General features: G+C 33.2%; 57 protein-coding genes, 1 pseudogene and 1 riboswitch (1 of these 59 running past the window's edge). Of the genes and pseudogenes, 44 read left to right on the forward strand and 14 right to left on the reverse strand.

Going from position 1 to position 57671, the window contains the following annotated elements:
- From SH09_RS10215 to SH09_RS10225, 3 genes are all read left to right on the forward strand, one after another.
- A partial coding sequence (locus SH09_RS10215; protein WP_042739546.1) for an LPXTG cell wall anchor domain-containing protein occupies positions 1-585 on the forward strand: 585 nt, incomplete at its 5' end.
- A 155-nt stretch (positions 586-740) separates the two neighbouring features.
- Positions 741-2369, forward strand: a complete 1629-nt coding sequence (locus tag SH09_RS10220; RefSeq protein ID WP_042739547.1) for a poly(glycerol-phosphate) alpha-glucosyltransferase — start codon at positions 741-743, stop codon at positions 2367-2369.
- A gap of 34 nt (positions 2370-2403) precedes the next feature.
- The gene (locus SH09_RS10225; protein ID WP_042739548.1) at positions 2404-2652 is read left to right on the forward strand and encodes a hypothetical protein; all 249 of its coding nucleotides are present in this window, start codon (positions 2404-2406) and stop codon (positions 2650-2652) included.
- 220 nt (positions 2653-2872) lie between these two features.
- On the opposite strand, the gene SH09_RS10230 is transcribed toward SH09_RS10225, so the two are convergent.
- Both SH09_RS10230 and SH09_RS10235 read right to left on the reverse strand, forming a co-directional pair.
- Positions 2873-3823, reverse strand: coding sequence for a glycosyltransferase family 2 protein (locus SH09_RS10230; RefSeq protein ID WP_042739549.1), 951 nt, complete (start codon positions 3821-3823; stop codon positions 2873-2875).
- A gap of 12 nt (positions 3824-3835) precedes the next feature.
- Complete coding sequence (locus tag SH09_RS10235; RefSeq protein ID WP_042739550.1) at positions 3836-5881, reverse strand: Mur ligase family protein; 2046 nt, start codon at positions 5879-5881, stop codon at positions 3836-3838.
- A 255-nt stretch (positions 5882-6136) separates the two neighbouring features.
- Between SH09_RS10235 and fadH the strand changes: the two genes are divergently transcribed.
- The 3 genes from fadH to SH09_RS10250 all read left to right on the forward strand — a co-directional run bounded on the left by fadH (position 6137) and on the right by SH09_RS10250 (position 8612).
- Positions 6137-6901 (forward strand): 2,4-dienoyl-CoA reductase, encoded by a 765-nt coding sequence (fadH, locus tag SH09_RS10240; protein ID WP_042739551.1) that lies wholly within the window; start codon positions 6137-6139, stop codon positions 6899-6901.
- Positions 6902-7046: 145 nt separating this feature from the next.
- Positions 7047-7553: a YfiT family bacillithiol transferase gene (locus tag SH09_RS10245; RefSeq protein WP_042739552.1), complete on the forward strand. Its 507-nt coding sequence runs from the start codon at positions 7047-7049 to the stop codon at positions 7551-7553.
- 369 nt (positions 7554-7922) lie between these two features.
- Positions 7923-8612, forward strand: coding sequence for a transglycosylase family protein (locus tag SH09_RS10250; protein WP_042739553.1), 690 nt, complete (start codon positions 7923-7925; stop codon positions 8610-8612).
- Positions 8613-8708: 96 nt separating this feature from the next.
- Here SH09_RS10250 and SH09_RS10255 read toward each other — a convergent pair whose 3' ends face one another.
- Positions 8709-9701 carry a YeiH family protein gene (locus SH09_RS10255; RefSeq protein ID WP_042739554.1) on the reverse strand — a complete coding sequence of 331 codons (993 nt, stop codon included), beginning with the start codon at positions 9699-9701 and terminating at the stop codon, positions 8709-8711.
- Positions 9702-9825: 124 nt separating this feature from the next.
- Between SH09_RS10255 and SH09_RS10260 the strand changes: the two genes are divergently transcribed.
- Both SH09_RS10260 and SH09_RS10265 read left to right on the forward strand, forming a co-directional pair.
- Positions 9826-10650 carry a LysR substrate-binding domain-containing protein gene (locus SH09_RS10260; RefSeq protein WP_042739555.1) on the forward strand — a complete coding sequence of 275 codons (825 nt, stop codon included), beginning with the start codon at positions 9826-9828 and terminating at the stop codon, positions 10648-10650.
- Positions 10651-10911: 261 nt separating this feature from the next.
- Positions 10912-11322, forward strand: a complete 411-nt coding sequence (locus tag SH09_RS10265) for a MerR family transcriptional regulator (RefSeq protein ID WP_042739556.1) — start codon at positions 10912-10914, stop codon at positions 11320-11322.
- 101 nt (positions 11323-11423) lie between these two features.
- Here the strand turns inward: SH09_RS10265 and SH09_RS10270 are convergent, their stop codons facing one another.
- Both SH09_RS10270 and SH09_RS10275 read right to left on the reverse strand, forming a co-directional pair.
- Positions 11424-12401, reverse strand: coding sequence for an alpha/beta hydrolase (locus SH09_RS10270; RefSeq protein ID WP_042739557.1), 978 nt, complete (start codon positions 12399-12401; stop codon positions 11424-11426).
- 315 nt (positions 12402-12716) lie between these two features.
- Positions 12717-13142 (reverse strand): MaoC family dehydratase, encoded by a 426-nt coding sequence (locus SH09_RS10275; RefSeq protein WP_042739558.1) that lies wholly within the window; start codon positions 13140-13142, stop codon positions 12717-12719.
- A 223-nt stretch (positions 13143-13365) separates the two neighbouring features.
- Between SH09_RS10275 and SH09_RS10280 the strand changes: the two genes are divergently transcribed.
- Positions 13366-14454 carry a flavin monoamine oxidase family protein gene (locus tag SH09_RS10280; protein WP_042739559.1) on the forward strand — a complete coding sequence of 363 codons (1089 nt, stop codon included), beginning with the start codon at positions 13366-13368 and terminating at the stop codon, positions 14452-14454.
- 218 nt (positions 14455-14672) lie between these two features.
- Positions 14673-15512, forward strand: a complete 840-nt coding sequence (locus SH09_RS10285; RefSeq protein ID WP_042739560.1) for a YitT family protein — start codon at positions 14673-14675, stop codon at positions 15510-15512.
- Positions 15513-15834: 322 nt separating this feature from the next.
- Here SH09_RS10285 and trhO read toward each other — a convergent pair whose 3' ends face one another.
- Complete coding sequence (gene trhO / locus SH09_RS10290) at positions 15835-16788, reverse strand: oxygen-dependent tRNA uridine(34) hydroxylase TrhO (protein ID WP_042739561.1); 954 nt, start codon at positions 16786-16788, stop codon at positions 15835-15837.
- 400 nt (positions 16789-17188) lie between these two features.
- Here trhO and SH09_RS10295 point away from each other — a divergent pair, with 400 nt between their 5' ends.
- The 3 genes from SH09_RS10295 (at position 17189) to eutH (ending at position 20519) form a co-directional block, all read left to right on the forward strand.
- Positions 17189-18631 carry a sensor histidine kinase gene (locus tag SH09_RS10295; RefSeq protein WP_235307504.1) on the forward strand — a complete coding sequence of 481 codons (1443 nt, stop codon included), beginning with the start codon at positions 17189-17191 and terminating at the stop codon, positions 18629-18631.
- Entirely contained in the window at positions 18609-19178 is a 570-nt protein-coding gene (locus SH09_RS10300; RefSeq protein WP_082039214.1) for an ANTAR domain-containing response regulator, read from the forward strand. Before SH09_RS10295 ends, SH09_RS10300 begins: the two co-directional genes overlap by 23 nt.
- A gap of 105 nt (positions 19179-19283) precedes the next feature.
- Entirely contained in the window at positions 19284-20519 is a 1236-nt protein-coding gene (eutH, locus tag SH09_RS10305; protein ID WP_042739564.1) for an ethanolamine utilization protein EutH, read from the forward strand.
- 125 nt (positions 20520-20644) lie between these two features.
- On the opposite strand, the gene SH09_RS10310 is transcribed toward eutH, so the two are convergent.
- The 3 genes from SH09_RS10310 to SH09_RS10320 are packed head-to-tail and all read right to left on the reverse strand — an operon-like array spanning position 20645 to position 24306.
- Positions 20645-21412: an SDR family NAD(P)-dependent oxidoreductase gene (locus tag SH09_RS10310; RefSeq protein WP_042739565.1), complete on the reverse strand. Its 768-nt coding sequence runs from the start codon at positions 21410-21412 to the stop codon at positions 20645-20647.
- A 21-nt stretch (positions 21413-21433) separates the two neighbouring features.
- Positions 21434-22846: a glutamine synthetase family protein gene (locus tag SH09_RS10315; RefSeq protein ID WP_042739566.1), complete on the reverse strand. Its 1413-nt coding sequence runs from the start codon at positions 22844-22846 to the stop codon at positions 21434-21436.
- Positions 22847-22866: 20 nt separating this feature from the next.
- The gene (locus SH09_RS10320; protein WP_042739567.1) at positions 22867-24306 is read right to left on the reverse strand and encodes an NAD-dependent succinate-semialdehyde dehydrogenase; all 1440 of its coding nucleotides are present in this window, start codon (positions 24304-24306) and stop codon (positions 22867-22869) included.
- A gap of 232 nt (positions 24307-24538) precedes the next feature.
- Here SH09_RS10320 and SH09_RS10325 point away from each other — a divergent pair, with 232 nt between their 5' ends.
- The 7 genes and pseudogenes from SH09_RS10325 (at position 24539) to SH09_RS10350 (ending at position 30967) form a co-directional block, all read left to right on the forward strand.
- Positions 24539-25612 (forward strand): M20 family metallopeptidase, encoded by a 1074-nt coding sequence (locus SH09_RS10325; protein ID WP_042739568.1) that lies wholly within the window; start codon positions 24539-24541, stop codon positions 25610-25612.
- 136 nt (positions 25613-25748) lie between these two features.
- Positions 25749-26219, forward strand: a complete 471-nt coding sequence (locus tag SH09_RS10330) for a peptide-methionine (S)-S-oxide reductase (protein WP_042739569.1) — start codon at positions 25749-25751, stop codon at positions 26217-26219.
- A gap of 252 nt (positions 26220-26471) precedes the next feature.
- Positions 26472-27905, forward strand: coding sequence for a YhgE/Pip family protein (locus SH09_RS10335; protein ID WP_042739570.1), 1434 nt, complete (start codon positions 26472-26474; stop codon positions 27903-27905).
- 25 nt (positions 27906-27930) lie between these two features.
- A complete protein-coding gene (locus SH09_RS10340; protein WP_042739571.1) occupies positions 27931-28392 on the forward strand; it encodes a MarR family winged helix-turn-helix transcriptional regulator in 462 nt (153 codons plus the stop codon).
- Positions 28393-28780: 388 nt separating this feature from the next.
- The gene (locus SH09_RS10345) at positions 28781-29275 is read left to right on the forward strand and encodes a DUF4064 domain-containing protein (protein WP_052495435.1); all 495 of its coding nucleotides are present in this window, start codon (positions 28781-28783) and stop codon (positions 29273-29275) included.
- Positions 29276-29517: 242 nt separating this feature from the next.
- Positions 29518-29604, forward strand: a pseudogene (locus SH09_RS17020) (hypothetical protein); the annotation flags it as partial.
- A 439-nt stretch (positions 29605-30043) separates the two neighbouring features.
- Positions 30044-30967 (forward strand): AEC family transporter, encoded by a 924-nt coding sequence (locus tag SH09_RS10350; protein ID WP_042739572.1) that lies wholly within the window; start codon positions 30044-30046, stop codon positions 30965-30967.
- Positions 30968-31180: 213 nt separating this feature from the next.
- On the opposite strand, the gene SH09_RS10355 is transcribed toward SH09_RS10350, so the two are convergent.
- A complete protein-coding gene (locus SH09_RS10355) occupies positions 31181-31501 on the reverse strand; it encodes an antibiotic biosynthesis monooxygenase family protein (protein WP_042739573.1) in 321 nt (106 codons plus the stop codon).
- Between the two features lie 177 nt (positions 31502-31678).
- Between SH09_RS10355 and xylB the strand changes: the two genes are divergently transcribed.
- The 8 genes from xylB (at position 31679) to nrdG (ending at position 39919) form a co-directional block, all read left to right on the forward strand.
- Positions 31679-33169 carry a xylulokinase gene (gene xylB, locus SH09_RS10360; protein WP_042739574.1) on the forward strand — a complete coding sequence of 497 codons (1491 nt, stop codon included), beginning with the start codon at positions 31679-31681 and terminating at the stop codon, positions 33167-33169.
- A 162-nt stretch (positions 33170-33331) separates the two neighbouring features.
- Positions 33332-33441: riboswitch (TPP riboswitch) on the forward strand.
- A 74-nt stretch (positions 33442-33515) separates the two neighbouring features.
- Positions 33516-34100, forward strand: a complete 585-nt coding sequence (locus SH09_RS10365) for a thiamine phosphate synthase (RefSeq protein ID WP_042739575.1) — start codon at positions 33516-33518, stop codon at positions 34098-34100.
- A complete protein-coding gene (locus SH09_RS10370) occupies positions 34093-35211 on the forward strand; it encodes an NAD(P)/FAD-dependent oxidoreductase (protein WP_042739616.1) in 1119 nt (372 codons plus the stop codon). The genes SH09_RS10365 and SH09_RS10370 overlap by 8 nt, the downstream gene beginning before the upstream one ends.
- Complete coding sequence (gene thiS / locus SH09_RS10375; RefSeq protein ID WP_042739576.1) at positions 35195-35395, forward strand: sulfur carrier protein ThiS; 201 nt, start codon at positions 35195-35197, stop codon at positions 35393-35395. The genes SH09_RS10370 and thiS overlap by 17 nt, the downstream gene beginning before the upstream one ends.
- 1 nt (position 35396) lies before the next feature.
- On the forward strand, positions 35397-36164 hold the full coding sequence (locus SH09_RS10380) for a thiazole synthase (protein WP_042739577.1): 768 nt from the start codon (positions 35397-35399) through the stop codon (positions 36162-36164).
- Positions 36164-37162 (forward strand): ThiF family adenylyltransferase, encoded by a 999-nt coding sequence (locus SH09_RS10385; RefSeq protein WP_042739578.1) that lies wholly within the window; start codon positions 36164-36166, stop codon positions 37160-37162. Before SH09_RS10380 ends, SH09_RS10385 begins: the two co-directional genes overlap by 1 nt.
- 283 nt (positions 37163-37445) lie before the next feature.
- Positions 37446-39386 carry an anaerobic ribonucleoside-triphosphate reductase gene (gene nrdD / locus SH09_RS10390; RefSeq protein WP_257211179.1) on the forward strand — a complete coding sequence of 647 codons (1941 nt, stop codon included), beginning with the start codon at positions 37446-37448 and terminating at the stop codon, positions 39384-39386.
- A complete protein-coding gene (nrdG, locus tag SH09_RS10395) occupies positions 39383-39919 on the forward strand; it encodes an anaerobic ribonucleoside-triphosphate reductase activating protein (protein WP_042739580.1) in 537 nt (178 codons plus the stop codon). Before nrdD ends, nrdG begins: the two co-directional genes overlap by 4 nt.
- A 132-nt stretch (positions 39920-40051) precedes the next feature.
- Here nrdG and SH09_RS10400 read toward each other — a convergent pair whose 3' ends face one another.
- The 3 genes from SH09_RS10400 to SH09_RS10410 form a co-directional block, all read right to left on the reverse strand.
- Entirely contained in the window at positions 40052-41113 is a 1062-nt protein-coding gene (locus SH09_RS10400; protein ID WP_042739581.1) for an LLM class flavin-dependent oxidoreductase, read from the reverse strand.
- An 18-nt stretch (positions 41114-41131) separates the two neighbouring features.
- Positions 41132-42067, reverse strand: coding sequence for a VOC family protein (locus SH09_RS10405; protein WP_042739582.1), 936 nt, complete (start codon positions 42065-42067; stop codon positions 41132-41134).
- A gap of 198 nt (positions 42068-42265) precedes the next feature.
- A complete protein-coding gene (locus SH09_RS10410; RefSeq protein WP_261793622.1) occupies positions 42266-42892 on the reverse strand; it encodes a GntR family transcriptional regulator in 627 nt (208 codons plus the stop codon).
- Positions 42893-43000: 108 nt separating this feature from the next.
- On the opposite strand from SH09_RS10410, the gene SH09_RS10415 reads away from it, so the two are divergent.
- From SH09_RS10415 to SH09_RS10430, 4 genes are all read left to right on the forward strand, one after another.
- Entirely contained in the window at positions 43001-43876 is an 876-nt protein-coding gene (locus SH09_RS10415; protein ID WP_042739584.1) for an NAD(P)-binding domain-containing protein, read from the forward strand.
- 8 nt (positions 43877-43884) lie between these two features.
- Positions 43885-45267, forward strand: a complete 1383-nt coding sequence (locus SH09_RS10420; protein ID WP_042739585.1) for a four-carbon acid sugar kinase family protein — start codon at positions 43885-43887, stop codon at positions 45265-45267.
- Positions 45268-45282: 15 nt separating this feature from the next.
- Positions 45283-46644 carry a gluconate:H+ symporter gene (locus tag SH09_RS10425; RefSeq protein ID WP_042739586.1) on the forward strand — a complete coding sequence of 454 codons (1362 nt, stop codon included), beginning with the start codon at positions 45283-45285 and terminating at the stop codon, positions 46642-46644.
- A gap of 159 nt (positions 46645-46803) precedes the next feature.
- Positions 46804-48099, forward strand: coding sequence for an LLM class flavin-dependent oxidoreductase (locus SH09_RS10430; protein WP_042739587.1), 1296 nt, complete (start codon positions 46804-46806; stop codon positions 48097-48099).
- 102 nt (positions 48100-48201) lie between these two features.
- On the opposite strand, the gene SH09_RS10435 is transcribed toward SH09_RS10430, so the two are convergent.
- Positions 48202-48717 (reverse strand): PadR family transcriptional regulator, encoded by a 516-nt coding sequence (locus tag SH09_RS10435; RefSeq protein ID WP_042739588.1) that lies wholly within the window; start codon positions 48715-48717, stop codon positions 48202-48204.
- Between the two features lie 98 nt (positions 48718-48815).
- Here SH09_RS10435 and SH09_RS10440 point away from each other — a divergent pair, with 98 nt between their 5' ends.
- The 12 genes from SH09_RS10440 to gmpC form a co-directional block, all read left to right on the forward strand.
- A complete protein-coding gene (locus SH09_RS10440) occupies positions 48816-49325 on the forward strand; it encodes a phenolic acid decarboxylase (RefSeq protein WP_042739589.1) in 510 nt (169 codons plus the stop codon).
- Between the two features lie 19 nt (positions 49326-49344).
- The gene (locus SH09_RS10445) at positions 49345-49791 is read left to right on the forward strand and encodes a DUF3237 domain-containing protein (RefSeq protein ID WP_042739590.1); all 447 of its coding nucleotides are present in this window, start codon (positions 49345-49347) and stop codon (positions 49789-49791) included.
- 284 nt (positions 49792-50075) lie between these two features.
- The gene (locus tag SH09_RS10450; protein ID WP_042739591.1) at positions 50076-50369 is read left to right on the forward strand and encodes an antibiotic biosynthesis monooxygenase family protein; all 294 of its coding nucleotides are present in this window, start codon (positions 50076-50078) and stop codon (positions 50367-50369) included.
- Positions 50370-50612: 243 nt separating this feature from the next.
- Entirely contained in the window at positions 50613-51866 is a 1254-nt protein-coding gene (locus SH09_RS10455; protein ID WP_042739592.1) for an NAD(P)H-dependent oxidoreductase, read from the forward strand.
- Positions 51863-52183 (forward strand): hypothetical protein, encoded by a 321-nt coding sequence (locus SH09_RS10460; protein ID WP_042739593.1) that lies wholly within the window; start codon positions 51863-51865, stop codon positions 52181-52183. Before SH09_RS10455 ends, SH09_RS10460 begins: the two co-directional genes overlap by 4 nt.
- Positions 52180-52695 carry a PTS glucitol/sorbitol transporter subunit IIC gene (gene srlA, locus SH09_RS10465; RefSeq protein WP_042739594.1) on the forward strand — a complete coding sequence of 172 codons (516 nt, stop codon included), beginning with the start codon at positions 52180-52182 and terminating at the stop codon, positions 52693-52695. Before SH09_RS10460 ends, srlA begins: the two co-directional genes overlap by 4 nt.
- 25 nt (positions 52696-52720) lie before the next feature.
- A complete protein-coding gene (gene srlE / locus SH09_RS10470; RefSeq protein WP_042739595.1) occupies positions 52721-53719 on the forward strand; it encodes a PTS glucitol/sorbitol transporter subunit IIB in 999 nt (332 codons plus the stop codon).
- Positions 53720-53734: 15 nt separating this feature from the next.
- Complete coding sequence (locus SH09_RS10475) at positions 53735-54085, forward strand: PTS glucitol/sorbitol transporter subunit IIA (protein WP_042739596.1); 351 nt, start codon at positions 53735-53737, stop codon at positions 54083-54085.
- Positions 54086-54093: 8 nt separating this feature from the next.
- A complete protein-coding gene (locus tag SH09_RS10480; RefSeq protein WP_042739597.1) occupies positions 54094-55023 on the forward strand; it encodes a sugar-binding transcriptional regulator in 930 nt (309 codons plus the stop codon).
- A gap of 176 nt (positions 55024-55199) precedes the next feature.
- A complete protein-coding gene (locus SH09_RS10485; protein WP_042739598.1) occupies positions 55200-56222 on the forward strand; it encodes a methionine ABC transporter ATP-binding protein in 1023 nt (340 codons plus the stop codon).
- Between the two features lie 4 nt (positions 56223-56226).
- Positions 56227-56886 (forward strand): methionine ABC transporter permease, encoded by a 660-nt coding sequence (locus SH09_RS10490; protein WP_042739599.1) that lies wholly within the window; start codon positions 56227-56229, stop codon positions 56884-56886.
- A 19-nt stretch (positions 56887-56905) separates the two neighbouring features.
- A protein-coding gene (gene gmpC / locus SH09_RS10495) for a dipeptide ABC transporter glycylmethionine-binding lipoprotein (protein ID WP_042739600.1) crosses the window boundary here: on the forward strand, positions 56906-57671 show its 5' portion. Its footprint extends 74 nt past the window's final position; 766 of the gene's 840 nt are visible here — the first part of the coding sequence; it begins with the start codon at positions 56906-56908; the stop codon falls past the right edge of the window.

Raw genomic sequence — 57671 nt, forward strand, 5'->3', positions numbered from 1 at the left:
GCGGATGCAGATTCAGACGCAGATAGTGACTCAGACGCGGACGCTGATGCAGATTCAGACGCAGATAGCGACTCAGATGCGGACGCTGATGCAGATTCAGACGCAGATAGTGACTCAGACGCGGATGCTGATGCAGATTCAGACGCAGATAGTGACTCAGATGCGGATGCAGATTCAGACGCAGATAGCGACTCAGATGCGGATGCTGATGCAGATTCAGACGCAGATAGTGACTCAGACGCGGATGCTGATGCAGATTCAGACGCAGATAGTGACTCAGACGCGGATGCTGATGCAGATTCAGACGCAGACAACGGATCAAATGCAAATACAGGTAGCGATGTAGATGCAAATAGTGGTTCAAATACAGACATGAATTCTAATAATAATTCAAATAGCGATACTACTTCTAATGACAATAGCCAAAATAATGATCAACAAGATAATGGAAAACAAGATAGCAAATCTTTACCTGATACAGGTGAAACGACTAACCAAAACGGTACTATCTTCGGTTCATTATTCGCAGCACTTGGTTCATTATTATTGTTCAGAAGACGTAATAAAAAGAATGAAGACAAATAATAATTATTATTAATGTTAGGCCGGGCCTTAAGGTCCGGCTTATTTTTTGAAATAAGCAAATAAATTTGTGTTATATTATATACATAATAAATTGTTTGAAACTTAAAAGGTTAATTCATAAATAGATTATACATTTAATTGTGGGAGGTTAATAAATGAATATTGAAAGTAGGATAAAAAAACTTGTAAATCACATTGAGAAGTCTCAAATCTCATTTCAATATGCTTTTTTAAGTTTAGGAAAGCCAAACATTAAAGCGAATGTAAAGTTGCTTAAAAATCCAAGGTATTTAGAACGAGATATCTTAAAACAATGTCAAAAATTCTATAAAAAATCTGGAGAACAAGCAAAATGGGTCAAAGTAGATTTAGTAACTGAAACTGAAAATATATTATTTGATCAAGTCGTTCATCATCTCATTGAGCGACGTAGAAATTATATTGATTATGGTATTGCGCTCGATAAATTTTGGAATCTGACATTTTTACCGGAAGAAATTAATGTTAATGCTTTTGTTCGTCCATCGAAAAAAGTAAAAGGTGAATTTATTTTGTCAGAGGATAATATCAACAATTATTTAAGAAAATATACAAATCAAAAGAAAGCATTCACAATAGACTCTTATCAAGGTAAAGAGATAACAAAGTTTTATACTCAAGGCTTTATTCTAGATGAAAATGACGTTTTTGAACTAGGTGATAGAGGACTAACTAGGGGCTTAAGAAAAGTTGATAATCTACATACAGAAATTGATAAATTGATTGATCGCAGCGTAGATTTTTTAAATGGTATGATGCAAGAAAATGGTAAGTACATCTATGGTTATTTCCCGCATTTTGACAAAAATATAAATTTCTACAATAACTTACGTCACTCTTCATCTACTTATGCATTAATTGAAGGTTTAACTTATTTAAATAAGGATGTTAAAACAGCGGAAAAGGCAATAGAGTATTTAATGCGTCATTATCTATATGAGAAGGATAATGCAGGATATATTTTTGATGATACTAATGATATGAATGAGATAAAATTAGGCCAAAATGCAGCCTTTATCTTTGCTATATGTGAATATCTAAAAGTTAACCCGGGAAATAAATCATATTTAAGTGCTGCACAAAGTGTCGCAAAAGGTATATTTAATATGATTAATCAAAATACTGGTGAAACGGTGCACGTATTAAACTATCCTGAGTTAACAGTTAAAGAAGCAAACCGTATTGTATACTATGACGGGGAAGCAGCATTGGCATTATTACGTTTGTATCAAATTGACCAAAATCCACAATGGTTAGAAACAGTGAAATTATTATTTGAACATTTTATCGCAAATGACTACTGGAAATATCATGATCACTGGTTAGGCTATTGTACAAATGAATTAGTTCAAATTGAACCTGCAGAGAAATATTACCGTTTTGGTATACAAAACGTAAGTGGTTATTTAGATTATATGCAACAGCGTGAGACGACATATCCTACATTCTTGGAAATGCTTATGGCAACATACCATTTAGTTAAAAAGGCAAAAGAAACTGGGTATAATCATATTGTAGAAGAATTACTAGATGAAGAAAAATTTATGAAAACAATTCACATTCGAGCTGATTATGAAAGAACTGGTTTCTTCTATCCAGAAATTGGCATGTACTTTAAAAATCCTGCTAGAATATTAAATAGTTTCTTCATCAAACACCATGGATATCGTGTGCGTATTGATGATATAGAGCACTATGTATCTGGTTATGTACAATATCAAAAGGCATTTAAACCTTCTAATTAAAATTAAGTAATAATTCGATTTTGAGGATGATAGTATGACTGAAAACAATAAACATACAGATGAGCTAAAACAATCAAATCATGAAAAAAGTGAAACAAATGAGCCTGAAAAAAGCGCAATAGACAAAGAGATTGAAGCAGAATTACTCCAGTATTTAGAGGATAGAAAGCAAGGCAAAGCAGAAGAAAAGCCAGAAAAAAAGAAGTATAAGACATTAATGTTTATAGCTCCGCTTGTGATTGCGGCAATTTATATTTACAAATATATTGGTCATCTTTTTTAATGAAAATGTATTATGCATTTGTTAAAGTTTAATACTTATTATGACTGAAAGTAATAAAAATAATTTTTTTTAGAATAAAGCAATATACCTTAATTATAAGATTTATTAATAAAAAGAGAGTTCATCCGTAAATATTGTGGATGAACTCTTTTTTTGAAATCGGATATAATTTTTTAAGTAATATGACTTTAGGTTATTTGGTAATGTGAAAATGGTATTGTTAATTAGCAATGTCATATTTACCTAAGAATAAGTCTTCAATAAACTCGATTGTATTATCATCTACATATTGATTTCTAAGCACTTTTAATAGTGTTGGTTTAGTGTGATTGAAAAAGCGTACGGGTGCGTGTTTCCCTCTTTTTATCATATTTGTATAGCGATTTAAAAATATTGTTAAGTAATTGATTTTTTGTTCATTTGATAATTGTGTTCGACTTTTTACGAAATCATAAACAGCAATATATATTTTGACTGCATCTCTTGGAGGCGTCTTTGTATTTGTTAATGCGACTTCGTCTTGTTGTTCATAAAAGTAATAATTTTTTTCATAACCTAATATAGAAATAGAATTAACTACACTATAAACCTGCATTAAGAACCAATTATCTTCTCTAACGCGAATGTTTTCAGGAAATCTTATACGATGTTGTTCTATAATATCGCGTTTAATTAATTTACCAATAACGTTCAAACTATTATATAATTTTGTATCTTCAAATTTAAGATTACTTATTGTAGAGGGAGAGTAGAATGCCGACCGACTTAATGGTCTGTTACTATTTTTAGCTCTAAAGTATGGTAAGCAAACCATATCATCTTGAGATTTATTTGCTGTGGCTATGGCATCGGCCAATGAATACTCTGTAATATAATCATCTGAGTCAATGAAGAGTATCCATTTACCTTTAGCAATATCAAGGGCCTTATTTCTCGGAACTGATGCGCCGCCAGAATTAACATCGCTTTCTAGAATAATTAAATTAGGAATCTGATTAACAAAGGTTTTCGCAACGTCTAATGAATTATCTGTAGATTTATCATCTGAAATGATAACCTCAACACGATTCATATCAAAAGATTGTAAAGAAAGATTATGTAACAACCGTTGTATACCATTTGCCCTATTATACAACGGTATAATAATAGAAATTTCTATAGTGCTAGTCATTGTTAAACCTCCTTAAAATTTAATTTTTGCTTTTAGTTCTTCTAAATCTGTATATGAAGTAAAGATAATTGTTTGTTCAGCACCTCTAATAAAGCCACTTTTATAATTTAAACCAAGAATGAACATATTGTTAAATTTAAACAAATCATATTTATAGGCCTTGTATAATTTAAATAAATCTAAAACAGAGTAACATTGACGTTCTTTCACTCGGAATCTACCGGTTAAATTGATCGCGATAGAATTAGAAAGGTCAAATTTTGAAATCAATGCTTCAGTATAACGTTTACGATTAGCAAAGTTTTTAAATAAGTAATCTACCAGTTCATATGTTTCAGAAGGGTGTGGTGATAAGGTCATGCTTTCTAGTAATGTAAACAAATCAGTTTGTTTGCCAGTATAATGTTTATCATTATTTGTAACCCATTCTTGCATTGTAATCGTCTCATTATCTAATTTATCGTCCATGGCCTTGAAGTAATATAATAATGGTCCCATACCTTCGATAGTTTGCGACTGTTCCACGTTGTGTGAACTTATGATGTCGTTAGTTTTATTATCTATAATCATATAGCTCTGACCAAGATGGCTCATTTCTTCAAAAATATCACCAAAATTATCGGCAAGTTCAAAATGCGTTAAACGTTGTGGCAATGCCTTAGCTATTTCTGGGAATTCAGTACCTCCACTTGAAGATTTCAGTAATGCAAGTGAATCTTCATTACAAAGATGCATTAAATCATTCATTAATAAGTCTTTATTTGGATACCATGTGATATGTTTATTTCGAATTTTGTTTACAACTGGGCGTAAGTCATTATCTAAACAAAGTATGTAATCTGCATTAGAATGAGTTAAAACATCTACTAATTCTGCGTGAACTTCGGCAGATTTGTGCCCCAAGTCATTTATTTTACCTAAGGCGATAATTTTATTGCCCGTAAAAAATTGAGTTTGACTATTAAATGCATGTATTGCATTAATCATGGCAGGTAATGATGCATTGTGAGTATCATCAATTAGTGTGACATTATGAGATAATGTTTTGATTGGTTTCATAGCTAAGATTTTTGAAAATGGCTTAAATGATTCTACATATTCAGAATTAATAGGTAAATGTAATTCTTTAAGTGTTAAAAAGGCAGCTAATGCATTTGAAACCATTCCCTCACTGATCGTGTTCAATTTATATTTCTCTATACCTTGTATTTCATCTAATCCTAGTTCAATGTACCCTTTATGGTATTGAATGAATTCAGGAGAAAAATCTGAATCCGCAGTATGTTCTTTATGGTAAGTAAGTACATTTTGCGTGGATTCTAATGCTTTATCCTTTAAATAATCTGCAAACATTGTTTCACCATTAATAATAGCGATACCGTTGTGATTTAATCCTTTGAAAATACGCGCTTTTAATTCAGCAATTTGTTCTAACGATTGGAAAGTAGAGAAATGAGCAGCTCCAATACCCGTTACGATTGCAATATCTGGTCGTAAATAAATTGCAGTATTTTCTTTATTATTAATTGCATTCAAAGAAGTTTCAATAACTGCATAATCTGGGTTTTTAATTAGCTTTAACATATTAGCGTAAATTGCGGCTCTTATATTATTGTTTCCTCGATTTTCTAATACATGATAATCCTGTAGTAATGAACTAATTAACATTCTGGTTGAACTTTTGCCCATAGATCCAGTTATTGCAATGACTGGGTTATGGAATTGATTTCGAATATGAATAGCTAAAGTTTTGAGCGCTTTAACAGAATCGTCCACAATTAATTGTGGCACGTTATGTTCCATGCCTTCTACATAATTTTCAGTAATAATTAATCCAATATTTCCATTAGACTTATCGATTAAGTCATTACCTTCAGGGGCATTCTTGCTTCGTCCTAATTCCTTAGCCCATGTCACTTTATTAGGTGAAAAATAGGCTGTATTTTTACTTTTCACAAAACCATATATAGTTTCAAAATCATTGATGATATGATTTTCTTGACCAACTGCATCCATCAATCTACCTTTTACTATTTCTGCGATTTCCTTTACATACATTGAATAATTGAACCTCCATTTGTATATTACTTAGATTATACAATAAAACATTGTAGTAAGTATAAAAAATATTTAAAACAAACGTACACAATTTATTTATGTATTTCTTTACCTGATTATGAGTAAATGTTTTTATTTTTCAAACGATTTAATACCTTTAAAAAGGGTACGTGAGTACCAAAATAGTAGTAAGTCACATATTTTTGTAAGCGTTTACTTAAGTGGCGTGATTTATGAGAGATGGGGGAATATCTTATGGAAGATAAGGTAATGATTGTAACAGGTGGCAGCAGTGGTATGGGGAAAGCAATGGCGAAGAAATTTGCGGAAGAAGGAGCGAAAGTAGTTATTACCGGACGTTCGCTTGAAAAGCTAGAGCAAACTAAATTAGAAATAGAAAAATTTGATGGCCAAATATTATGTATTGATATGGATGTAAGAGATCCTGAACGTGTTCAATATACTGTTGATAAAACATTAAAACAATTTGGTCAAATAGATGGTTTGGTAAATAATGCAGCAGGAAACTTTATTTGTCCGGCAGAAGATTTATCTAAAAATGCATGGAACTCAGTAGTAGATATAGTATTAAATGGAACTTGGTATTGCACACAAGCCGTGGGAAAAGTATGGATAGAAAATAATTATCCTGGAAGAATACTGAACATGGTAGCTACATATGCATGGGGTGCAGGACCAGGTGTTGTGCATTCTGCTAGTGCAAAAGCAGGTGTATTAGCTATGACGAGAACATTAGCTGTTGAATGGGGATCAAAATATGGTATTTGTGTCAATGCAATTGCACCAGGGCCAATAGAAAATACAGGTGGTGCTAAAAGGCTAACACTTTCAGAAGATGCTAGACAACAAACGTTAGAAAGCGTACCAATTGGACGAATGGGCCAAGTAGATGAAATAGCCAATTTAGCATACTTTTTATTCTCAGAACATGCGAGTTATATTAATGGTGAGTGTATTACAATGGACGGTGGTCAATGGTTAAACAAAAATCCGTTTTAAATAGTAATATGATTAAATAAAAAAATTATAATGGAGCCATTTTCTTTTTATTGAAAATGGCTTTTTTTATGTTACATAAAATGTATATAATTATGTATGTAGGGAAGACAATAATAACAGCGAATAAGTGTGAGGGGTGTTTATAATGGATGTCAGATTTCCAATAGGTGCATTAGAATTACCAGATAAAATTACATTACGCCATATAGATGAATGGTTAAATGAAATAGAACATTATATAGAAGATTTACTAGCAACCGTAATAGATTTAGATGAAGATGCTTTACAGAAAAAGTATCGTGAAGGAAGTTGGAATGTAAGAGAACTAGTGCATCATATAGCTGACTCACAATTAAATATGTATCATAGATTAAAGCTAGCATTAACAGATGATAATCCTAAAGTAGTACCATTTAATCAAGATGAATGGATACAAACTAAAGATAATGACTTGCCGGTTCAAATATCTGTGCAGTTATTAGATGGTTTAAATAAAAGAATTGTAGCAGTTGGTAGAACATTAAAAGAACAACAAATTAATAGAACTTTTTCATTAGTTGGAGAGGGATCAATATCAGTTGGTGAAACAATTGCGAAATTATCATGGCATCAATCTCATCATTTAGCACATATCAAAATTGCATTATCATAGATAAATTAAGATACCATTTCTAAAAAGAGATGGTATTTTTAATTATTCATTTTTATATAGTGGAATATTATTTCTATTGAAAATTCCGTACCTTCATATTAGTTTTTTAAAAAAGTAAAAGAAGGATATTTTATTTACATATTACACAAATATTACAATGCACTACCCTGGAATGTAAGCAATTAGAGTTGGCATGAAAGTATTTTGAACTTTATTTGCTGTGTAGTTGAGGAAATTTTATGTAATTAGGATGTAAACTTGTGCCTGTTTTTTTCACCTCACTGTAACCTACGACCCTTTTATAGATGTTAGAGTGTAACTAGCAAATTAATCAAATAACTAATTACCTTATAGGAGGAATTTTTGAAAATGAAAAAAACATTAATCGCATCAACATTAGCAGTAGGTCTTGGAGTAACAGGAGTAGCAGCAGGAAACTCAGCGGACGCTGCTGAACAAGGAATTAATAAAGCAGAATTAGCACAATTAGCTCAATCAAATCCACAACAATTAAATGAATCTCCAATTCAAGAAGGTTCATATAACTATAACTTTACGCAAGACGGTGTAAACTATAACTTTAAATCAGACGGTGAAAACTTTACATGGAGTTACGGTGCAGGTTCAGGAGATAGCTCAAATACATCAGATCAAGCAGCACAAACTCAACAACCGCAACAAGAAGCAGCTCCACAAACTGAACAAACTCAACAACCACAACAAGAAGCAACTACACAACAATCATCAACTCAACAAGAAACAACTACACAACAACAATCAACAAATAATTCAAGTAGTGAAGAATCAACTGGTTCATCAGTAAACGTAAATTCTCATTTACAACAAATTGCTCAACGTGAATCAGGTGGAGACTTAAAAGCTGTTAACCCATCAACAGGTGCAGCAGGTAAGTATCAATTCTTACAAAGTACTTGGGATTCAGTAGCACCTGCACAATATCAAGGTGTATCTCCAACAGAAGCACCTGAATCAGTACAAGATGCAGCAGCAGTTAAATTATATAACACAGCTGGTGCTTCACAATGGGTAACTGCATAATAATATAAAATATTTTAATATAAATCCCCTTGAACTCAATTAGAGTCAAGGGGAATTTTTTGGAAATTGTGATTTAAGAGGGAAGGGATAGTGCGTTTAATAAATAATGTTAACAAGTAAAAATGTAAATACTGATAAACAAATAGATGTAATAATGATAGCAATCAAAGGTTTGAATGCCCGGTGTCTTAAATCTTTTAAAGAAACATTAAGGCCTAATGCTACCATTGCCATAAGTAAACAAATAGTAGTTAGAAAGTTAACAACGTTCATGATTTCAGTTGGTATATTTATATAGGTGTTTATGATTGCCATTAGTATAAAACCGATTAAAAAATACGGTGTGTCAATACGCTGAGCATGATTAGTAGATTTATCTTTCACTTTCATTATAATAATCAAGATAATACTCACAGGAACTAGTAAGAATACGCGGCCTAATTTTCCTAATAAACCTATTTTTAAAGCAGTTTCACCAGAAAAATCAGCTGCTAAAATCACATGTGCAATTTCATGTAGACTTACACCAGACCACGCACCATAGATTTGTGGGGATATTGAAAATAGAGAATATATTAAGGTGTAACCTAATGAAAAAACAGTACCAATTAAGGCTATAATACCAATGCTGATTGCAGTGTCTTCTTCTTTGGATTTAAGAATTGGTGCAACTGCTGCGATTGCTGCTGCACCACATATTCCAGTTCCAATACCTAAAAGTAAAGTAAGACTCCGGTCACCTTTGATAAGGCGATTAATTAATAGAATGAATACAATACTAAATATAATCACACCACAATCTATGATTAATAAATGACTGCCGTTGCCAATTATGTCATTTATATTTAGCTTTAAACCATATAAAATAATCGCTAATTTTAATAATCGTTTGGAAGAAAAGGTAATGCCAGAACGGTATGTTTCTGGATAACCTTTAAAATGTCGATAGGCGATAGCGATTAAAATGGCAATTGATAAAGCACCAACATTATTCAGTAATGGTAACTGAGCACACAATAAACTAATAACTGTGATAATCAATGTGAATAGTAGTCCTAAATAAAATGATTTATTGTTAATAGATTTCATTTGAATGCGCCTCCTTAATAAAAAGTCTAGCACCATATATCTATAACGTTAAATATATATTATGTATGTTGGTTATAACAAAACTGTTATAATATATCTGGAATATAGCGATAGAGGTGAGACTATGGATCCATATAAAGTTTTAACAGAAGTAGTGAAAGCACAGAGTTTCACTAAAGCAGCAGAAAATTTATATACTTCACAACCATCAATTAGTAGAGATATCAAACGTTTAGAAAAAAGATATGATATAAAAATATTTGAGTTTAATCATAGTAAGATGAATCTGACTAATGATGGTAGAAAAATTTTTCGATATGCATTAAATCGTGAACAACTGGAAGCGGAACTTTGGCATGATTTAAAGGACCAACCGAATAAAGTGGCAGGAGAATTAACTGTTGGTAGTAGTTATACCTATGGTGAATATAAGCTGTCGCAGCATTTAACAGATTTAGCTTCACAATATCCTGATTTACATATACATGTAAGGCTAGATAATTCTGAAACGATGATTGAAAATATAAAAAATAATACAATTGATTTGGGTATAGTAGAAAAAGAGATTCAAGATCATATGATAAATAGTACTCGTATTGCCAAGGATGAAATGGTACTTATACGTAATCAATCTAAACCATCAAATCGTAATACATGCTTTATTAGAGAAAGAGGTTCAGGTACAAGAGTGTACCAAGAAATTGGTTTGTCTGAGTTGGGATTAAAACCATATTTAGTAGAAATTAATAATACGACATTGATCAAGCACATGGTTCATGCGGGGAATGGTTTTGCAATAGTTTCAAAATCCACGTTAACCCCTACAGATTATCAAGTATTAGATATAACACCGCTCAATATAGAACGTTATTTTTATTTGTTAACTCATAAAAATAAATATATCGACATGAATTTAGAAATTTTAATTGATAATTTACAGCATGGTTAGTATCTATGAAATATCATAAATGATTTTAAAAGTTACGTATAAAAGTTTGAAATAAAGAGATTATTAGTTCCTAATATAGAGATAATAACTAGTTGTTATCTTGTATAAATTCATTAGGAATCAAAAGTCATAATGATTGACTTGGAGTGTACTCTAAGGAGTATGATAACGATAAATAAAAACAATTTATAATTTGAAGCATGTATAGATGGTAAGATTGATGAAATCTTTAGGTTACATGAATAAAGAGGTAATAAAAATATGATGATATCAGAAGTTAGTAAAAGAATGAATATTAGTGTTGATACGTTACGTTATTACGAAAAAATTGGAATTATACCTAAAATTAGACGCAATGCTAATGGTATTCGGAATTATAGCCAAGATGATTTAAATTGGGTTAAATTAGCAAAATGTATGAGACAGTCCGGATTATCAATAGATGCATTATCTAAGTATATTGAATTATATCATCAAGGTGAGGAAACAAAGGATACACGGAGAGATATATTATATAAAGAAAGAGAAATTTTATTGGAAAATATAGAAGAAATGCAAGAAACTTTAACATTATTAAATACAAAAATAGCTATGTATGATAATGAAAATGTTCGTTTTATTAAAACATCTAAAAATAATAACAAGAACATAAATAAAGTGAATGGACGATAATAACATATAAGTAGTTTATAATAGAATTGACAATACTTTAGCATTCATATACAAAAAAGGTAGACGCTACATTAATTTGTGGCATCTACCTTTTCTTATATTTATAAATATTTATTGAGGAATGATTCTATACTGTTAAATGGTATTTTATCTAAATTATCATATAAATCGGTGTGAACGGCATCAGGAACAATCATCAATGATTTGTTGTCACCTGTTAAGTTACTATATGCAGTTTCACTGAAATATCTTGAGTGAGCATTATCACCGTGAACTAACAAAACAGCACTATTAATTTCATTACTATAGTCTAGTAAGTGAGAATTTAAGAATGATAAAGGCATGGTAATGTTCCAACCATTATTAGAGTTTAGTGAACGAGAATGGTAACCACGATCTGTCTTATAATAATCATGATAGCCACTTACAAATTCTGGTGCATCATTTGGTAAAAGATCTACAACACCACCATCTACGGCATATGAACTATTAACAAAATCAGTGATACGTTGTTGATTTAAAGAATGACGTTTCTTGTCTCGTTGTGCTGCACTATCTTCCTCATCAAAGTAACCATTTGCATTTACACGTGTCATATCATACATAGTTGAAGTGACAGTAGCTTTAATACGTGTATCAATAGCAGCAGCACTCAATGCCATACCGCCCCAACCACAAATGCCGATAATACCAATTCTGTTTGGATCGACTTTATCGTGAACGGATAAGAAATCTACAGCAGCTTGGAAATCTTCAGTATTGATATCTGGAGAAGCTACATTGCGTGGCGAACCAGTGCTTTCTCCAGTGTAAGAGGGATCGAAAGCTATAGAAAGAAATCCTCTTTCAGCCATAGTTTGTGCATATAGACCTGAAGCTTGTTCTTTTACAGCACCAAATGGACCACTAACTGCAAGCGCTGGTAATTTCTCCCCAGTTATATGCTGCGGTTCATATAAATCGGCAACAATCGTAATACCAAATCGATTTATAAATGTAACTTTTGTATGATTTACTTTCGTACTTTTTGGAAAAATTTTATCCCAATCCTGTGTTAATTCTGTATTTTCATTTTTCATATCTATAAACATCCTTTCTTAAATGTCCATGTAAATAGAGTTATTGAATATCCTACAATTTATACTTGTAATAATAAGGGAAGAGAATTGATATGTTAAATGCTTATATTGTAATTGCAGATATGCTTAAAAGGCATTGGCAAACGAATTATAAACGCTGTTTATAACAAATAATCAATGATAGTTTAATTATAAAAATGTATCAGTGGATTGTAATGAAATGTAGTATTATCCAGAAATAAGTTTGAAAGTAAATAAAAGACCTAACCATACATTATTTTACATGGCTAAGTCTATAATTTATTGAGTGAAATATTAATTACTTACAAGTGCTGTTAATTCAGCTTTAAAAACGATTATATCATGTTGATTAAATGTAGTTAACAGTACGGTTAACAGACCGTTTTCTTTCTTTATAGAATGTTTGTGTGTAACTTCAGCAACGACGCGTAAAGTATCATTCGGATATACTGGCTTGGAGAATTTAACATGATTCATCTGTGTCCCAGCTACTACCTCTTCGCCATATTTACCAGTTTCTACCCATAATTTAAAGGATAAGGACATCGTATGCATACCCGATGCGATAATTCCATTAAATCGTCCCTCAGATGCTTTGTTTTTATCAATATGCATATATTGTGGATCAAATTCATGTGCAAATTTTATAATTTCTTCTTCACTAAGTTGATAAATTTTAGTATTAAAGGTATCACCAATTGAAAAATCATCGAATTTCATATGTATACTCTCTTTCTAATATATTTCTGTAACCTAACGTACTATCTATAGTTATACACTTAAAATGAACGACCTTTCAATTTAAACGATTGATAGTGCAAACTGATAGATTAAAAATAGATATCTTTAGTAATTATCAAAGTTTTATATTCATAAAGAAGAATAAGTAGTAGAATATAAAACAAGTAATTATTAGAATTTTCAAAAAAAGAGAGGTTTATATATGCATGTATTGATTGTAGGTAGTGGTATCAGTGGTTTGAGATTAGCGGATTTATTATCCGATACTGATGTGACATTTAATATAATTGAAGCACGAGATAGAATTGGTGGTCGGGTATTAACAGAAACACCTTCTAACGAAAATTATTTTGATTTAGGACCAACATGGTTTTGGCCTGAAAAGGAACCTAAAATTGTTGATTTGATAGAAGAATTACAATTATCGACGATAGAGCAATATAATAATGGGCAAAGTTTGTTAGAGTTGAGTGACAATAATCCTGTAAAGTTTATTAAAGCAACTGAGGTTAACAGTTATTGTAAACGAATTGAAGGTGGCGTGAATGCTTTGGTACAAGCAATTTACCAGCGCATACCAACAATCAATATTGACCTTAATACGCGTGCTACTGCTATAAAACGAAATGAGGATCAGACATTTACTGTAACAGCAGTAAACAATCGCACAGAAGGCGAGCGAACTTATGATGCTGATGCGGTCGTATTTACTTTACCGCCAAGATTACTATTTGAGAATATTGACTTTACACCTGAGTTACCAGAAACAGTTAAGGTTGATTTATTAAATAAGCCAACATGGATGGGGGCTCAGGCGAAAGCGGTTGTTACATATAATCAACCATTTTGGAGAAAGGACGAACTATCTGGTAATGTTATAAGTTGGCAAGGTCCACTGCGTGAAATTTATGACGTAACCACACCTAATGGAGATAGTGCCTTATTTGGATTTTTTGGTTTAGCACCAGCTGATCGAAAGAGAGAAACATTAGCAAGCATTGAGGATAAAGTAGTCAATCAATTAGTGAGATTGTTCGGTGAAGAAGCGCGAGACTATAAAGCATTTTATTATAAAGATTGGTCGCAGGATGACTATACGGTAACGCCAGGTGACACATTAAATATTGAAAGCTTTCCTACTTATGGGCAGCCACCTGCATACATAGATAATGTATACTTTGCTGGTACAGAATATGATGCAAAAAATGGAGGTCATCTTGAAGGTGCACTCGCCTCAGCTGAACAGACATTTAACAATTTAACACATCAAAGTATGACAAAAGAAAGATAATTTTAAACGACCTATATGAAGTTATGGTGAGTTGAACTTTTACAATTGAAATGTCTACGCAATTATATTACTATGTGTATTTGTGTTGAAAAATTTAATAAGTAAATATCTATTAGAACTTTTTAGTTGATAGCTAAGAAGTTCTTTTTATGTTAAATAACATAATCATGAATAGACATATGTAACTTTAAACTATAAAGAAAGTGAGGCTTGTGAAGATGGTGTATAGAATACATTTGAAGAATATCTGTTTCTGTATTTTGGGGACATTTCTTATAGCGATTGGCATTAATACATTTGTTATTGCATCTAATTTAGGAGAAGGCGGCACAGTTGGCATATCATTAAATTTAAAGTATACGCTTGGTTGGTCACCAGCTATTACTTCGTTTATTATCAACGTCATTTTAATTATAATAGGGTGGAAATTTTTAAGTAAAACAACGGCAGTATATACATTGATCACTGTAATTTCTAGTTCGTTGTTTATTGGCTTGACTGAGAATCTAACACTTAATATAGATTCAGACTTTATCAATACAGTGTTTTCAGGCGTGTTGATTGGTATTGGATCTGGTTTTGTAATTTCTGCACGTAGTACGCTTGGTGGTACATCGGTTATTGCCAAAATAATTAATAAATATTCAGAGATTAAGACTTCTCAAGCTTTATTCATTTTAGATACTTTAATCGTTGTATCATTTTTATTAGTGTTACCTGTACAAAACGTGCTTTATACAATCGTGATGCTATTTATTGTAGAAAAAAGTATGTCCTTTGTAATAGAAGGATTTAATCCGAAGAAGGCAATTACGATTATGTCAGCTTATAATGCTAAAATAAGTCGTCAAATCAATCAAGAAACAGGTCGTGGCTCTACATTATTAAATGGAGAAGGCGGTTATGGTCAAAAAGAAAGCAAAATTTTATACGTAGTTGTACCTCAAAATCAATTATCACAAATTAAAAAAATCGTTAATATATATGACGAGAATGCATTTTTGGTTATTCATGATGTAAGAGATGTCTTAGGCAATGGCTTTATGAAGGTTCAATAATAAATTTATTAAAATATTGTCTAAGAGATGTCTTCAATAGTAACTGTGACTAACCGTTTTTAAAATTCAGTGAAATCATCTGTAGTAATAAAAAGCTATGAAGAAAGTAAAGATGGTAGACTTTGTTCATAGCTATTTTTATAGATCAAATAATCTAGTCCATAAAATGCTATTTTCAAATACGATAATGAGATCATTTTATGCAAGTGCGTCTAAATTAAGCAATATTATAAATAAAACAGCCAGTAAATAAGTATAGAAGCTTATTTACTGGCTGTTTATTTGATTTTTTAATAGTGATACAAATTATAAAAGTTAGCGATTATTGATTAACTAACGCGTTAAAGTTTTCTAAACGTCTTGCTTTTTCTACATCGCTAATATTATGTTTTTTTACATAGCGATTTCTTTCATGAGCAGCACATTCATGTGAACAAGCACCTAAATAGCGTGCTTCGTTTTCTTCAGAAACTAGAATTTGTTTGTTACACTCTGGATTACTACAGTTGATGTAGCGTTCACAAGGTGTACCGTCAAACCATTCTTTACCGACAACTGTCTTTTCAACATGGTTTACGTCTACACTGATTCTTTCGTCAAATACATACATTTTACCGTCCCATAATTCACCTTGAACCTCTGGGTCTTTACCATAAGTTGCGATGCCACCTTCAAGTTGCGCCACATCTTCAAAGCCTTCTTTTAATAAGAAACCTGAGAATTTTTCACAACGGATACCACCAGTACAGTAAGTAACGATTTTCTTATCCATAAATTGCTCTTTATTCTCTTTAATCCAGTCAGGTAAATCTCTAAAGCGAGTAATGTTTGGTCTCACCGCACCACGGAAATGACCTAAATCAAATTCATAATCATTTCTAGCATCAATAACGATAGTATCATCATCTAATAATGCTTGTTTAAATTCTTTTGGAGATAAATATTTTCCTGTTAATTCATTTGGATTAACATCATCTTCTAGGTCTAATGCAACAATTTCATTTCTTGGGCGCACATGCATTTTCTTGAATGCGTGACCTTCAGCTTCATCAACTTTAAAGGTAATACCTTCAAAACGAGGATCGGCTTTTAAAGTTTCCATATATTTGTCAGTTGCTGCTACAGTTCCTGACACTGTACCGTTAATCCCTTCACCAGATACTAAAATACGGCCTTTTAATTCTAAATCTTTACAAAAATCTAAGTGCTCAGTTGCAAATGTTTCGGGGTCTTCAATTGTTGTATATTTATAATATAACAATACTCTGTAATCCATTTTACATGCTCCTTCTATTTAATTTTTTTTATCAATTTATATTAAGATCAGCGTGAATTGAAATTAATTTGATTTATGAAGTTTTATAACTACTTTTTCTATGGAAAAGTATGCCAACGTTGCAAGTTTGTGTAAAAACACAAAATTCTCCTCAATATATTGTAACAAAAAAGGTGTATTATTCAATTCAAAAATTTTGAAATAGGTAAAGTATCCTTTATATCATATTTTTATTGAGTATTATTTTTTAATAAATAAATATATAAAGCGCTTTAAATATATTGCAGGGTAGTTATTTTCACTTTGGTTTCTCGTTGACATTTTTTGGGCAAAATTACATAATAGATAAAGAATATAATTATCCGAATATTCAAAACATTATAGTTTGGGATGATGTATTGTGCAGAGTACAAGAGAAATATGCAATACGTATACAAATTTAACAGAAATTGAAATTTACAAAGTTGAACAGTTAGCTAAACATTTACCAGAAATAGCGAGCTTAAATAATGCATTTGTATTTATAGATTGTCCAGCTATTGAACCTGATCATTTTATTGTGGTTGCGGAAGCATGGCCTAATAGTAACAATTTGTTATATCAAACATCAGTGTTAGCTCAGAATGTATATAAAAAATTTGAACCAGCCGTTTTTAAGACGTTAGATACTGGAGAATCAGTTTATCAGCATCGAGCGGTATCACAAGAAGGCAGAGTTGTTGAACAAAATGTAACGCCGATTGCTGTGAATGAGCGAATTATTGGTGCTCTTATAATGGAGAAAGATGTTAGTAATAAAGTATTAGAAGAAGACAAGTTAAAGGCACTCACAGAAGCAACGGATACATTAAGTAAAATAGTGTCTCAATCAAGTGAAAGTCGAATAGGCTTTCCTGATATGATTGAAGAAAGCATATTTAATATTGATCAAGATTTATATATACGTTATTACAATTTAACAGCAGATGAACTTGTGAAAAAGATATTACGTGTAAATTGTGAAACAGACATGTCATTTATAGAATTATTTCCAAGTATTGAAGATATGCTTACCGATGGTCAGATTATTACTATAGAAGAAAGAGAATTTGAAGGGTGCTATTTTCGTGTGAAGTGTATTAGATTATTTGAACATAATGAAGTAACTGGGCATTTAATTTTGATGCAAGATATTACCGATTTAAAGGAAAAGGAAAAAGAACTAATTTCTAAGTCTGTGGCAATTAGAGAAGTACATCATCGAGTTAAGAATAATCTACAGACAGTAGCTAGTTTGCTAAGATTACAAATGAGGAGAGGCTTGCCTGACGATAGTAAAATATATTTTCAAGAAAGTTTAAATCGAATATTAAGTATTGCATCAGTGTATGAAGTAATTCTTGATGAATCCCATACAGATAAAGTGAATATAGGAAAATTAATTAAAAAAATAGGCAATATGCTAGTATATAACGATAATTCAGAAGCATGTAGAATACATATCTCGTATCATATTAATCAAACGATTCTTTTACCGTCAAATACAGCTGTTTCTTTAGCATTAATTGCAAATGAATTAATATCTAATTGTATTAAACATGCATTTGATAATAAAGATGTTGGTAACATAGATGTAAAGTTAATTTATATAGATAGTGACAATGAAATGATATTGGTGGTACAAGATGATGGCGGGGATAGTTTGGACTTTGAAGAATCGTTTGGTCTCAATATTATTAATACGATAACTGAAAATGATTTGGGGGGATCATTTAAATTGACGAAAAATCGTATTGGCACAATGGGGAAAGTTAATTTTCAACACAAGGGGAGCAATGGTTATGAAGAAAATTATGGTGGTTGAAGACGAATCAATCGTGAGACTCGACATTGTAGAAATGTTGAAAACAGCAAAATACCATGTGGTTTCAGCAGTGAGCAATGGTGAAAAAGCCATTGAAGCTACAGCAGAGACACAGCCAGATTTAATCATCATGGATATTAAAATGCCAAAATTAAATGGTTTAAAAGCAAGTAAGATTATTAGCAAGAAATACGATATTCCTATATTGATATTGACGGCTTATAGTCAAAATGAATTTGTTAATGAAGCAAAACAGTCCAATATAGTTGGTTACATCGTTAAACCTATATCTGAATCACAATTACTACCAGCAGTAGAAATAGCTTTAACTCAGTCATTTCGCTTAAGTAATTTAAAGCAAGAGGTCGCACAATCATATAAACAAATTGAAAATAGAAAACGTATTGAACGTGCTAAAGGACTTATAATGCAACGATTGAATATCACAGAAGATGACGCATATCAAAAATTGAGAAAATTGAGCATGGATCATCAAGTTGAACTTGAAAAAGTTGCGGCTAAAGTAATCAAACAATTAGATTCGTAAATAATAATACTTAGAAGTGAATATATTAGAGCAAAGGTGCTTATTTGTGTGACAAGTAGGCATCTTTTTGTGTTTTTATAGTTTGAAAACAATGGGGTGGAGTAAATGGAACATATTGGTACAGTGATTATTTATATCATTATGATTTGTGCGGTGCTTGGTGCTATTGGAGCGATTAAGGATGCTCAAAGGGGCATTGGTAAAGAGTTTATGGAAGGTATTTACACAATTGGTCCTATATTTGCAAATTCAGCAGGTATAATGGCATCTATACCGTTTATTTCCAAATTTATTGAACATGTATTTGGACCAATGTTCGACAAAATAGGTGCGGATCCAGCAATTGCAGCGACATCAATATTGGCTACAGATATGGGTGGATATCAATTAGCAGATGTTTTAAAAGAGAGCTATGAGGGTTGGATAATGGCAATGATTGTCGGTTTTATGGCAGGGGCAACAATTGTTTTTACAATTCCTTTAGGCTTACCAATGCTTGAAAAGCGTGATCATAAGTATATGGCACTAGGAATACTGTCTGGTTTATTAGCAATACCTTTTGGGGCATTTGTTTCTACTACTATTATGCTGTTCAGTCATATGAAAGTGCGTACTTTCATTGGTACAACAGGTGCAGCGACACACGTATTCTCTATTAGCTTTACGTCAGTATTGTTAAATTTGTTACCGTTAATTATCTTTGTAGTTATAACTGCAATAGGTTTATATTTCTTCTCAGATTTGATGATTAAATTGTTTATTATTTTTGGTAAGATATTGGATACTTGTATCAAACTTGTCTTTGTTTGTTCTGTAGTAGAGATTTTTACAGGATTTTTCACACACGTTTTTGGAGTGTGGGGATTTGATCCAATCATGGCGGATAAAGAGGATAATTTTAGAGCTTTAGAAAATGCTGGTAACATTGCAATTATGTTATCTGGTGCCTTTCCAATGGTTTACTTGATTAGAAAGTACTTTTCAAATGGATTAACACGTGTGGGAGGGAAAATTGGTTTGAGTGAAGCTGGTAGTGCAGGTATAATTGCGACAATTGCTAATATATTAGCAATGTTTAAATTGGTAAAGGATATGCCACCAAAAGATAAGGTGATTAATATATCCTTTGGTGTGAGTTCAGCATTTTTATTAGGAGATCATTTATCGTATACAGCCAACTTCCAACCGACATTGATTCCAGCTGTTCTTATAGGAAAATTAAGTGCAGGTATCCTATCAATAATATTTGCCTACATTTTATGTTTACCAAAAGCGAGAAAATTAGAGAGGATTGATCGACAAGCAGGTATTATTGGATTAGATGAATATAAAAAGGAATAATAAATGGCTGCACATCATTGTAATTGATAAATATTATAAAAAACGAATGTTAAAATATAAAAACCTGTCCAACAAACGTTGAACAGGTTAACTTTTGTGTTGTGCTATACTATAGTACATCTCAATTAGAAATAGTTTGCAGTTATACCGCCGTCTACATTGATGTTAGCTCCGTTTGTCCAATCAGATTCATCTGAAGCTAAATATAAGGCACAGTTAACAATATCTTCAGGTTTGCCAAAGCGTCCAGAAGGTTGTCTACCTAAACGCACATTCTTAGCATCTTCATCTGAAACGAGCCACTCCATGAGTAAAGGTGTTTCTATAGGACCAGGGCTTATCGCATTTGTGCGAATACCTTTAGGTCTGAATTGAATTGCTAATGATTTTGTCAGAGAGACTACTGCACCTTTAGACGCTGTGTAAGCATCTTGAGGCACTGAACAACCCATTTCTGCGACAAATGATGCAATGTTAATAATTGACCCAGTATTATGCTTCTCCATTTCTGGAATGACGTATTTAGTCATAAAGAAAATGCCTTTTACATTAATATTCATTACTAAATCCCAAACATCTTCACTTGTGTTAACTACTGAATTGTCTGCCTCTGGCATCACACCTGCATTATTGTACAATACATCTATTTTGCCATATGTTTCGACGGTATTTTGAACGGCTTGTTTTACATCATTTTCATTGGCAATATCTACTTTAAAGAACGAAGCCTGGCCACCGTCTTGAATAATTTCATCAACGGTTTCTTTGCCTGCTGTGCTATCTCTTTCAAAGACTGCGACCTTTGCACCTTCTTTAGCAAATCGTTTTGCAGCTTCTTTACCCATGCCACCACCGGCACCTGTGATGATACAAACTTTATTTTCTAGTCTCATTGTTATTCCTCCATTCATGTTTTAGCTTTGTTCGAAATATCTTGAACGTTCCCAAGTTGTGACATAAGAGTCAAAGTCATTTTGCTCAGATTGAGCAGCGTGTAAATAGTGTTTAGCTACATCTTCGCCCAATACTTCTTTAACTACATCGCTTTCTTTCCAAGTTAAGATTGCTTCATGTAATGATGACGGTATACGTTCGATAGCGTCTTGATTATAAGCATTACCTTTTAGTTCATCAGGTAAAGGGATTTTATGTTCAATACCATATAGTCCAGCACCAATCAACGCAGAATATGCTAAATATGGATTCATATCTGCTCCGGAAATTCGAGATTCGAAACGTAATGAGTTACCACAACCGACCATACGATATCCTGCAGAACGGTTATCTCTACTCCATGCAATACTTACCGGTGCCCATGAATTTGGAGCAAATCGTTTATATGAATTTATATATGGAGCAAACATAAGTGCGAAATCACGTGTATATTTGATAATTCCGGCTAAGAAATGCTTTAATGTATCAGAAATAGGATTTTCAGCATTGTCACCTGCATAAAAGGCGTTATTGTGTGTTCCTTTTTCCATCATACTAAGATGAATATGACCACTAGAACCGGTCCACTCAGCATAAGGTTTAGCCATAAATGTGACCGATTTATCATTTTGGATACATATTTCTTTCATTCCGTGTTTAAACATGAGATGTTGATCTGCAGCCTTGAGGGCATCTGCGTACTTTAAGTTAATTTCGTGTTGTCCTTTGTATGCTTCACCCTTAGATGATTCAATCGTAATCCCCATTAAATGCATTTGTTTACGTATTTCTTGGTAAATAGGCTCGTTTTTAGTGCCTTGTAATAAGTTATAATCTTCATTTAAGTGACCAGCAGGTTCTAATTTACTATAGCCTTTTTTATTTATATCTGAAAATGAATCATTAAACAGGTAAAATTCTAATTCACTTGCCATATGTGGCGACAATCCATAGCTTTCGGCTTTTTTAACCTGTTCTTTTAGTATGTTCCTTGGAGCAATCTTAATTTGTTCTTCTCCATCAACAGTATACACATCACAGAACACAAGAGCTGTTTTTTCTAACCAAGGTACTACTTTTAAAGTATCCCAATCTGGTTTGGCTAGATAATCGCCGTATCCTTTATCCCAATTCATGTATTCATAACCATCATCGGTATCCATTTCAAAGTTAGTACCTAAGAGATAGTTACAAAAATGAGTTCCTTCTGAAATATCATTTTCTAAGATGAAATCACCAGTAATACGCTTGCCCATTAAACGTCCTTGCATATCGCAAAAACCAAGCACAACTGTATCTATTGATTCGTTTTTTACAAGTTCTAATAATTTTTCTTTCGAAATACTGCCAGTTACATTATTATCATCATGTGTATCGTGAATTTCATTAATCATAATATCTACCCCTTTAGCATTTATTCTTGTAACGATAGTGAGATATATTTTAACTCTAAGAAACCATCTAATCCGTGGTGACCACCTTCGCGACCCATACCACTTTCTTTGATACCTCCAAATGGTGCTTGAGGTACACTAAGTTGGGTACCATTTACACCAATCATTCCAAATTCTAATTGCTCAGATATTTTGTAAATTGTATTAATATTATTTGAGAAGAAGTATGCTGCAAGACCAAACTGTGAGGCATTCGCAATTTCTATTGCTTCATCAATACTCTTAAATGTAATGATAGGTGCAACTGGCCCGAAAATTTCATCTTGAGCAATAGCCATCGAAGGATTGACGTTTGTTATAACTGTTGGTTGATAGAATAAGCCATTACTTGAAATTGGAAGTTTGTGGCCACCTACTTTGATATTGGCACCATTTTGAGTAGCATCTGCAACGAGATGTTCAACTTTATCAACAGCAGCTTTATTTATCAAAGGCCCCACCTGTACGCCGTCGTCTGTACCAATACCAACTTTTAATTGTTGAACTCGAGTTGCTATTTTTTCTGTGATTTCATCTTGTATATCTTCATGAACAAGCACTGTATTTATGCCGTTACACATTTGACCTGTGTTTTCGAATTTATTTTCTACGATGGCGTCAGCTGCAATGTCTAAATTGGCATCTGGTAAGACAATAGTGGGCGCATTGCCACCTAATTCAAGTGAAATTCGTTTAACTTGATCAGCAGCTTGCTTCATTAACTGCTTACCTATTGTAGTTGAACCGGTAAATGAAATCTTTCGAATTTTAGGGTTACTAAATAGTGTATTAGAAATCATTGAAGAGCTACCTGTTACAATATTTGCTACACCATTATCGATATCAGTACGCATTAACTCATCAAAAATGGCAATCGCAATTCGTGGCGTTTCACTTGAAGGCTTAACAATAACTGTACAGCCAGCAGCTAAAGCAGGCGCTACTTTACGTGCAATCATCGCACCTGGGAAATTCCAAGGTGTAATGAGTCCACATACACCCACAGGTTGTTTAATTACTGAAATACGTTGTTGTGGTGAAGAAGGTGGAATGATTTCTCCGTAGATTCTTTTTCCTTCTTCAGCATTCCATCGAATAAATTTAGCACAAACACCAATCTCCCCATAAGCTTCTGCATATGGTTTACCTTGTTCTTCACTCATAATATGTGCTAGTTCATCTTGTTTAGAAATTAAATTCTGAGCCCATTGCTCTAAGATGTCAGCCCGATATTCGGCAGTATAGTTTGACCATGATTTAAATGCAGTGTGTGCTGCGACAATTGCATCATTGACTTCATGTTCAGAAATTTTCGGGACTTCTCCTATTACATCACCTGTAGCAGGATTGATGACTTTAATACCATCACTAGTTGTAATTTTATTTCCATTAATCCAGTTGTGATTGTAGTTATAACTCATTTAAACTTCCCCCTTTGAATATAAAAAAAGAGCTCACACAATACGACACGAAATGTCTATTGTATAAGCTCCATTGCTATATATATATATTTACTTTTAAAGAACAATAATTACTTTATGGGTGAAATATCTCCCAAGTTGATTAAATGTTACTAAATTTTCAAAACCTTGTCAATTTTCAGACAATCAATTATACTGTGAGAAAATTTTAACCTTGAAGGAGGTTCGTTTTATGTCAAAGACGATAGACTTATTAACGGATTTAATTTCTTATAATAGTTCGGATAAAGAAACTGCGAATGAAACAATTCAATACTGTTATGATTGGTTGGAAAAAGAACAATTACAGCCAGAAATTTTAACTAATGATGGATATAAAATGTTGTTATGCGAAGTCGGGGAAGGAAAACACAAACTTGTGCTAAATGGTCATGTTGATGTCGTTAGTGGAAGGCCTGAACAATTCACTCCCAAAATTAAAAATGGCAAGATTTATGGACGTGGTTCTGCAGATATGAAATCTGGAGTAAGTGCTATGATGGTAGCAATGAGCGAGTTACAACACATTGATTTAGGAGATACAACTGTTCAATTACAATTAGTTTCTGATGAAGAAATAGGCGGTAAACATTGTGCAGCATATTTAACAGAAGAGGGATTTTTAGGAGATTTTGTTATTTGTGGTGAAGCGACTCAATTAGGTATAGGATTTCAAGCAAAAGGAATTCTTCAGTTTGATATTACATTAAAGGGTGAATCTGCTCATAGTAGTAGACCATGGGAAGGAGAAAATGCTATTGCTAAGGCGCTTAAACTACATGATGATATTCTAACATTACCATTTGCTCAAGAAGCTACAGACATTTATAAAGAGCCTTCAATTAATTTGGCTAAAATAAATGGAGGGGATGTATATAATAAAGTTCCAGATAAATGTAAAGTATCATATGATATTCGATATTTGCCTTCACAAGATTATGAGGAAATACTCTCACAAATTAAAGGTATAACTAATGGAGATATTCAATTACATCTAGTAGGTCCAGCAGTACAGAATGATGTTAATCATAAGTATATAAAGCGTTTGGAAAATACTATAAAAGAATCAATGGATAGTGACAATGTAGCTGTTTTTGGACAGCATGGTTTTGCAGATACAAGGTATTTCTCAAGATTTGATGTACCTGCAATTGAATTCGGTCCGACAGGGGCTGAATGGCATGGTGATGGTGAATATGTAGAGATAGCTTCAGTAAAATCTTACAAAGATATTTTAGTAAACTTTGCTGAACATTTTGATAAGTAATACTAATATAGATTTGAATAACAATACTAATTCGAGTAAGTTGGACTTGAATTTATATTGTTATTTGAAGATGTAGTTAGAAATTATTTTAAGTTATAGAGGTTAAAGTAGTAATTGTGTATGGGAGGCATAAGTTATGGAAACTATTTATTTAGCAGGTGGTTGTTTATGGGGAGTACAAGCTTTTCTTAAGACATTGCCGGGTGTTGTGGAGACTGAAGCGGGAAGAGTGAACGGTTCGACCAATACCGTAGATGGAGCATATGATGGTTATGCGGAGTGTGTAAAGACAGTCTTCCAGCCGGAGGTTAGTGATGTTGAGCAGTTAATGTCATATTTTTTTGAGATTATAGATCCATACAGTATCAATCAACAAGGAGATGATGTTGGACCTAAGTACCGAACCGGAGTATATAGTGAAAATAAACAACATCTTGAAGCTGCGCAAGCATTTATAAATAATAGGACAGACCATGCAGAAATTGCAGTGGAAGTCTTACCTTTGTCTAATTATGTAAGAAGTGCAGAAATTCACCAAGATCGATTAGATAAATTTCAGGATGACTATTGTCATATCCCACGAAAATTAATGGATAAATATAAATAGGACAGGATATTACAATGGATTTGTTATCAATATAAAATTATATTAAGAAAATATATTTGATGTCTTGACATATAAAAAAGATGAGCGTAATATTTTAGAATGTACATGGGGTGTACTAATTTAAAAGTTGCCCTTTTCGTAAAAAATAATAAAAGACTTTGTATATCCAATATAGACTACCCTCGATATTGGGTATCATTTTGCCCTTATGGTACATGGGGTGTACATTTTTAGAAAAGGAAGGTTCAAAATATGTTCAATGAGTTCAAATTTATATTTAGAAATAAGATGTTGATCGTCTCTCTTGTTTCAATTGCATTGGTATCATTATTATATGTTGCCTTTTTTGTTGGTTCAATTTGGGACCCATACGATAAGACTGACCAGTTGAAAATATCTGTAGTCAATCATGATGAATCAGCAAAGATGAATGGTAAAAAGATTACAGTGGGCGATGATTTAGTCGACAAACTTAAAGATAATGATAAGTTTAAGTTCCAAGAAGTTTCTGAAGAAAAAGCACAGAATGAATTAAATAAAGGTAAAAGTGCTGGGACAATCATTATTCCTAAAAATGCTTCTCATAATACAACAACATTATTAGATAAGCATCCTAAGAAAATTAAATTAGAGACACAAGTTAACCCTGGTTCAAGTTATACTGAGAGTCAAACTGCACAAAAAGCACTTGATAAAGTTACAACAACATTGAAAGATGATATTCGTTCAAAATATCTAAATCAATTATTTGCAGGTACTAAAAAATCACAGTCTGGTTATCAAGATACTTCTGATGCATTAGGCAAAATGTCAAATGCAGAATCACAATTAATTAGTGGTAATCAACAAGTAACAGATGGCTTAAAACAATTAGAACCAGCTGTAGGTCAACCAGCACAACAGTTAGAATCTGGTAACCAACAAGTAACAGATGGTTTAAATCAATTAAAATCAAACAATGATCAATTAAAACAACAAATTGACAATTCAATTTCACAACAAGAAGATAAATCATTCGAAAGTAAAAATGAAAAAGCTTTAAATAAAGTGACAAAAATTGATGAAAACAACCCTACAGAAGCGGATAAATACGGTGAAACAATCGTGCCATATATGGCGAGCGTAAGTTTATTCGTTGTGGCAGTTTCGTTTAGTGCAATTTATCCATTACGCAAAACTTTAAGTCGTGATATATCATCATTTAAACAAGCAATAGGTAAATTGTTATTGTATATCGTACAAGGTTCATTAGCAGCGCTATTTATGAGCTGTTGGGTTATCTTCGTTTTCGATATGTCTATAGATAATATCGGCCAATTCTTGATAACAGGAATTTTATGGGCGATTGCAGCAATAACAATTACGACATTCCTAGGCTTGTTCTTAGACAGAATTGGTCTGTTCTTATCAATGATACTGTTGATATTACAATTGAGTGCGAGTGAAGGTATGTTCCCAATTGAAATGTCAGCTAAATTCTTTAGATGGATTCATCCATTCTCACCTATGACTTATGCTATCCAAGGATATAGAGAAGCAATCTTTACAAATGCTGGTCACTTCAACTTTAGCTTTGTAATTGGTGTATTAGTTGGTATTATCGTAGTAATGATGATATTGCAATATTTAATTCTATTATGGTTTAATAAACGAGATAGACTACCATTTTCAATGCAATTTAAATAAGCATTGGATTTAAGGGGAGAAATAAATGGAACATGTTGATAGCAAGATTGAAGAAGCTATAACAAAATTTCAAATAGTGATGTTGAGACTGAATAAAGAGATTATTGAGGTAGTGAAGGAAACGGGTGTAAGTAACTTGCTTTCTAGGGAACAAATTGAAGCGATGAGAATTATTCAAACAGAAGGTAAAGTTACAATTAACGAACTTGCGACGTTGCAGAATATATTTAAGACGGCGGCTTCAAAACGTATTGGGAAATTAGAAGAAATGGGCTATGTTCAACGTGCATATTCTGACAATAAGCGAATCAAATTAATTCAATTAAGTGATGAAGGTGCGGAATTTTTACAAGAGGCAACTACACAGATGACTAAAGCTGTAAAGGAACGTATCGGTGACAAATTCACATTAGAAGAGGTAGAACACTTTGTCGATCAATTATATATGATCGAGAATGCATTCAGTGAGCGTAAGCGTAAAGCATAGTAAATCAAACATTTTTAAGACAAGCTATGGAGCAATTTATGATGATAGATTGCTCCATAGCTATTTTTATAATCATAATTATAGATGTTGAGTATGATGAGCGTGACGTTAGAAGGAGTAAAATGCGTGTCGAGACCAAGAAGCTATCCATCACCTAGATGAGCGAGTAAAGCAATACGCAACTTAAATATACAAAAAATAGATGCAATGATGTCTTTAATTACTTAATAAATAGTAAGTAATTACGTATTATCGGAGATGTGAAATAGACTTCTAGTTTAGAGATTAGTATACTTGAATTAAAGCGTTTTGAATTTTAAATAGCTTATAATTTTGCATTATGTCTTTTTTTGAAATAATTAAATATGGATGTAGGAGGTACTTTATAATGAAACGAACTGCAGAAAAAATACTCGCTTGGATTGGAGTTGCTTTACAAATTATTGGCGTTATATTTATCGGATTTATGTTCCCTTTAATCGGTACTGATGACTTTAAACAATCTGCAATTAACGCAATGCAACAAGAAGATCCAACGATTACAACGACAAATGCCAATGATGGTATGAATATGTTAGTAGGCATGTTAGGAATCGGTTTAATTTATGCCATTGTAGTGTTAATCATTGCTTTGATTGGTGCAATCTTAATTGGTAAGAAACCTAAAGCAGCAGCAATTTTATTAATTATTGCGGGGGTTCTATCGCTATTAGGAAATTGGATAAACGCAATTTTATGGATTGTTGCCGCAATTATGCTATTAGTTAAAAAGCCTAAACAACCGAATCACTATAATCACACAGCAACAACAGAAGATAATAGTGATTTGTCATCTTTTGAGTCTCTTAATAAAAAAGATTCAGATAATGACTACAAATATTAAAGTGTTTATTTAGCACAATAGTATTATCAAACGTTAAACAGAATCAGTCGCGTTTAACGACTCATATCAAGTGACTTAAAGTTATTAAATGGGCTATGATTAACTTATTCATTGTGGTATTACTCAATGAAACCGTGGGGGAGCAAAATGAAAAAGATGACATTTCGGTCGTGTATTGTAACTGACTGTAGCGTCACTTTTATATTGATCATTACACAGTTTTAAATGAGGTGAGACAAATGATGGTATTAGTAATGCTATCACCCCTTCTAGTAGTTGGTTTTATAGTGATGGCAATTTTAGAAGAGAAAAAAAGAAACCGTAAGAAATAATTTATGGTAAATATATAAATGAAATGCTGCATTTAGAAACTGATATCAGTTTTTTAGATGCAGTTTTTTTATTGATTATACTGTTACTTAGTACATCTATTATTTTGACAGTAATCACCAAGCTTATAATAAATTAAAGGTTAACTAATGCAACTTGATGGTTATCATGAGGAGGTAACACTGAGGGTTGTCTAACGTGAGACATGCGAGATGCTCAATAAATGTTGCTATATCAATGTTTTAGAGTTATGAGAAATGAATGATAATGTCGATGCATTATTTAGTAAATGTTTTACATGAAACATTTTTCAAATTATTGAGAAGTAGTATGTATATATTAATTGGTTTTGTCCGGTCAAATTTATGGTTATTAGGTTCCCTTTTTATTACAAACGTAACTATCTCATGTATAATTTTAAGCAAAGGGGGTTATGTTGTGAGTGAAATGTTATATATTTTAGAAACGGTATTATTGCCTATTTTTATTATGATAATTTTAGGATTTATACTGCAGCATAAATTTGATTTAGATTTAAACACTTTAGCAAAGTTAAATATTTATGTCTTTGTACCTGGATTTATTTTTGTTAAATTCTATAAGACCCATTTTGCTTTGAGTTTATTATTTTACATAGTTGTATTTTTTGTATTATACATAATTGTTTTATATATCATTGGGCGATTACTTGCTAAATTTTCAAAAGGTGACAAAGGGGAAGTAACTACTTTGACTAACAGTGTGCTCTTTTTTAATTCTGGAAATTATGGTGTCCCGGTAAATGATCTTGTATTTAAAGGGGATCCATTAGCAATGTCTGTTCAGGTATTGGTGTTATCCATGCAAAATATCTTTACCTTTTCATACGGTGTGTTCGCAATTCAATCATTGCGTATCGGAAAGTTAAAGGCATTATTGGGTTACTTTAAAATGCCTGTACTTTATGCCTTATTATTGGCAATCATCTTGAATTATACACATGTTCCCATCCCTAAATTTATCTGGACACCTGCAAATTACGTGGCAGACGCTATGATCGCGATTGCTTTGTTGATGTTAGGTGCACAAATTGCGAGAATTAAATTTAGCTTTAAATGGTCTGCAGCATATGCCTTTATTTTTGTAAGACTAGTAATTGGACCAATTATTGCCTGGGGAATTATTGAATTGATGGGACTTGAGGGTGTGATTGCTCAAGCGTTATTCATCACTTCTGCGATGCCAACGTCTGTCAATAGTTCTGTGATTGCCCAAGAATATGATAATCACCCAGAGTTAGCAGCTGAAATTGTCTTTTTATCCACGTTATTAAGTTCTGTGACAGTTGTTGTGGTCATCTACTGCTCAAAGTTATTATTTTAAACCGAATTAATGAACTCATATGCAGTGAATTTATGCTGAATATGCAGTGTTCAAGAAATACTTAAGCATAATCTAACATAGGAATATGTACGAAAAAATGGAGTAGTATCAGTAAATCGATTTGTCCAATCGACATCTGTACTGCTCCATTTCTTTATATCTAAAGCATATGTTTAAGTACAACTTTAGATATTATATTAAAATGCTATAAATTTAAAATTCTACAACAGAATATTGCTTTAATACTTTTTTGAATGGACTTGGTTCACTTTCGCCGCTTTTAATTTTTTTATTCATTTCTTTATGTTCTTCGACGTGTTCAGGTCTTGCTACCCAAGTTTGGAAATCTTTTTTCTCTTGCCACTTACTAACAATGACATATTCAACTTCATCAGCCTTTGATTTCGTCCACACTTCAGCATCAATGAGCCCTTTAACGTTGTCGTTTAATTCAGCTAAATTCTTTTTGGCTTTATTGTATAATCTATCTTCATTTTCTTTATTTGTAGAAAATGCGACTTCTGTAATAAACATGTATTTCCTCCTAAAGTTAAATATTTATTAATGCTAGCACTTTTAAATTTTTTTCTCTAGTAATTTTAATTGAATTTGATTTTTTATTTAAACGTGTTATAAATATGTCGTATAAAAAATTAAAACGTATAACATGCTATTTTTATCAAAAAAATACTTTGAAAAGGGACGATGCGCATGATTGATGCAGTATTAGGAATTGATATAGGCACTGGTTCTGTAAAGGTTATAGCTGTAAGTAGGCAAGGAAAGGTCATACAAACTGTGAGCGAACATTTAAAAATGATTCAACCTCAAGCAGGATATAATGAACAACGACCTGATGATTGGGTAAGTGCGACGATTCAGTGTATTAAAAAAATACTACAAGATCCGGAAATGGCGAATGTTAAGGTACATGGCATATCATTATCTGGTCAAATGCACAGTCTTGTAATACTTGATCAACACAATCAACCTATTCGTAATGCAATCTTATGGAACGATACTAGAACGACTGAACAATGCGTAGAAATAAGGCAGAAATTGGGGGACTATGTGTTAGAAAATCCTGTTTTAGAAGGGTTTACGTTAACGAAATTATTATGGATTAAAGCAAATGAACCTGAAAACTGGGCGCAAATTGCTACATTTTTATTACCCAAAGACTATGTTAGATATAAATTGACGGGCAATCTTCATATGGAGTATTCGGATGCATCGAGCACTTTGCTCTTAGATCCTGTGCTAGAAACGTGGTCGAAAGAATTGGCCACGCACTTTACTGTAGATCACATACTTCCGAACCTGGTGGCATCAGAGGATTTTGTTGGCTATGTAACTCCAGAATTAGCTCGGAAATTAGGGTTGAAAGAGGATGTAGCTGTCTTTGCTGGTGGAGGAGATAATGCTTGTGGTGCCTTAGGGGCAGGTGTTATCAAAGACGAACAAACACTATGTAGTATTGGAACTTCTGGTGTTGTATTAAGTTGTGATAGTAATGCAAAGACTCATTATCGACATAATTTGCATTTTTTCAAACATGTTATCCCTAATCAATCCTATGTGATGGGTGTCACACTTGCTGCGGGTGATAGTCTCAATTGGTTGCGTAGTAATATCTTGTCTGATGTATCATATGAGCAAATTTTTAAAGAGGCAAATGCATCGGATATAGGGAGTAATGGTTTGTTATTTGCGCCTTATTTATCAGGCGAACGGACACCCCATGGAGATTCGAGTATACGTGGTAGCTTTATCGGGCTCAGTGCATTGCACACTAGGGGTGATATGGCACGTGCAGTAATAGAGGGTATCACCTATTCCTTGTATGAGTCCATTTGCCTATTAAGAGCAAAGGGTAAGGCAATATCAGAGGTGGTGGCCATTGGTGGAGGCGCTAAAAATGATTTCTGGTTACAACTGCAAGCAGATATGTTTAATGCTAAGGTAAAGCGATTGAAGTATGAGGAAGGGCCATGTATGGGAGCGGCTATACTCGCGATTAAAGGTCTAAATTGGTATAACAATTTAGATGCTATCATGGAGTCATTTATCTGTTTTGAGCAAGTATTCTATCCGAATCAGAACAGCCACGAACAATATCAACAATACTTTGAGGTGTATAAAAAAATATATACACAAACGCGTGAATTGACTTCAAGTTTGTTGTCATTATCAAAAAAATAAAAATTTGTTGCTTGAAAATTAAATTTGAAAACTATAGCATAGAGTTAACTTATAATTTATCAAGTGAATTAAGTTGAACTTGAAAATAAATACATAATGAGTTAAGTTTAAATTAATTATATATGTCATTTACATGTGACGTATGCAAGTTTAAAATTTCATAGAAACCACTGGAAGTGCCTTTATTAAAGGCTGAGACCGATGTAGTGACATAGGGATTCCTTGAACCTGATCCAGTTTGTACTGGCGTAGGAAAGTGGCGTTATAAACAATTAGTATTCGTTCATTCAACGTTATTTTTCTACACAGAAAAATAACGTTTTTTTATTTATTAGAGGTGAAAGGCATGTTTGTAGCGATAACAGCAGATAAATATTTAGCAAGAAAGGATATAATGCATTATTTAGCTATTGAAGCACATATTGATTATTTGATTGTTAGAACTCCAATGTCATCAGACGAATTGGTTGATTGGATTAATATGTTGCTACAGTACCAATTTCCTAAAGAAAAAGTAATTATTCATGAAAATATAGATGTTTTAAATCGTTGTGCTTTAACCGCGATTCATTTTAAAGAATATAATAATCAAGATTTATTTTTTAAGCAGCGCTTTCCACATATTCAGGTGAGCAAGTCAACGCATCATAGTAGGATGGTTGCTGAGGCAGCGCAACGTGGTTTAGATTTTGTCTTGTTTAGTCATATCTTTGAAACGAAATCCAAGCCAGGCATAGCACCACGGACAACTGACGAAATTAATGCGGCATTGCAATATGATATTCCAGTGGTCGCGTTAGGTGGCATCAATCATCGAACAATTGCTCAATTGCCAAATGGCTTTGATGGTATTGCAGGCATCTCACTTTTTGAAAAAGATAATGTTGCACATTTAGATCAATTGAAGGAGGTGTGGCATGCATATGTATGATGTCATCATTATTGGTTCGGGTGTTATGGGCATGTCGGTAGCGAGAGCATTGAGTGAACATTCGGTCCATGTAGCTATAATTGATCGAGATATACCTGGCATGCATGCCTCGTATAAGGCTGGTGGGATGTTAGGTGCACAAAATGAATTTACTCAAGAATCAGCGCTCTATCATATCGCGCGTAAATCACAACAAATGTTTCCAACACTAGCAAGTGAATTATTGGATGAAGTCGCTTTAGATATTGAATATTTAAACAGTGGCTTAATTAAAATAAACGCCTCGAAAGCTGATGCGCATGACATTCAATTGCAGTATCAATTTTTAAAGCAATATAATGACCAGATTGAGTTGCTAACGGATTCAAGATTATGTGAATTGACCAACGATAAGGTTATGAACAATGGCAAACAGGCGATGTATATACCGGACGATCATCAAGTCAATGCTAATCGATATACGAAAGCACTGCTTGAGTCTATAAAAAGGCGGAACGTGGAACGTTGTTATCATACGGAAGTGCATCATATTGAATCACTTAAACAAGGTTACAAAGTGAAGACACAGAATGGTTCGTTTTATGGTAAAAAGGTTATCGTCGCTGGTGGTGCATGGAGTGGTAGGTTAGTGTCACCCCACTTACAATCGCATAATGTTACAGGTGTCAAAGGTGAAGCGTTACTCGTAGAACACCCAACATTGAATTTGAATACAACGTTATTTATGACGAATGGTTGCTATATCATTCCAAAGTTACAACACCGTTACATGATTGGTGCTACAAGTTACTTTGATGATTACTCTGTCGGAGTGTCGTCGGTAGGAAGAGATTGGCTCTTACATCAAGCATCGACTATTGTACCTCAATTAAAAGATAGTCAGATGCTACATGAATGGTCCGGAATACGACCTTATAGTAAAGAAGAACGTTCAGTTATGGATGAGGTGGCGCAAGATTTGTTTGTTATCACAGGGCATTATCGCAATGGAATCTTATTATCGCCATATATTGGTGCTTTGATGTGTGAATGGTTATTAACTGGGCAACGTCCAGAAGATTTACAAGATTTTAGAATTGAGAGGAGTGTTGACAATGCAATGCATTATTAACGGTGACAGCTTTAAATTTAGCAAAGAGTTAAATATTCAAGAATTGATTCAAGAAATGGGATTAGATGAAAATCGAATCATCGTTGAACACAATGAAGAATTGATTCAACGACAACAGTTTCCTGTTCAAGTGGTAAGAGATCAAGATTGTTTAGAATTATTAGAGTTTGTAGGAGGCGGATAAGATGATTGAAATTGGTAAATTTAAATTAAATTCGAGACTATTATTAGGTACTGGCAAATTTGAGAATGAGGATATACAACAACAAGCGATACAAGCATCAGAAACTGAGGTGTTAACATTTGCAGTACGTCGAATGAACCTTTATGACAAAGATTTACCTAACCCACTTGCTCAAGTGGATTTATCAAATTTTGTGACCTTCCCTAATACTGCAGGAGCAAAAACTGCACAAGAAGCGGTACGTATTGCTGAAATTGCGAATCATGCTGGTGTATGTGACATGATTAAAGTTGAGGTGATTGGAGATGATGAAACACTGTTACCTGATCCAATTGAGACTTATGAAGCTTGTAAGATATTATTGGAAAAAGGTTATACAGTATGCCCATATATTTCTAATGATGTCGTGTTAGCTAAACGATTAGAGGAATTAGGTGTCCATGCGATTATGCCGTTAGCTTCTCCAATAGGAACGGGTAGAGGCATTAACAACCCATTGAATTTAAGATATATAATAGAACGTACAAATGTACCGGTGATTGTAGATGCTGGGATTGGTTCTCCAAAAGATGCTTGTCATGCAATGGAACTAGGCGCTGATGCAATCTTATTAAATACGGCGATATCAAGTGCAGAAGACCCAGTTAAAATGGCAGAAGCGATGAAGTTAGGTATCAATGCGGGTAGATTGAGCTTTGAAGCTGGAAGAATCCCAGTGAAATATACAGCACAAGCATCTAGTCCGACTGAAGGAATTGGATTTTTATAATGAAAAGATACCAACGTCAAGCGATTTATGCACCATTTGGTAAACATGGGCAAAGTCGACTTGAAAACACTCATATCATGATACTTGGTGCAGGTGCGTTGGGGAGTCACTGTGCGGAAATATTAACTCGGATGGGTGCAGGCAGTCTAACCATCATTGATATGGATGTCGTTGAAACATCCAACCTACATCGTCAAGCGATATTTGATGAAATGGATGCTGAACAATTGCAACCAAAAGTAATTGCCCTTGAAAATAAATTAAAGTTGATTAATAGTAATGTGAAAATCACTGCGCTATATCAAGAGCTCACTAATAACAATATTGAAAATTTATTAAAGACGTATCAACCGGATATCGTAATTGATGGAATGGATAACTTTACAATGCGCTTTCTTATTAATGAAGCATGTCATAAATGCCAAATACCTTGGATATATGGAGCGGCAGTGGGAAGTAAAGGTTCAGTGTATGCCATTGACTATACGGGACCTTGCTTTAAATGTTTATTAGAGACCGTTCCTCAAACAGGAGAGAGTTGTGCAATCAATGGTGTATTGCCACCAGTTATTTATCAGGTTGCTAGTATGGAGGTTTCTGAACTATTGAGGTGGCTATCTGGTCATGGCTTTTCTAAAAAGTTAATCACGATGGATAGCTTTACTATTGATGTGAAGACATTAAATATTAGTGGGTTAAAGCAGCATCAGTGCCCAGTCTGTAAACGACAACACTATGAATATTTAAATCAGCCAAGGACCAAACACGTTGAAAAGCAATGTGGGAATACCTATCTATTGCGTTTCAACCCTTCAGTGTTTAATTATGCAACGCTCTTACCTACTACAATTGTTAAGCAAAATGACTTTGCTAAGTTGATGACCTATCAAGGTTATCAAATGACATTATTTAAAGATGGTAGAATGAACGTTTACGGCTTAGACGAAGAAGCGGATGCACAACAACTTTTCCTTACTTTGAATAAAAGCGTTAAATAATCTATTAAATGATTGTAATCAAAAAATCGAATAGGCATTAAACACTAAAAAGACTAAACTCTACTGCTAATTTCCTATTTTCTAACTTTATGTTTTATAACATAGAGATTAAAGTATGGGAGATTGATAGTACTCAAGTATTTATTTAAATATTGACCGTGAATAATAATTGAGTGCAATCGTAGTGACTTTGTAGATAACTTAGTCTTTTTTTATTATGTAAATAAAAGAAATTTGTCATTGCAACTAAAGTTCAATAATCCTTCATAAAGTTTTGGCAAATTTGTTAACAGCCCTAATCCAGTTTGAAAACACTATATATTGTGTTTTATATTTAACTAAGACACAACATATAGGAATGAGAGGGGATCAAATGAACAAACTTGAACAAGATTTAAAACGATTAATAACAAAGGACCCAACGGTCGTTAACGAAAATGCTAATAAAGATAGTGCAACATTTTCAACAATGAGAGATTTGACGGCAGGTGTAGTCTCTAAATCCTATGCCTTAAATTATTTATTACCTGAAAATGTGGCAACTGCACATAAAAAAGGGGAAATACATTTTCACGATTTAGATTATCATCCGTTTCAGCCATTAACAAACTGTTGTTTAATTGATGCTGAAAAAATGCTGTCAGAAGGCTTTCAAATCGGTAATGCTACTGTGACATCACCTAAATCTATACAGACTGCTTCGGCACAATTAGTGCAAATTATAGCAAATGTTTCGAGCAGTCAATATGGTGGATGTACGATTGATCGTGTAGATGAATTGTTAAGTCATTATGTTATTTTTAATGAGCAAAAGCACCGCGAAACAGCAGAAAAATTTGTTACAAAGGACAATATAGATACATATATCGACGAACAGATTACACGTGACATTAAAGACGCAATTGAAAGTTTAGAATATGAAATCAATACGCTATATACTTCAAATGGTCAGACACCATTTGTAACCTTAGGCTTTGGATTAGGAACAGATTGTTATAGCCGTAAGATTCAACAAGCGATCTTAAATACACGTATTAAAGGATTAGGGAAAAATAGAATTACTGCAATCTTCCCTAAATTAGTATTTTCTATTAAAAGAGGTGTCAATTTAGAGCAACAGGACCCAAATTATGATATTAAACAATTGGCATTAGAATGTTCGACAAAGCGTATGTACCCAGATATTTTAAATTATGATAAAACTGTGGAACTATTAGGTGATTTTAAAGCACCAATGGGTTGTCGTTCATTTTTACCATCTTGGAAAGATGAAAATGGTAACTTTGAAAATAACGGACGTTGTAATTTAGGGGTCGTAACATTGAATGTACCGCGTATTGCTATTGAGTCTAATGGTGATATCGAGACATTTTGGAAGATTTTCCATAAGCGTATGGAAATTATGCATGATGCATTAGTATATCGCATTGAAAGAATTAAACAAGCAACACCAGATAATGCACCAATTTTATATAAAAACGGTGCATTTAAATACAAATTAAATGATGAGGACACGGTATTTTCGATATTTAATAATAAGCGTGCAACTTTATCTATGGGCTATATTGGTCTTTACGAGGCGGCTACAGTATTTTATGGACCGAATTGGGAAACACAATCTAAAGCAAAGGCATTTACCTTAGATATATTAAAAGCAATGAAGTCATATCAATTAAAATGGACTGAAACTTACGATATATGGTTTAGTATCTATAGTACACCGAGTGAATCGCTTACAGATAGATTCTGTCGTTTAGATCAAGAAATATTTGGTGACATCCCAGATATTACAGATAAAGGTTATTATACAAATTCATTCCACTATGACGTGCGTAAAGATGTGAGTCCATTTGAGAAAATTGATTTTGAACAAGACTATCCAGTTTATGCAAGCGGTGGTTATATCCATTACTGTGAATATCCAAAATTAAATCACAATTTAAAGGCATTAGAATCTGTATGGGATTATGCATACGATAAAGTAAGTTATCTGGGTACTAATATACCGATTGACCATTGTCATGAATGTGATTTTAAAGGTGACTTTAAAACAACAGAAAAAGGATATCAGTGTCCAGAATGTGGTAACGATAATCCAAAAACTGTAGATGTCGTAAAACGTACTTGTGGTTATTTGGGCAATCCAGTGCAACGACCAACAATTGAAGGACGTCATAAGGAAATTTGTGCACGTGTTAAACATTTGAAAGATAAGACAGTATGACAATCTTAGATTTGATCAACGGACAAGGTTATATTGCAAGAATAGAATCACAAAGTTTCGTTGACGGTGAGGGTGTGCGATGTAGTATTTATGTTTCAGGTTGTCCATTTGCCTGTAAAGGATGTTACAACAAGGCGGCTCAAAATTTTAGATACGGTGAAAGGTTTAATGAGGAAGTCCTAGAGGAAATATTAGAAAATTGTGCTCCAGATTATATAGATGGTTTGAGTATATTAGGTGGTGAGCCATTTTGTAATTTGGATACAACATTGCGTTGTGTGCGTGCATTTCGCCAACGTTTTGGTAACAGTAAGACAATTTGGGTTTGGAGTGGTTTCTTATTTGAGTATTTAGCAAGTGGAAATTCCGAGAGACGTGCATTTTTAGAATTAATAGATGTATTGGTAGATGGCCCATTTATGGCGCATCTTTATCGTTCAAACCTACCTTATAAAGGGTCACTTAATCAACGGATCATTGATGTACAAGCATCATTAACTAATCAACACCTGTGTGAATATATAACAACCTAATAACAATGTAATTATAATGAATTGAATCGCTAATATAACGCGTTAATGAAGTGTTTAGCTTTAACATGAATACAAAAAACTGTCGTCAAATCATTGACGACAGTTTTTTTATGCTGCTTAATCGAGCGTTGTTTATTTGCTTAAATGCTTTTTAACTTCTGGTATAATTTTATCTCCGATGAGTTCGATATTTTTCATGATTTTATCGAATGGGACACCACCAAAATCAATCTGTGCCATAAAGCGTTGATGTTGATAAAGTTCATGTTGATAAAGTATCTTTTCGATAATTTGCTGTGGGCTACCAACCATTAATGCATCTCTATAATCTGGTGCCTGTTCAAACTGTTGTCTTGGATAACCTTGACCACGAATAAATGAAATACCGACATTTAAATGTGGATAATATTCATTTAATGCTGCTTGAGTTGTTTCGGCAGTGTAGAATAAACTCGCAGTAGCCACTGGTAACTTTGTTGGCGCAATATCATGACCGCTTTCTTCAGCAGCTGTACGGTAAGCATCTATTGAATCTTTAAATACTTCTGCAGGACCGCCTAATGTTGTAATCATCATTGGAATACCTTGGTGACCGGCTTTAATTGCGCTTGCTTGACCACCACCGACAGCACGCCAAATTGGTAATGTATTATCGATTGGACGTGGGAATATCTTCATATTATTTAAATTAGGTCTGAATTTTCCTGACCAAGTTATACGTTCAGATTCATTTAATTGACGCAATAATGCGAGTTTCTCTTCATATAATTCATCATAATCATTAATATCAAGGCCAAACAATTCGAATAATCCAGTACGTGATGCACGACCTGCTACTATTTCTGCACGGCCATGTGAAATTAAATCAAGCGTTGCGAAATCTTCAAAGACTCTGACAGGGTCTGCTGCACTAATAATGGATGATGAGCTTGAAATTTTAATATTTTCAGTAGCTTGGGCAATAGCACCTAAGACAACACTGTGCGCTTGTGTTGTGAAATGTTCTTGGTGACTTTCGCCTACTGCAAACACATCCAATCCAGCTTGATCTGCTAACTTACTGGCTTCGATTAATTCTTTAATACGCTGTTCGTAACTTACTTTTGTGCCGTTATGTGGATTTAATAAGTGATCTCCCAAAGAATAAAGTCCAAATTCAAGTGGTGTGTGTTTATTCATTTCTAATTGTGCCATTATAGGTGCCTCCTTATTTTATAATTCGTGCAAATTTGCTTCTATTTCACTGCGTTGATCTTCCATAAAATCAGGTAAATTTAAATGTTTACCTAAATCTTCAGGTTTAGTATCTACTGTGAACCCAGGATCTTCTGTAGCAAATTCAAATAGAATACGATTATGTCTATAATATAATGATTTAAAGAAATAGCGGTCAATAATACCTGAATTAGGTTTTGAATGTTGATTGATTGTCTCTAATACTGCATTTAAGTCGTCATCTTGCGGCGTAGTTACTGCAATATGGTGTACATATCCTTGACCAGGACGCGCACGTTCACCTTGTTGTTCTATAATAACGAAATCTGTGTACAGTCCTGCGTCATCTAAAGTCATAACAGTCATATGTGCATCATTACCAATTGTGCGGTGATGATAATTTAAGTCTTGCGCTAAAAATTCAATCGTCGGTTTACTATCTCTAACCCTTAATTCGACTGGACCCATTCCAAGTATTTGATGGTGTGATGGCACATCTGTGTAAGGATTTCTACGCCACATTGTTGGGAGGGCATAGTCGTCATTTACTAACAAAATTAAATTTAAACCATCAGGATCTTTGAAATTAATTGCAGGTTGAGATAAATAAGTGATTGCTTCCCAGTGGACGTCATTATCATCTAAGCGAGCTTTGTAATAATCTAAAGCAGCTTGATCAGGTATAAGTAGAGACAAACGATAGATTGAGTCAGTACCAGGACGATTTTGTCCAATATTAGGAATTTCAAAGAAACTTAGTAATGTTCCCGGCGCTCCTAATTCATCGCCGAAGAATAAATGATACATCGTTGGATTATCTTGGTTAACGGATTTTTCTACTAATCGTAATCCGAGTATTTGAGTATAAAAGTCTTTATTGATTTGTGCATTTTTTGTATACATTGAAATATGATGATGACCTGTTACATGCATTTGAAAGCCCCCTAAAATTCAACTAATTAAAATGATTTAATTGCCAATTACCTTATTTAAGAAAAACAAAACATTTTTGATATAAAAAGTATACTTGATACATATAATATACTATCGATTTGTATAAAATGCAACACCTGTTGTTTATTGCTATAAAAATAGCACCACATCATCGATATATGGGTGCTACTGTTATAATTATTCTGATTGTTTGAAATCTAAATAGAATAAACTAAACTCTAAATCTTTCTTCAAATGATCCTCCAATAAAGAAACTGCTAGTTCAATGTCTCTGTTGAAAAGGGCATCTACAATTGCACGGTGTTCTTCTATTAGTCCTGGTCGTCGTTTGTTAATTACAGTTTGACTAAAGAGGTAAATAAAACTTTTATATTTTTGATAGGTATCTAATATAAATTGGTTATGTGTAGCATGCATAATTTTTTGATGAAACTTATCATTAATGTCGATAATTTTACTTTCTGCTTCATGCTCTATATCAATATCAGTATAACTCCGCAATTCAGCTAAATCGCTAGTAGTATAGACAATAGCTGCTTTTCTTAATGCATGACTTTCCAACAAGATGCGCATTTCAAATATTTGTCTGTATTCTTCTGTTGTAGGAATAAAAATATATGAGTTTTTAATAAAATATTCCAACTCTAATTGTTTTAATGCTTCTCTAACCGGAGTACGACTCACATTATACTTTTTTGCAAGTTTGGCTTCCGTTATTTTTTCATTTTTACTTAATTCACCTGAAATAATGTCATTTCTAATCTTTTCATAAATAGATAATTCATTTGTATTCAATTGATTCACCTCATCATTCATAGTGTACTATAAAAAATTATGGATTAAAATGTATACATTTTATGGATTTTGGTATACACTAACAACTGTAAGCGATTTCAGAAAGGGTGTTCAATCATGAAAGTAGGCTTTATAGGATTAGGAATTATGGGGAAACCCATGGTTAAAAATTTACTAAAATCAAATGTCACAGTATTTGTGAATGATGTAAATAAAGAATCAGAACAAGAAGTAGCAAAGCTCGGTGCCAAACCAGTATCTTTAGCAAGCATGGCCAGTGAAGTGGAACATATCATAACCTCACTACCTAATGGTGCTATCGTAAAGGCTGTGTTATATAGTGGAGAATCAGCATTGTTGAACTATGATGTTACTCATGTGCAATCAATTATTGATACGAGTTCATTAACACCGAATGAATCTTTAGAAATTAGTAAAGTACTTGAGCATAAACAAATTAAATATATTGACGCTCCTGTTAGTGGAGGTGAACCTTTAGCGATAAGTGGTGAACTATCCGTGATGATTGGATGTGATCCTGATGATGTAGCAACTACTCAGCAAGTTTTAGCGCCTATTGCTGCATCCGTAATACGTGTTGGAGATGTCGGTTCTGGTAGTGTCGTAAAATTGGCAAATCAAATCATCGTAAATACAAATATAGCGGCATTGTCAGAAGCAGTAGTGTTAGCTAAACGTTTCGATATTGATTTAGAGCGTATGCACGAAGCAATCAAAGGTGGACTAGCAGGTTCAAGTGTCATGGAAGCAAAGTTTCCTAAGATGATTGCAGAGGATTATCAACCAGGTGGTACATTGAATATTAATCTAAAAGATATGAAAAACGTGACATCGACAGCAGACACAGTTGGTCTTACCCTACCATTAACAAATCAAGTTAAAGAAATCTATAAATCTGAAGTTGCACATGGTAATGGTCTTAACGATCATTCAGGCATCATAAAATATTTTGAAAAAATAAATCATATGTAGGTGAAATGATGTTAACTAATGAACAAATAAACACAACTTTAAATGACCCTATAGACAAAGGATTAATCAATTTCAAATATAAGATTATTGTACTAGATGATGACCCTACAGGAACACAAACGGTTAAAGATTTACCCGTCTATACAGAGTGGTCACAAGAATTGATAGAAGATGGATTCAAACAAGATAATGCAATGTTCTATATATTAACAAATTCAAGAGCTTTAAATGAAGCACAGACGATTGAATTACATCAACAAATTAGCAAAAATATCGAAGCTGTTTCGCAAAAGCTAGACCATCCCTATATCGTGGTGAGTAGAGGTGACTCTACTTTACGTGGTCATTTTTATCTAGAACCTAAGGTGTTAAGTGAAGCGATGGATCAACAATTTGATGCAGTGTTTTACTTACCTGAATTCTTTGAGGGCAATCGCTTTACATATCATGGTACCCATTACCTAAAGGAAGGAGAGCAATACATCCCTGTTGCGCAAAGTGAGTTTGCAACTGATACTACATTCGGGTATACAGCAACAACAATGGCGGACTTCATTGAAGAGCAGAGTTTAGGTGAAATAGCAGCAAAGGACGTATACCATATTGATTTGGATACGATACGACAACGTGATCAAGCTACGATATGGAATGTATTTGACTCAGTTGCTCATTTCGATGCAGTCGTCGTAGATGCTTTGAATGATGAAGATATGGATTACTTTGTCAGTTGTTTAACGGCTTATCTAACTGAACATAATAAGCAATTTATGTTTAGAACTGCGGCATCATTTGTTAAATCAATGTGCCAAACACCAGGTGAAATCATTAATCTCAATGAACATAGTACGAATGATCATGGTGGTATTATTATCGTTGGCTCCCATGTGAAGAAGACTTCTGCACAATTAAGTCATTTAATAGAACATGCAGCGATTAGCAGTATTGAATTTGATGTAACACAAGTAACGAACGATAAATTGTCAGATTATATTCAGCAACAAGTAAATCAAGTAGAAAATTTGATAAAGCAAGGACATGATGTAGTCATCTACACCTCGAGAGATGTCATCAAAACAGAAGATCTTAACAATAATTTGAGTATATCGACAAATATTTCTAATGCACTCGTGGCAATTATTCAAGGATTGACTATACAGCCTCGCTTTATCATTGCTAAAGGCGGTATTACTTCTAGTGATGTGGCGACAAAAGGTTTGAACATTAAGAAGGCTAAAGTAATAGGGCAAATTACACAAGGTGTACCAGTTTGGTTGACTGGTGACGAAGCGAAATACAGTCATATGCCGTATGTTATTTTCCCGGGAAATATTGGCGAGGAAAGTACTTTGACAGAAGTTTATCATATTAATTCAAAAGATAGAGAGAAATAGAAAGTAGGGGTTCATATGATGGGAGAAATTTGGCCACTCGTTGCAGTCGTTATAGGTGTAATCGTATTGTTGATATTGATAATGGGATTGAAACTTAATACATTTATCGCTTTAATTATTACATCTATGGTGACAGGTATATTACTTGGTATGAGGCTAGATACAATTGTCACAACAATTGAAAAGGGTATGGGTGACACCTTAGGACACATCGCTATTATATTCGGTTTGGGTTCAATATTAGGGAAATTATTATCCGATGGTGGTGGTGCAACAAGAATTGCAGATACATTGATTAATGTATTCGGTAAAAAGTATGTTACATGGGCAATGATTATTGCTTCATTTATCATAGGTATTTCATTATTTTTAGAAGTTGCATTTGTACTATTGGTACCATTGGTATTTACACTTGCGAAACGTATGAAAATATCGAATCTTAAAGTAGGTTTACCTATGGGAACATCGATAGCAGTAACGCATGGATTTTTACCACCGCATCCCGGTCCTGTTGCCATTTCTGAAGGGGTACATGCAAATATTGGTCATGTATTAATGTATGGAATCATTATTGGTATACCATTAGCTGCCATCGTTGGTGGAATCTTTCCAAGAATTGCTCTGAAAATTGCACCGTCTGCTTTCGAACGCTTAGGTAATCAAGCTGCAGTAGGAGAAGTAAAGGTGCTGAAACATGATCAATTACCAAGTTTTGGTATCAGCTTATTGACTGCATTGTCTCCAGTTATATTAATGTTACTCGCAACAGTTGTGCAATTAGTCACTGGTAATGAGGATGGACATGCTAAAGGCCTAGAAGGGTTTATTTATTTTATTGGAACCTCAGTAACTGCAATGTTGATCGCAGTATTATTTGCCATTTATACGATGGGTATACGCAGAAAACAAAGTATGAAAGAAATTATGGATACAGTAACTAATGCCATTACACCTATTGCAATGTTAATCTTAATTATCGGTGGTGGCGGCACTTTCAAACAAATACTAATTGATGGTGGCGTTGGTGATACGATTTCAGAAATATTTAAAGGCAGTGAGATGTCACCACTGATACTAGCTTGGTTGGCTGCAGCATTATTACGTACTGCTTTAGGTTCTACTACCGTAGCAGCAATATCTTCAGTAGGCATAGTCTTACCTTTATTACAAACAACAGACGTAAATCTGTCATTGGTCGTATTAGCGATTGGAGCGGGAAGTATATTTTGCTCGCATGTTAATGATGCTGGATTTTGGATGTTTAAAGAATACTTTGGTTTAACAATCAAGGAAACTTTTTTAACATGGACATTATTAGAATCAATACTATCCGTTGTTGGTTTGGGCTTTATTTTAATATTAAATTTAGTAATTTAATCATACGCTTTATATTAGTGAAAATCTTTGTACACACATCATTTGAGGTACGAAGATTTTTTTAGTTACCTAGCCGATTACATTGACTTAATCTTCAGAAAATGGTAATTTATTACCTATTAAATCAATCGGAATAATAAACGATTTGGAGGAGTCAAAATGGGGAGAATGAAATTAGGTCTTTTTTTAGCAGGTTACGGGCATCATTTAGCGAGCTGGCGCCATCCAAAGTCAGTAGAACAAGGTCCAGTTGATATTGACCATATTGTAAATATCAGTAAAATTGCAGAACGTGGTAAATTCGATTTAGTCTTTTTATCAGATGCTTTATATATAGATGAAACGGCACATCCAGATTTGATGAGTCGCTTAGATCCATTCACATTAATGACGATTATAGCGAGAGAAACATCAGATATTGGCTTAGCAGCAACGGTTTCGACAACGTATTCACAACCGTTTCACTTGGCGCGTGCATTTAGTTCATTAGATCATGTCAGTGGGGGACGTGCAGCATGGAATATTGTGACTTCAGCAGTCAATAGTACAGCGCAAAACTTTAATGGTACTGTCAATGTAGAACATGGATTGAGATATGAACAAGCAGGTGAATTCGTGGATGTTGCCAATAAGTTATGGCATTCATGGGAACAGGATGCATTTGTTAAGGACAAGGAACGCGGTGTTTTTGTCGATCAATCCAAATTACAACCAATCAATCATGAAGGCAAATACTATAAAGTGAAAGGTCCACTTAATTTAGAACGTTCACCTCAAGGTAGCCCGTTATTGATTCAAGCTGGTTCTTCATCAGCAGGTACGGATTTAGCATCACGAGTCGCTGATGTAGTATTTACTGCACAAACGAGTGCCGACGAAGCAAAGCACTTTAATGATGGCTTAAGAGATAAAATTGAACAACGCGGTCGTAAACAGACAGACGTATCTATTATGCCAGGTCTATTTCCAGTAATCGGTGATACAGAAGAGGAAGCACAAGCGAACTATGAAGAATTACAAGATTTAATCTTACCTGAAGAAGGGTTAAAGTTATTATCTCCATATGTAGGAGATGTAGATTTATCCAAATATGATTTGAAAATCCCATTTGAGCAAGTGGAGTCTTCCGATGGTAACGGTATTAAAAGTAGATACGAATTGATTAAAAAAGAAGCAATGGAACAAAATTTAACATTAGAAGATGTAATGAAGAAAATTGCTGGAGCAAGAGGTCACTTTATGGTAGTCGGGACACCAGAACAAATCGCTGATACTATGCAATATTGGTACGAACAAGGTGCAGCAGATGGCTTTAATATTATGCCACCACTATTACCGACACAATTGGAATTATTTGTTGATAAAGTAGTACCAATCTTACAACAACGTGGGTTAGCACAGACAGAATATGCTGCAGGTACTTTGAAAGAAAAGTTTGGCCTGGAAAACGATTAGCGACCAGATGAAATGACGTATTTGAAATGACGTATTTGAAAAACGATATCTAATGAATAACGCTCTCACTGCGTATGGCAGTGAGAGCGTTATTTTGTATGATTAAATTTCAGCTAAACAAAAATCTAGCCAATCAATATAAGATTGTTCACGTAAAAGGGCCTTCTTTAATATCAAAATGTGTTGCAAATCTGATTTAGCATCCAATTGATTGTAAATTGCTTGCAAATGCATTAACTTTTCTTCTTTCTCAATTTTCTTTTGGGTGAGCAATTGATGCTTGCTTTCGTCTTCAAGACTATCAAAAAAGTAAACCTTTATTGCAAAAGGGTCTTTATTACTTTCATCTTCTTCAGCATTTTCAATCCAATGAAATAGTGTTGTTCTTCCTAAATCGGTAATGCTATAAATCTTTTTAGTCACTTTACTTGTCTCATCAATATTTGAAATATAAATATGTTCACTCTGCAGTAATTTTTTAAGCTCATTATAAATTTGACTATGTTTAGCATTCCAAATTTCACCAATGACTTCACTAAATGATTTATAAATTTCATACCCAGTAAGAGAGTGATTATTGAGTAATCCTAAAATTGTATATTGAAGCACATTTTTCATAAAGTTCCTCCTGTGTTCTTTGACAGAATCAGTGTATAGGATTATCATGTAAATGTAAACATGTAATTAATTACATGTTTTAGAAGGAGGAAATGTTTATGAATACACTAAAAGACTTTATTGGAGCACATATGATTTACACATACGACAATGGTTGGGAGTATGAAATGTATGTGAAAAATGAAAACACAATTGATTATCGAATCCATTCAGGTATGGTTGCCGGTCGTTGGGTAAAAGATCAACAGGCGGACATTGTTCAAATTATTGCAGGTGTCTATAAAATTTCTTGGACAGAGCCAACAGGCACAGACGTCTCACTCAATTTCGTTCCAGACCAAAATATTATGCACGGCGTGATCTTTTTCCCGAAATGGGTACATGAACGTCCAGATATCACAGTATGTTACCAAAATGATTATATTGATTTGATGGAAACATCTAGAGAAAAATATGACACATATCCAAAATATGTTGTTCCTGAATTCGCTACAATTACTTATGTTGGACAACCCGGTACCAACAATGAGCAAGTTATTGCTGAGGCGCCATATAATGGAATGACTCAAGATATCAGAGATGGCAAATTTGCTATGTTAAATAACTAGAAAGTAGAGTTGTCTACTAATGATGGAAAAAATATTTGAAATTTCAATGTATGTTGAAGAACCAATCGTGGTTGGACAAGATGCACAAGTTGGCAGACGTCAATTGATACCGATAGTCTCAGGTACAGTGAAGAGTAACCAACATTCTGGTCACGTATTGCCAGGTGGTGTTGATAGCCAATGTATTGATCCAACAGGAAAATGTACGTTGTCCGCAAGATATGCTATTCAGTTAAATGATGGTGCGACAATTTATATTGAAAACAATGGTATTAGAACAGTACCTGAAAGTTATAAAGAAAGTGTAATAAATGGTGGATTTGTAGATTCTGAAGTGTATTATTTTCGTACTACGCCCACCTTTGAAACCTATAATACGTCATATAAATGGCTAATGGAAAAGATATTTGTCGGTTATGCGACTAGAACAACAGACCGAGTTCTATTAACGATTTATATGGTTTAATACGACAGGTTGAAATTTTATGATACAATTTCAACTTTAAAACTACATCATAATGTGTTCTATGGGTTACTATATTTAAGGATGATTACAGTGAATGCATAATGTATACGTAGTTAATCAATGAAAAAATGGCAATTTCTACTAAAAATATGGTAGAGATTGCCATTTTTTATGTTGAATATTTATGGCGTACATATGAATTTGATAATGATTTATATAATAGGGTATGTGAGAAGAATATTTCTGAATAACAAGTGACAATCAAATTAAAGGTGGTTATTATAATGATTCTAGAAGCGGCAATATTAAATGTAAAAGAGAATAAAATTGGCGGTTTTGAAGAAACTTTTAGAGAAGCATCAAAAATTATCGCGACAATACCGGGTTATATTCAACATACGTTAAATAAATGTATAGAACAAGAAGGGAAATATTTATTACTCGTCGAATGGCAAAGTCTAGAAGACCATACGATTGGTTTTCGAGAATCCGAAGCATACACAACTTGGAAATCATTATTGCATCATTATTATGAGCCATTTCCTAATGTAGAACACTTTGAAAAAGTAGATTTATAAAAGTAATAACTTAATAGATGTACTAGTAACAGATGAAATAACAGGCGAAAGTTTACTCGCGCACAAATAATGACGTTCCGATAAGCATATCGGGACGTTTTTTTGATGTTGTAAAAGCTAATGTATAGGGAATTTTGGTGGAATTTGTAAATTTAATTAAACATTTATAATTGACAGAAAGCGTTTTCTCGTTTATCTTTTACATAAGTTCTATATCAGAACAAATGTAAAGGGGTTGAGTGTATGTCATTATATTCAGATTTATTAGTCAAAGAGGAAAAGAAAGATTTTATACGTGTAGGTGTTATTGGAGCAGGACAAATGGGCCGAGGATTAATAAGTCAAATATCACAAATACCAGGTATGATTATTGGAGGAATATGTGATATTAGTGATAGTAATATTCAAGTAGCATTAGAAGGTTATCAAAAACGTAATCAACATAATCATGAGGTTAAAACATCGACTGATTTTAAAGAAGTCATAAATAGTGACCTGGTTGAAGTTATAGTAGATGCAACGGGTGTTCCTGAAATAGGTGCACAAATAATGGAGCTTTCATTAGAATCTAATAAGCATTTAGTGTTACTGAATGTTGAGGTAGACATCACAGTTGGATCGATTATGAAAAAGAAATTTGAAGATAAAGGATTAGTTTATACGGGTTCTGCTGGTGATGAGCCAGGAGTACTTGTCGAATTATATGAATTTGCTAAGTCAATGGGGTTAGAAGTTGTAGTAGCTGGTAAAGGAAAAAATAATAAATTACAACCATATGCTAATCCAGATTCTTGTTTAGATGAAGCAAAAGCTAAAAAAATGAATCCTAAGATGTTAGCTGCTTTTCAAGATGGAACAAAAACTATGGCAGAAATGAATTTATTAAGTAATGCTATAGGATATACCGTTGATATTGATGGTATGCATGGAGTTGAAGCAAATTTAGATAATGTAAATGAAAAGCTAAACTTGAAAGAATTTGGTGGCGTATTAAATGAATTAGGAGTTGTAGAATATGTAGACGGTTTAGCACCAGGCGTATTTGTTATCGTCAAATCTGAAAATGAAATTGTTGATGAAGAATTGAGATATTTATTAAAAGTAGATGAAAGTCACAATGATCATTACACTCTATATAGACCTTACCATTTAGCAAGTTTAGAAACACCAAATACAATAGCGAAAGTTGCTATGTATAATGATTATTCAATCAAACCTATCAGCGGTCCTATTAGTGAAACAATAGCAAGAGCTAAAAAAGATATTAAAAAGGGTGAAGCTATTGATGGTATAGGAGGTTATTGTGTAAGAGGAGAAATAACAAGTCATGAAAGTATGAAAGAAAAAAATGCATTTCCTATAGGGTTGATTACTAAAGGAACGATAGCACTTAAAGATATAAAAAAGGATGAAATTATAACTTATGAAAACACATCATTAAATAAAGATTCAACTATTTATCGTTTGCGTCAGGAGCAAGATGAGGTGTTTAAATGAGCCTGTTTTTAAATATATTAATTATAATTATGGTTATCCAATTTCTACTAGGGATGCTTCAACTGAGAACAATTAATAAAAAAATAAATGAAATAAAATCAAATTATAGTAAGCAGTACAAAATAAATATTTCAATTGAAAGGAAATTTAAGGTTTTTAAAGTTGTATTGATTACTGTATGGAAAGATGAAAGATTAATTAGCATTTACTCAATAGAAAGTAAGATATTTAAAATAAAAGTTCGTAATAATGAAAATGTTAAGAATAAAAAGATACAAAGCAATATAAATATGTATCTAAGAGGTGATACGGCATGAATATAATTGAATGGCTGGGGAAACACTTTATTGGTTTGTTTGATGAAGGTGGTAAACAATTCACTGAATTATTTACTAGTATCGTTCCTACTTTAGTTGTGTTATTAACATTCACGTACGCTATTATTAAGTTTATTGGAGAAGAGAGGGTAACAAAAGCTATACGTGTAACTTCTAAATATACAATTACAAGATATACAATCATGCCAATGTTATCCGTTTTATTATTAACAAACCCAATGGCATATACTTTTGGGAAATTTGTAGATGAAAAGAAAAAACCAGCTTTTTTTGATTCGCTTGTGACATTTTTACATCCTGTTACTTCACTATTTCCTTATGCTAACGCTGGAGAGCTATTTGTTTATTTAGGAATAGCCAATGGTATTCAAAAGGCTGGGTTAGAAACCTCAGAATTAGCAGTAAGATACTTCTTAATTGCAATCGTTATAATGTTGATTCGGGGTATGATTACAGAGCGAATTACTGCGTATCTATACAAAAAAATGTAAACGTTTTCTATAAGGGGTGATTGACATGAGTAATTGTGTCAGAGTAAATAAAGGTAATGGTGGTTGGGGTAAGGGTTTAACCATTGAAACATCAGAAGAAAAAGACATTATTCTTTCAGTTACTGGAGGGGGTATACATCCAGTTGCAGAAAGAATTGCTGAATTAACTGGCGGTAAAGCAGTTGATGGTTTTAAAAATAATGTCAAAGATAGTAGGGTAGCTGCAGCTGTGATTGATTGTGGAGGTACTGCCAGAATTGGTGTTTATCCAATGAAAGGAATACTAACTGTTGATTTGTTACCAACCTCACCGAGTGGTCCACTGGCAAAACATATCAATGAAGATAATTTTGTCTCGGGGGTTAAAGTTTCAAATATTGAATTGATAGAAAATAGTGAAGAAAAAAGTAGTGCCACGAAAATTTCTGAGTCTGATAGTAGTGATAATTTAGGAAATGTAGAAACATCTAATAATCAAAGTGTAGAAAGTCAGAAAAAAGAATCATTTTTGATCAAGTTTTCTAAAGGAATTGGTAATGTAACAGGAATATTTTATCAAGCAGGTAGAGAGTCTATTGATATGTTAATAAAAAATATACTACCATTTATGGCTTTTATTAGTATGTTAATCGGTATTATTAATTATACAGGCATTGGTCAGTGGTTAGCAAAATTGATGACACCACTAGCTGGTTCTTTAATCGGATTACTAATATTAGTATTTATTTGTACAATACCTATTTTATCACCTGTATTAGGTCCAGGTGCTGTAATCTCTCAAGTTATAGGTGTGTTGATTGGGACTCAAATAGGTGCAGGAAATGTACCTCCAGAATTTGCATTACCAGCTTTATTTGCTATAACTGGACAGGTTGGTGCTGATTTTATCCCAGTTGGACTTTCTTTAGGAGAAGCTGATGAAAAAACAGTAGAAGTAGGAGTACCTGCAGTTTTATATAGTAGGATGATTACAGGTGTCTTAGCAGTTATAATTGCATATTTTGCTAGCTTTGGATTATATTAAAAAGGAGAGAGAAAAATGTATAAAACAATAATTAAAGAATTTGGTAGTATGGCTTCAGCTTTCAAGGAAGATAACCTATTTGTCCTATTTGGTACTTCTGCGCCTGAAGAATTGAAAGACATTTCATATATTCATGAAGTTCAAGAAAGTAATACAAATTTTAATTTAAATAAGGTATCTAAATTAATAGTGAATGACAAAGAATTTGAAGTTGAAAAGGTTGGATCTGAAGCGCATGGCAATCTAATTGAATTAGGGCACATTTCTGTATATTTGAATAATAATGATATACTACCAGGAGCAATTTCGATCAAAGGTAGTGAATTACCGGACCTTGATAAAGGTGATATATTAATTTTTGAGTAGGGGTAACAATGTCAATATTAGATGATACACGAATAATGATAAAAATATGTAAATTATATTATCAACAGGAATTAAATCAAAGTAGAATTGCAGAAATCATGGGAGTAAGTAGACCAACTGTTTCTAAGTATTTGACTTTGGCTAAAGAAAAAGGAATTGTAGAAATAAAAATTAACGAGAATGATTTATTAGAATTAGAGACAAAGTTAGAGAATAAATTTAATTTAGAAGAGGTACTTTGCATAAAAAATACTAAACAAATAAAGAGCAAGCTAGGAATTGCTGGAAGTAATTATTTATTAAGAAGACTGTCAAATGATGATATTGTAGCTGTATCTGCAGGTACTACTATAGACCAGATTGCGAAGAATATAAATAGTAATAATAAATATCCAAATGTATTATTTGTTCCATTAGTAGGAGGAATGGGGAATGCATCAATGGACATTCATGCCAATCATATCGCAGATACATTTAGTAAAAGTTTAGGTGCAAAAAATATGTTGTTACATGCACCTGTTGTTGTCGATGATTTAGAAGCAAAGCAATTTATGATGAAACAAAAGTTTGTAAATCAAGTTACACACAAAATGCAACAAGCTAATATCGCATTAGTAGGAATCGGTGCAAATCCTGAAGAATCTACTATGGTAGCCTCTTATCGAAATGAGTTAAGCTTTGAGGATATTGAGGGTCAAGCAGTTGGAGATATAATGTATAACTTTATCGATAAAAATGGGCAGAAGGTTGATTGCGAGTGGAATAGAAGAAACATATCTCTTGATTTAGATGAGTTTAAGAAGATTCCATTAAAAATTGGTGTAGCAGGTGGAGAAAATAAAGCTAATGCTATATTAGCTGCGTTAAGCAATAACTTAATAGATGTACTAGTAACAGATGAAATAACAGGCGAAAGTTTACTAGCGCACAAATATTGACGTTCCGATAAGCATATCGGGACGTTTTTTTGATGTTGTAAATAAGTTTGTGATACTATGCTAAATATTTTTAAAAATTCAATAAATTCAGAAATTATATTGACGCTTAAAAGATAATGACCTATAATTTCATTATTCTTATTAGAATGGTAAGGATTGATGGAGGAGGATACAGATTGATTGAATTTGAGAAGGTAAATAAAGTATTTCATAAGAAAAAAGAACGTATCCACGCTTTGAAAGATATATCATTTACTGTTAATAAGAATGATATATTTGGCGTAATTGGATATAGCGGTGCCGGGAAAAGCACCTTAGTTCGATTGGTAAATCAATTGGAACGCGTGAGTGAAGGTAAGGTTATCGTCGATGGACATGAGTTAGATACATATAAAGAAAAAGAATTAAGAAATGTAAAAAAGGAAATAGGTATGATATTTCAACATTTTAATTTGTTGAATTCCAGTACAGTATATAAAAATATTGCAATGCCATTGATACTAAGCGGAGTAGATAAAGCTGAAATCAAACAAAAGGTCGAAGAAATGCTCGCTTTTGTTAATTTGTCAGATAAGATGTATCAATACCCCGATGAACTGTCAGGTGGACAAAAGCAAAGAGTTGCAATTGCCCGTGCTTTGGTTACAAATCCTAAGATATTACTGTGTGACGAAGCAACAAGTGCGCTTGATCCAGCAACGACGAGTTCAATATTAGATTTGTTAAAGCGTGTTAATGAAACATTTGGCGTAACTATTCTAATTATTACGCATGAAATGGGCGTAATTCAAAAGATTTGTAACAGAGTAGCTGTTATGGAGAAAGGGGAAGTCGTTGAGATTGGCAATGTTAAAGAGGTGTTTAGCCGCCCACAAACGACTACAGCACAAAACTTTGTCTCGACGGTTATTAATACAGAACCGTCAGAGTCTTTAAAGCATACCTTTAATCAACGTACAGATAATAATTATATTGATTATCGATTATTTTTAGAAACTGAACAGATAGAACAACCAATTATTAATGAATTAACACAACGTTATCAGGTAGAAGTAAACGTATTATTCTCATCCATGTCTACCATACAAGACGATACAGTTTGTTATCTATGGTTGCGTTTTGAAACAGATCAACATTTCAACCAGGAAACGATTGAGTCTTACTTTAAAAATAAAGCAATAACATTTGAGGAGGTGTAGTCATATGCTTGGTTCGAGTATTGATAGTGCGCAGTTATTTGAATCTTTATATCAAACCTTATATATGGTTACTGTCTCATTAATTATAGGTTCGATTATAGGTATACCATTAGGCATTTTATTAGTTGCGACGCGAAAAAAAGGTATATGGCCGAATGCAATAGTGCATCAAATTTTAAATCCAATTATTAATATTTTAAGGTCAATACCATTTATCATTTTATTGATTTCTATTGTACCTTTTACCAAATTATTAGTTGGAACTTCTATAGGAACAACAGCTGCAATAGTACCATTAACGGTTTATGTAGCTCCGTATATCGCACGACTTGTAGAAAATTCATTACTAGAAGTAGATGAAGGTATCGTCGAAGCGGCGAAAGCAATGGGTGCATCACCTGTTCAAATTATTTGGCACTTCTTATTACCAGAAGCATTGGGCTCACTAGTATTAGCGATTACAACTGCCATTATTGGATTAGTTGGAGCTACCGCGATGGCCGGTGCTGTTGGTGGCGGTGGTATAGGTGATTTAGCGCTTGTATACGGTTATCAACGCTTTGATACATTAGTCATTATCATTACAGTCGTTGTATTAGTGATTATTGTACAAATTATACAAACACTTGGAAATTACTTATCTAAAAAAATTAGACGAAATTAATGAGGGGGATTTATTAGTAATGAAAAAGTTATTAGTCTTAATTGTTTCAGTATTATTTATATTAGCAGCGTGTTCTGGTGGAAAAGAAAAGGTTACCGTCGGAGTAGCATCAAATGACACTAAAGCATGGGAAAAAGTAAAAGAATTAGCGAAAGACGAAGACATTGACTTAGAAATTAAACAATTTTCAGATTATAACGTACCAAACAAGGCATTAAGTGATGGGGATATTGATATGAATGCCTTTCAACACTTTGCATTTTTAAATGAATATAAAAAGGCTCACAAAGATGCCGATATTTCAGCAGTTAGTACAACAGTATTGGCCCCATTAGGTATTTACTCAGATGATATTAAAGATATTAAAAAAGTAAAAAATGGAGCCAAAGTCATCGTGCCAAATGATGTCTCTAACCAAGCACGTTCATTGAAATTATTAGAAGCTGCAGGATTAATTAAATTAGATAAAAACTTCGGATTAAGTGGATCAATTAAAGATATTAAATCAAATCCTAAAAATCTAAAAATTAAAGCAGTAGATGCACAACAAACAGCTAGAGCTTTGTCAGATGTTGATTTATCAGTTATTAATAATGGGGTAGCGACTAAAGCAGGTTTAGATCCGAAAAAGGACCCTATATATACTGAAGACTCAAAAAATGATGCAGTAAAACCATATATCAATGTCATTGCTACAAAAGATGACAAGCAAAATGATAAAACATACAAAAAAATCATTAAACTATATCATTCAAAAGAAGCACAACAAGCACTTAAAAAAGATA

Source organism: Staphylococcus gallinarum (assembly GCF_000875895.1).
GTDB lineage: Bacteria > Bacillota > Bacilli > Staphylococcales > Staphylococcaceae > Staphylococcus > Staphylococcus gallinarum.

Excerpts from the sequence above, each read along its gene's own strand:
- SH09_RS10220 (WP_042739547.1), top strand. The coding sequence starts at position 741 with ATGAATATTGAAAGTAGGATAAAAAAACTTGTAAATCACATTGAGAAG.
- SH09_RS10225 (WP_042739548.1), top strand. The coding sequence starts at position 2,404 with ATGACTGAAAACAATAAACATACAGATGAGCTAAAACAATCAAATCAT.
- SH09_RS10230 (WP_042739549.1), bottom strand. The coding sequence starts at position 3,823 with ATGACTAGCACTATAGAAATTTCTATTATTATACCGTTGTATAATAGG.
- SH09_RS10235 (WP_042739550.1), bottom strand. The coding sequence starts at position 5,881 with ATGTATGTAAAGGAAATCGCAGAAATAGTAAAAGGTAGATTGATGGAT.
- fadH (WP_042739551.1), top strand. The coding sequence starts at position 6,137 with ATGGAAGATAAGGTAATGATTGTAACAGGTGGCAGCAGTGGTATGGGG.
- SH09_RS10245 (WP_042739552.1), top strand. The coding sequence starts at position 7,047 with ATGGATGTCAGATTTCCAATAGGTGCATTAGAATTACCAGATAAAATT.
- SH09_RS10250 (WP_042739553.1), top strand. The coding sequence starts at position 7,923 with ATGAAAAAAACATTAATCGCATCAACATTAGCAGTAGGTCTTGGAGTA.
- SH09_RS10255 (WP_042739554.1), bottom strand. The coding sequence starts at position 9,701 with ATGAAATCTATTAACAATAAATCATTTTATTTAGGACTACTATTCACA.
- SH09_RS10260 (WP_042739555.1), top strand. The coding sequence starts at position 9,826 with ATGGATCCATATAAAGTTTTAACAGAAGTAGTGAAAGCACAGAGTTTC.
- SH09_RS10265 (WP_042739556.1), top strand. The coding sequence starts at position 10,912 with ATGATGATATCAGAAGTTAGTAAAAGAATGAATATTAGTGTTGATACG.
- SH09_RS10270 (WP_042739557.1), bottom strand. The coding sequence starts at position 12,401 with ATGAAAAATGAAAATACAGAATTAACACAGGATTGGGATAAAATTTTT.
- SH09_RS10275 (WP_042739558.1), bottom strand. The coding sequence starts at position 13,142 with ATGAAATTCGATGATTTTTCAATTGGTGATACCTTTAATACTAAAATT.
- SH09_RS10280 (WP_042739559.1), top strand. The coding sequence starts at position 13,366 with ATGCATGTATTGATTGTAGGTAGTGGTATCAGTGGTTTGAGATTAGCG.
- SH09_RS10285 (WP_042739560.1), top strand. The coding sequence starts at position 14,673 with ATGGTGTATAGAATACATTTGAAGAATATCTGTTTCTGTATTTTGGGG.
- trhO (WP_042739561.1), bottom strand. The coding sequence starts at position 16,788 with ATGGATTACAGAGTATTGTTATATTATAAATATACAACAATTGAAGAC.
- SH09_RS10300 (WP_082039214.1), top strand. The coding sequence starts at position 18,609 with ATGAAGAAAATTATGGTGGTTGAAGACGAATCAATCGTGAGACTCGAC.
- eutH (WP_042739564.1), top strand. The coding sequence starts at position 19,284 with ATGGAACATATTGGTACAGTGATTATTTATATCATTATGATTTGTGCG.
- SH09_RS10310 (WP_042739565.1), bottom strand. The coding sequence starts at position 21,412 with ATGAGACTAGAAAATAAAGTTTGTATCATCACAGGTGCCGGTGGTGGC.
- SH09_RS10315 (WP_042739566.1), bottom strand. The coding sequence starts at position 22,846 with ATGATTAATGAAATTCACGATACACATGATGATAATAATGTAACTGGC.
- SH09_RS10320 (WP_042739567.1), bottom strand. The coding sequence starts at position 24,306 with ATGAGTTATAACTACAATCACAACTGGATTAATGGAAATAAAATTACA.
- SH09_RS10325 (WP_042739568.1), top strand. The coding sequence starts at position 24,539 with ATGTCAAAGACGATAGACTTATTAACGGATTTAATTTCTTATAATAGT.
- SH09_RS10330 (WP_042739569.1), top strand. The coding sequence starts at position 25,749 with ATGGAAACTATTTATTTAGCAGGTGGTTGTTTATGGGGAGTACAAGCT.
- SH09_RS10335 (WP_042739570.1), top strand. The coding sequence starts at position 26,472 with ATGTTCAATGAGTTCAAATTTATATTTAGAAATAAGATGTTGATCGTC.
- SH09_RS10340 (WP_042739571.1), top strand. The coding sequence starts at position 27,931 with ATGGAACATGTTGATAGCAAGATTGAAGAAGCTATAACAAAATTTCAA.
- SH09_RS10345 (WP_052495435.1), top strand. The coding sequence starts at position 28,781 with ATGAAACGAACTGCAGAAAAAATACTCGCTTGGATTGGAGTTGCTTTA.
- SH09_RS10355 (WP_042739573.1), bottom strand. The coding sequence starts at position 31,501 with ATGTTTATTACAGAAGTCGCATTTTCTACAAATAAAGAAAATGAAGAT.
- xylB (WP_042739574.1), top strand. The coding sequence starts at position 31,679 with ATGATTGATGCAGTATTAGGAATTGATATAGGCACTGGTTCTGTAAAG.
- SH09_RS10365 (WP_042739575.1), top strand. The coding sequence starts at position 33,516 with ATGTTTGTAGCGATAACAGCAGATAAATATTTAGCAAGAAAGGATATA.
- SH09_RS10370 (WP_042739616.1), top strand. The coding sequence starts at position 34,093 with ATGTATGATGTCATCATTATTGGTTCGGGTGTTATGGGCATGTCGGTA.
- thiS (WP_042739576.1), top strand. The coding sequence starts at position 35,195 with ATGCAATGCATTATTAACGGTGACAGCTTTAAATTTAGCAAAGAGTTA.
- SH09_RS10380 (WP_042739577.1), top strand. The coding sequence starts at position 35,397 with ATGATTGAAATTGGTAAATTTAAATTAAATTCGAGACTATTATTAGGT.
- SH09_RS10385 (WP_042739578.1), top strand. The coding sequence starts at position 36,164 with ATGAAAAGATACCAACGTCAAGCGATTTATGCACCATTTGGTAAACAT.
- nrdG (WP_042739580.1), top strand. The coding sequence starts at position 39,383 with ATGACAATCTTAGATTTGATCAACGGACAAGGTTATATTGCAAGAATA.
- SH09_RS10400 (WP_042739581.1), bottom strand. The coding sequence starts at position 41,113 with ATGGCACAATTAGAAATGAATAAACACACACCACTTGAATTTGGACTT.
- SH09_RS10405 (WP_042739582.1), bottom strand. The coding sequence starts at position 42,067 with ATGCATGTAACAGGTCATCATCATATTTCAATGTATACAAAAAATGCA.
- SH09_RS10415 (WP_042739584.1), top strand. The coding sequence starts at position 43,001 with ATGAAAGTAGGCTTTATAGGATTAGGAATTATGGGGAAACCCATGGTT.
- SH09_RS10420 (WP_042739585.1), top strand. The coding sequence starts at position 43,885 with ATGTTAACTAATGAACAAATAAACACAACTTTAAATGACCCTATAGAC.
- SH09_RS10425 (WP_042739586.1), top strand. The coding sequence starts at position 45,283 with ATGATGGGAGAAATTTGGCCACTCGTTGCAGTCGTTATAGGTGTAATC.
- SH09_RS10430 (WP_042739587.1), top strand. The coding sequence starts at position 46,804 with ATGGGGAGAATGAAATTAGGTCTTTTTTTAGCAGGTTACGGGCATCAT.
- SH09_RS10435 (WP_042739588.1), bottom strand. The coding sequence starts at position 48,717 with ATGAAAAATGTGCTTCAATATACAATTTTAGGATTACTCAATAATCAC.
- SH09_RS10440 (WP_042739589.1), top strand. The coding sequence starts at position 48,816 with ATGAATACACTAAAAGACTTTATTGGAGCACATATGATTTACACATAC.
- SH09_RS10445 (WP_042739590.1), top strand. The coding sequence starts at position 49,345 with ATGATGGAAAAAATATTTGAAATTTCAATGTATGTTGAAGAACCAATC.
- SH09_RS10450 (WP_042739591.1), top strand. The coding sequence starts at position 50,076 with ATGATTCTAGAAGCGGCAATATTAAATGTAAAAGAGAATAAAATTGGC.
- SH09_RS10455 (WP_042739592.1), top strand. The coding sequence starts at position 50,613 with ATGTCATTATATTCAGATTTATTAGTCAAAGAGGAAAAGAAAGATTTT.
- SH09_RS10460 (WP_042739593.1), top strand. The coding sequence starts at position 51,863 with ATGAGCCTGTTTTTAAATATATTAATTATAATTATGGTTATCCAATTT.
- srlA (WP_042739594.1), top strand. The coding sequence starts at position 52,180 with ATGAATATAATTGAATGGCTGGGGAAACACTTTATTGGTTTGTTTGAT.
- srlE (WP_042739595.1), top strand. The coding sequence starts at position 52,721 with ATGAGTAATTGTGTCAGAGTAAATAAAGGTAATGGTGGTTGGGGTAAG.
- SH09_RS10475 (WP_042739596.1), top strand. The coding sequence starts at position 53,735 with ATGTATAAAACAATAATTAAAGAATTTGGTAGTATGGCTTCAGCTTTC.
- SH09_RS10480 (WP_042739597.1), top strand. The coding sequence starts at position 54,094 with ATGTCAATATTAGATGATACACGAATAATGATAAAAATATGTAAATTA.
- SH09_RS10490 (WP_042739599.1), top strand. The coding sequence starts at position 56,227 with ATGCTTGGTTCGAGTATTGATAGTGCGCAGTTATTTGAATCTTTATAT.